A 57,671-nucleotide genomic window follows, 5' to 3' on the forward strand; every position below is an offset into this window, starting at 1 on the left:
ATACGTACTAAGCAAAGACGAAGGTGGTCGCCACACTCCTTTCTTTAAAGGTTATCGTCCACAGTTCTACTTCCGTACAACTGACGTAACAGGTGCTGTAGAGCTACCTGCTGGCGTAGAAATGGTAATGCCTGGTGACAACTTGAAGTTCCACGTAGAATTAATTGCACCAATCGCGATGGACGAAGGTTTACGCTTCGCAATCCGTGAAGGTGGCCGTACTGTAGGTGCTGGCGTAGTAGCTAAAATCCTAGACTAATATCTTTTCGAAGATAATAAGAAGGCGCTCAGTGAGCGCCTTTTTTTGATCAGAAAATAGAGAAGGCATAACGAGCGACTACAATAACAATCGCAAATACTATAGATAACAACTTAGTTCCTTCCCTGCATTTGTTTCATGAATGCCATTTTCGTCTCTGTCTTTGCTTAAACTCAGTTTCCCCTGCAGGCTAATTGTGAGCAATCGGGCGTATTTCGCCTCTGAGTTTTCAGGACACACTTTTATACTTGCAGGGCTAGCGGTTACACCGCTTTCATAAAAACGAATGAGCTTATTCCTGCTTGATACTCGAATGCCATTTTCTGACACTGACTTACTGGTCAGTAAGACTTCATCTGGGTCTCGATATTGATTGTGATTATCGTCAAAGAATATGATTTTAGGCGCATCCCAATTAGAACTGCATGTGCTGTAGTCTTCTGCGGGGCATAGCACTACCGTACCTTCCTGCTCAATAGCTTTGAAGCGAGCAAAACGCATCAAGGCATTTAACTCATTCACTTCTGCAGTCATTCTCGCTTTAGTCAGAATAGAGACGAATGACGGCACGCCCATTGTGGTTAAAATAGCGAGTATGCCGATAACAATCATCATTTCCACTAGGGTGGTTCCGTGTTCACTGTGCTTTTGTGTTTGTGGGTTCATGTATTTCCATCCTTGGTTTTTACATCACACAAACAACATTGTATTCTTGTCGCCAGCTTTTCATACTGAACCAAAGACGGTTTCTAATTGCGGTGACTATTCGTTCTAGTCGCAATAGCTTTTTACTACTTAGGCGCTCATGTTACCCATCACCGACATCTTTTCTGAACTAGATATCACATTAGGCAGTGGCGACCATATTATTGTTGCCCCGCCGGGCGCTGGAAAATCAACTGAATTACCATTGCATCTGTTAAAGCACCCTTCTTTGAACGGTCAAAAGATCTTAATGCTACAACCTCGACGGATTGCAGCTAGAAGTATTGCCCAATATCTAGCGGGGCGAATGAATGAAAAAGTAGGTGACACTGTGGGTTATCGCATACGAGGAGAAAACCACACTTCCAGTAGTACCCGCCTAGAGATTGTCACCGAAGGTGTGTTGACTCGCATGCTCCAACATCAGCCAGAACTTCCGGGAATTGGTCTGATTATTTTCGATGAATTTCATGAACGAAATATGCATGCAGACTTCTCGTTAGCATTATGCTTAGAGGTTCAACAAGCCTTGAGAGAAGATCTTCGCCTTATCATCATGTCGGCGACTCTTGAGGTGAGCGCTTTACAAAGTTTATTGCCTGAAGCGCAATTATTAGAGGCTAAAGGTCGCTCGTTTCCCATCGATATTCAATATACAGGGAAAGTGTCAAACAAGGAGCTGAGCCAAACAGTAGTCAATACTCTATTAGATGTCCTTCCAAAACACGAAAAAGATATTCTTGTGTTTCTGCCGGGCGCTTATGAAATTAATAAAGTCGCTGGATTGTTATCAAAATGCCTTTCTCAAGATAACGAAAACCATGCGTATTCAATATCTAAAATAGACATACACTGCTTGTATTCTGAGCTTAACAAACAAATGCAGGATGCTGCATTAAGACCTTCTCAATCAGGGCGGCGCAAAGTCATACTAGCAACTAATATTGCGGAAACGAGTTTGACCATCGATGGTATTGAGGCTGTCATTGATAGCGGTATAGAAAAAAAAGCAATTTACGATTTACGTCGTGGTTTTACACACCTTGCCTCGCAAGCGATTTCACAAGCATCGGCAAGTCAAAGGGCAGGACGAGCCGGGAGGTTGATGGCGGGTACGTGTTATCGAATGTGGGATAAAGAAACTCACCATCGACTGGCTCGCCAGTCGACACCAGATATATTACAAACGGAAATTTCTTCGTTTTTACTGGAAGCCCTAGTGTGGGGGAGCGACTTTTCCGATTTAGCATTATTGGACACACCGTCTTCTGCGCAAATTGCACAGGCACGCGATACACTTCGCGGTTTAGGCATTATTGATGAGCGAGAAAAGCTCACTTCCCTAGGTAAAGTTGCGCATAATCTCGGGGCGAACCCAAATATCGCAGTAATGTTGCTGAAAAGTAAGAAGCTAAGTGAAGCACACGTGAGTTTAGCTTGTGCAATAGCTGCTTTATTGGAAAGCAAAGATCCTATGCCAGACTCACCATCTGTTGAATTGCAATTACGTTTAGCTTTTCTATTAGAAAACCGTTCTCACCCAATATGGATGTTGATTAAACAATGGCAACGAAAAGCACATTCAACTTTACATTCACCCTCAGAAAACTGGCCCTTAGAAGATTGTGGTTTGCTGCTGGCATTTGCATTTCCTCAATGGATTGCAAAGCAACGATCTAGAGGCTTGTATTCAATGGCAAATGGGAGTGGTGGTGCACTGAAACTGCAAGATCCGCTTTCTGAAGAACGCTGGTTGGTGGTTGGAAATATGCATACAACCGAACATCAATCGGGAGATGCTATCGTACGCTTGGCGCAAGCCTTAAGTTTATCGCAGATTGAAGCCTACTTCAGTCATATGGTGAGTGAGCAAGAGTTGGTGCAATGGAATGAAGAGAAACAAAAAATACTAGCTGAAAAAGTCGTGTTTCTAGGCAAAATCAGAATGCATAAACAGCCGCTGCCTCAAGCTAGCCAATCGCAGTTAAATAGTGTTTGGGAGCATCTGCTTCTTGATAAAGGCATTCATGCCTTGCCCTTTGACGATCGCACAAAGCTTTTGATAGAACGGGTCAAATTAGCGAAGTCAGTCGATGATGCTTTTCCTGATTTTTCTGAACAAGGTCTCTTAGCCTACATAGATACATGGTTTACACCTTATCTCCAAGGGCTAAAATCGTGGAAACAGATCGGCCAGTTATCCTTCTATCAGCAACTCCGACAATCGATGGACTACGCAATACAACAAAAGCTAGATTCTTTACTACCTGAAAGCATCGATATTCCAATAGGAAGAAAGGCGAAGCTAGACTACCGGGATAACAACAAAGTCGTATTGTCGGTAAGAATGCAGGAACTATATGGCTTACAGACACACCCCTGTTTACTGAATGGAAAGTTGCCAATCACTATCGAACTTCTGTCGCCAGCTCAACGGCCAATTCAAACGACTGAGGATATCGTAGGTTTTTGGAGCGGCAGTTACCGCGAAGTACAGAAGGAAATGAAAGGACGCTACCCGAGACATTTTTGGCCAGATGAGCCAATGAAAGCACCCGCTACCAGCACTACCAAAAAGCGCATGGAGCAAAAGCAGTAGGGCTTTATTTTACGCCTATCACGTAAGCATAAATTGCATAGAAATGGCACACCGCGCCTAACAGCACAAAAACATGCCAAATAGCATGAGTATAGTGTTTGTGTTTGGCCATATAAAATGGGATACCCAGACTATATGCCACGCCGCCAGCAACGAGGAAAACAAAGCCTGCTGTTTCCAAGGCATTAAAAATCGGAACGATAATGAGCAATGCTAGCCAGCCCATTACAGCATAGGTTGTGACTGCTAAGCGAGGAAACCTATCTTTAAAGATGGCTTTAAAGCCGACGCCTAGCAATGCCACTGACCAGATTGTGATCGTGCTAACCGTAGATACCCAACCTTCTATGGCGACAATCAGGAATGGCGTATAAGTACCTGCAATTAATAAGTAAATCGCAATATGGTCGGCGCGCTTAAGAATAGGTTTAATTTGTTCATTGCTCACCCAATGATACAAAGTTGAGGCGCCAAATAAGAGGATCATTGACGCGCCAAAGATAGCCGATGCGCTTAATTCAGCGACACTATTACTTTTCAAAAGCAGCAATAATGTGCCCACAATAGCAAAGGCAAAGCCAACGAAGTGACTAAGCGCATTTAAGGCTTCTTCAAGCTGACTATAATGAGTCAACTTAATTGGGGGCGGATTTTTTATATCAGACAACGAGAACGACACTTAGCGTTAATTAATTTCAGCTTACAATTGTACGCTGAAACTGTAGATTATAAAAGTGAAGTTTTTTTGACAGCCTTAAACTGGATTGGTAGCTATATTGAATCTTCTCTTAATCTATCTCGATAACATTCACGGCTGATGTCACCGTTTGATTTTGCTGCATTCCACCAACCGTGACTAAGAAGGCCTTACTATCCGTGTAGGGGTCTACCTCTTTATTTTTGATTAGCAAAGCTGCGCGATGATCCATACTGGCTATATCTCGAGTTTCGATTGTCCATTGATTTGCGCTTAAATCATAAAACCAAAGGGCTGAAGAGGGAGCGGCAGGGTTTCCATCATAACCAATTCCATTGTAGTTATAGGGCGTGTTACTACCTCCATAAAAGAACACTCCTTCGTGCTGTTGTGAGCCAATCGCAGCCATTCGGTAACGTGCTTTACCGGTAGGGTGCTTTATCTTGCGCCATGTTATTTTTAGATGGGATGTGTGATCTATCTCGCCACGAAAGCAGGCTGGCTCGGGTAAAAATTGCCGTCTTGATTTACCTGCCCATTCAACTTTAACACCATCACATATTATTAGGCTGCTATTGACAATACCACCGGAGTGACCAAAAACGCCCTCACCGGGAAAGGGAGTGGCTTGTCTCCATGTATCCTCATGAGTATCGTACACTTGGACGAGATTGACGTTACCATCATTGTGCCAACCACTGATGATATATATGAATCGTTCTTTATATGCTGCGGCAACCGCGTCATCAACCGGGACTGCCATGTTTGCTAAAGGCGTGTACTTTTGACTTCGGATATCAAAGGAAAAGTTATCAGGACTAGAGATTTCATTGTGCTTGGCATCTACTGTGTAACCTCCAAATAAATAGGCTGTATCATTGATACCGATTGCAACAGAAGCCAAACGTCCTTTTGGTAAGATGCTTGCTGGTACGTCTGGTAGAGCTCGCCAATTTAGCTTACTAGTTCCACCGCTTAAATCCAAAGAAAACGCTTTACTATGCACGTCTTTGTGCGTCTTTTCTTTGCCCAAGCCCATGAAACTTAGCAAATAAACTCGGTCATCCACGCTGATGCTTGCAACGGCATTGTTACTTACTGGTTCGGGTAATGTCGGTAAAGCAATATGTTCATTGGTGGTAAACTCGTGAGAGTTCGCGAAGGTAGTTTGAATCATCGCGCAAACAATTGAGCTTAAAATAAGCGTTCTAAATATCCATTTCATAAGCAATCAAGTGGTGAAGTAATAAATAAAGGATAACCGACTCTGCACAATAACTCTATTAAGCTTATTACATCTGAGGCTCAGAGGAATATTACCAATTGATATGACATTTGTGTCTTCAGGACGCGTATTTTTATCTTGTCAATTGTCCAGCTCAGTATGTTTCAATCTTCTTAAACATGACAGTAGAGTGAAAAGTAAACAGTTTGGTGTAGTTTTCAACTGTTTGTTTTTTATGCGACTTTTATCTTTCTAGTGTTGCTAATTTGCGTCAGCCTTTATCGATATGTGTTGTAAGAGATCAACTTTTAAGATTGTTTGATTTTGACCGTCTAATTTTTAATACATAGGTATTGATTGGTGAAAGTTAATTAGGTATAACAAACCTAGATGTATTCATTTATTTAATGAATGGTTGTTTTTTGACCATCGAAGTCAATCTGATTGCGCAGATTAAGTCGCAACTGTCAGTGTAGTTTTCTGTTCGGTTAAACAAGAATACAAAAATAAGAATAAGCAAGAGCCCGAAGGCTCTGCAAAAAAGTAATCAAGGAAATATGTAATGACCTTATTGACGACTCGTACCCTAACTCGCGCTTTAGTGATTTGCTTGGCGTTTTTCTATTTGTCAGTGATCTCGGAGTTCTTCGATTTCAATATTTTGTCAAAGATCCCTTCTGTGAGCGCAAGCGCCATCGTCGTCACTGCAGCTTTAGTCATTTTTTGGTTAATTTTCTTTGTGAGAGCTCGACATAGGCATTAAGCCTTGATTTAAGCTGTTTTGCTCCCCCTTCAGGCGGCTCTCATCTTTAGCATTTAGTATAAAGCCATGATTTTATTAGTTTAAATTCATGGTTTTTTTATGTCCTTTCGTTCTACATACGTATTCATATAGCCAAACTATCGTTTCTTGCCTATTGTCTCTATCGATTTATTTTTACAATAAATTATCAAGTTGTTTACAAGTTTGCTCGTTTAGGTAGTCGGTAATAGCGTAAATAACTCAATTTAAATATGCGTGAATTACCGATATGAAACGAGCTACTGAGCGGGCACACAACTGCTTTTACCGCGAGTAATGCAACACTTCGTGTCGACACTTAGGACACACACACATGAAAATCAATAAATTTATAAGCACAGCGCTTTTTGCTGCGGGTCTGACTGCACAACAAGCTGAAGCTGCTCCAAGCACGTTCGTGCATCTTTTTGAATGGAATTGGCAGGATGTGGCGACAGAGTGCGAGACATTCTTGAGCCAAAATGGATTTGCCGCAGTTCAAGTGTCACCGCCAAATGAGCACATAACCAACAGCGAGTGGTGGGCAAGATATCAACCCGTTAGTTATGTATTGGAAAGTCGAGGTGGGAACCGTGCACAGTTCGTCGATATGGTTCAGCGCTGCAAAGCCGTTGGGGTAGATATATACGTCGATGCTGTGATTAACCACATGGCGGCAGGCGGCGGCACTGGTACTGCAGGTAGTAGCTTTGGCAACAAAAGTTACCCTATTTATTCTCCGCAAGATTTCCACACTAGCTGTCCAATCAATAACTATGGTGATCGCTATCAGGTCCAAAATTGTGAGTTAGTTGGCTTAGCTGACTTAGCCACTGAAAATGCTTATGTTCAAGATACCGTAGCAGGCTTTCTGAACGATTTAGTCAATGTTGGTGTTGCGGGCTTTAGACTAGACGCATCCAAGCACATGCCAAGCGGCGATATCGCTGCAATTCTTTCAAAGGTAAATGGACAGCCATTGATATTTCAAGAAGTCATTGATCAGGGCGGTGAAGCTGTTGGAGCACCAGAATATTTTAGTAATGGCTTGGTAACGGAATTCAAATACAGTGTTGAAATAGGTAATGTTTTTAATCAAGGCAAACTTGCTTGGTTAAGTAACTTTGGTGAAGCTTGGGGCTTTATGCCTAGCTACTTGGCGGTTGTGTTTGTCGATAACCATGATAACCAACGTGGTCATGGTGGTGGCGGTAATGTCATTACTTTTGAAGATGGGCGATTGTACGATTTGGCGAATGTTTTTATGTTGGCCTATCCATATGGTTACCCAAAGGTGATGTCTAGTTATGAGTACTTTGGCGATACTGATCGCGGTGCCCCAAGCACTAATGTTCACAACAATGGAAACTTATCGTGTTTTGGTAATGAGTGGAAGTGTGAACATCGTTGGTCTTATATTGCCGGTGCATCGAAATTCAGAGATGCGACATCTGACAATTTTGCGACTTCAAACTGGTGGGACAATGGAAACAATCAGATTGCCTTTGGGCGCGGAGATAAAGGTTTTGTCGCCATTAACAAAGAAAGTTTTGCTTTAAACGCGACTTTGCAAACAGACATGGCACCAGGAGAATACTGTAACGTCTTGAAGGGCGACATCAATACATCGAACTCAGCTTGTTCAGGTGAAATAATTACGGTAAATGGGAATGGCACTATTAACGCCAGTGTTGCTAGCTACGATGCTTTCGCCATCCATCACGAGGCGAAAGTGACAGGAACAATTAGCAATTTCCAGCGTACCGTTATCTTTATTGAGCAACAAACTGCAGTTGGTCAAGACATGTTTATACGTGGTGGCTTAGATCACGGTGTTGCTGCTACGTTCGGTAAAAACTGTACGGCAAGTAATTATGAATGTGCAATACGCATTCAACACCGCAATACAATAAATGCGACAACGGCACCTTGGAAACTAAACGACAATTACCTTGACTGGTATGGTTTAGAAAGTGGACAAGACTCTGGTGCACGGGGTACGGCGTTGGATTGGACAATAGACAACTGGCCAAATTCTTGGGGTCAAATTCGTCGGGTGATGAGCGATGGTTATGGTGAGGAAGTGCTCAATATTTGGGGGGCTAATCAGTGGATGCTCGACGTAGATATGGCGTGTGAAGACACCTTCAACGGTTGGTTTGAAATAAAAGCTTTCGTTAAAAATGGGCAAGGTTGGGAATCAGACATTACCCAAGCAAATACACCATATGCTTCGAACAATCATTTTGCACAGTGCGGTAAGGTGAACCGATTTGTATTTAACGCAAATTCAGTTGAAGTGCGAAATTTCTAATCTAGTACTTAAAATAAAAGTCCAAGCTTGCCGTCGGTGAGCTTAGGCTTTTCTAAAATACCCCTTGAATCTGATAAAAGAAGACAAAGAATGTATTTAATCAAATGATTATCGTCACTCAGGTGATACAATCATGTTTCACTTTTGAATAATAACGAACTGACACTATGTTTTTGCTGATTGTTTACGTGCTAATCGCACTTGGTTTTTCTTTTATATGCTCTATCGCGGAAGCCGTGATATTGAGCGTTTCGCAAGCTTATATTTCCTTGTTGCAAAAAGAGGGTAAGGCATCAGGCGATTTGTTAGCAAAACATACAAGTGATATCAACAAGCCGCTTTCGGCAATTCTAACACTGAACACGATTGCCCACACAATGGGTGCGGCAGGCGCCGGAGCGCAAGCAGCCGCTGTTTTTGGCGACGCATATTTAGGGGTTATTTCAGCAGTTTTGACCCTACTTGTCTTGGTATTTTCAGAGATTATCCCTAAAACCTTAGGCGCTACTTTTTGGCGTCAACTAGGACCAATCACGGCTTACTTCCTTAAATATTTGATCCTTGTTTTGTACCCATTTGTTGTAATGTCACAAAAGTTAACCAGTGGCTTTAAAGAAGACAGTCCACTGAAAGGACTTAGTCGCAGTGAACTTTTAGCGATGGCAGAACTGTCAGGCGAAGAAGGCCAACTAGCCAAACAAGAGTCTCGGTTCCTAAAGAGTCTGTTACAGCTTCATGAATTAACAGTGAAAGATGCTATGACACACCGTACCGTTGTTTTTTCTGCGCCTGAATCAATGACGGTAACCGCATTCATGGATGAAAAACTGCCAACCGAGTTTTCGCGTATTCCAGTCTATGAAGACGATCACCGAGAGAACATTAGCGGTTTTGTGTTGAAGTCAGATATTTTGTTAGCAAAAGCAAATAATGAGCATGATAAAAAGCTCTCAGAAATGACTAACTCGTTACCAACGGTTTTAAGTGATATGCCTTTATCGAGCACCTTTGACCAATTCTTAAAGTCACGTGTTCATATGGTGTTAGTGGTTGATGAGTATGGCGGTTTAGAGGGTATCTTGACCCTAGAAGATCTCTTAGAAAGCCTGTTAGGCATACAGATAGTCGATGAAAGCGATACAAACGTGAGCATGAAGCAACTTGCTAAAGTTATGTGGCGTCGCAGAGAGCGCAGGCTCATGGGAAATGAAGATTCAGAATAGTCAGCTTTGGAACCATTCTAAAAATTAGATAATAAGCTGCTATTTTTAGCGATTTTCTTTTTATTAAATCGGAGTAAATTATCAATCAAGCGCTAAGTCACGAACTACTTAGTACAAGCATTGATAACACTTTGAGGAAATAAATTATGAACACGCTATTACGTCAACACGCTTTTGTCGCCAATGAGTCATTCGCTCCACTCGCACTTCGTTTGGTCGCCGGTATTATCTTTGTAGCTCACGGAGCACAAAAACTGTTCGGCTGGTTTGGTGGCTACGGTCTTGAGGGGACAGGTCAATGGATGGCTTCAATCGGCCTTGAACCTGGCTACTTTATGGCATTGATGGCCGGAAGCGCAGAGTTCTTCGGCGGATTATTTTTACTCGCTGGATTGCTCACTCGTGCGACAGGTCTGGTGCTAGCTGTCACAATGCTAGTCGCTATTTTTGCTGTTCACTTTGAGAATGGCTTGTTTATGTCGAATAACGGATACGAATTTGCATTGGCCTTATTTGCGGTTTCCGTTTCAGTTGCAGTATCTGGAGCAGGTCGCTTATCAATTGATTCTTTGGTGAATGCAAAATTAAACAAAGACTAATATTCGCTAAGTAACTAAAGCCAGTCATTCTTGCTGGCTTTGTTCCCTCACAACTCACTTAAAATATGCTTCCATGCATTCAAATGATTCTGATAATTCTGTTTAAGCTGTTTGGTAACGGCATTGACTTCGCGTAAATCTTCTGGAATTTCACATAGGATCCGCCAGTGATTTAGGGTGTTTGTTGCTGCCGCTGTCAGCTGTGCAATACTGGCATTTGCATGCTTGTTAGTTTGTATTGCATCATCAGTTCGCTGACAAAAAGACTGCAGCGGTGAGTCTGCAATAGGTGCCATTGCTCTAGTGACTTCGTAATCTCGGCGCAGTTGTTGGTAGTGCTCATTACTCGAAGAGATATCACGTCCACTTTGATTGACTTCTTGTATAATAGCGTGCGCATACGTCATTGTGTCGTATGTACTGAGATGTAACTGTTCAAACACTGCCTCTTTTGCCTGCAATCGTGGGTCAACGAACTTCTCATCTGACATACAACACCCCTTACACCTTAACTTGATATTCATTATTCAGCGTTATTATAGATACAAAGTCTAATCAAATATGGATTGAAATCAATGTTCTACATAGAGAAATAGTATACTCTCCGCGCGTAATTTTTCGTCGTAGACCAATGTCTTATAGTGAGTTTTTCATTGTCTGATAAAAAGGCGTCAGCGCATTTCAATCTTTTTAATTTATGGAGTTTCGAATGTTATTTCGATCTATCTGGGTGGTGATTATTTCTCTCGCTATGAGCTTCAATGTTTTTGCTAGCACTAGCGGCTCAAGTGAGGGAGGCAGTTTGATCAATCTTACGATGTCTCCATTGGGATATATTGCTATTGCTATTTTTGTCATTGCTTATGTATTTGTCATTCTAGAAGAGCAGTTGCATCTTCGAAAATCAAAACCAGTGCTCTTGGCCGCAGGTTTAATCTGGATACTCATCGCGATAGCCTATCAAGGACAAGCAGACCACACTTTAGTCGAGCAAGGGATACGCCATAACTTCCTCGAGTATGCCGAGCTTTTCTTCTTTTTGCTTGTCGCAATGACTTATATTAACGCCATGTTAGAACGTGGTGTATTTGATGCGCTGCGTGACTATCTTGTTGGGAAGGGCCTTAGCTATCGTGGCTTGTTCTGGTTAACAGGGATTCTTGCATTCTTTATCTCGCCGATAGCCGACAACCTTACAACGGCGCTTGTGATGTGCGCGGTGATAATGGCAGTGGGTAAGGATAAGCCAGAGTTTATCGGATTGGCCTGTATTAATATTGTCGTTGCTGCAAACGCAGGTGGTGCTTTCAGCCCATTTGGTGACATTACAACATTGATGGTTTGGCAAAAGGGCATTGTTGAATTCTGGACTTTCTTCAATCTGTTCTTACCGTCGGTGGTTAATTTCCTGATCCCTGCTGCGATTATGAGCTTTGCGATTCCACAAGGAAAACCAAAGCATGATGATGGCGCCAGCGCAATTAAAATAAAAAGTGGTGGACTGGTGATCGTTGGCTTGTTTCTAGCTACCATTGTGACGGCGATTAGTTTTCACCTAGTGCTTCATATGCCGCCTGTTTACGGCATGATGACGGGATTTGCTTATCTTAAAATTTATTCGTTCTTCTTAAAGAAACAATCTACAAATTGGGAGCAGGAGCCAGATAGTTCACCCGGTTCAACGCCACACGGAAGCTATGGTAAATTTGATATTTTTAACAAAATCGCTCAAGCCGAGTGGGATACATTGTTTTTCTTCTACGGTGTGATTATGGCAGTCGGCGGCTTGGGCTTTATGGGCTATCTCGCCGTGACGTCAGAGTTTATGTATGGGCAATTAGGCGCATTGAATGCCAACATATTGGTTGGGATACTGTCTGCCATAGTAGATAACATCCCAGTAATGTTTGCGGTACTGACGATGAACCCGGAAATGTCACAAACGCAATGGTTATTAGTGACCTTAACCGCAGGTGTTGGTGGAAGCTTGTTGAGCATTGGCTCAGCAGCAGGTGTTGCCTTAATGGGTCAAGCCCGAGGTTATTACACCTTCTTTGGCCACCTAAAATGGATGCCCGTGATTGCGTTAGGTTATGCGGCAAGCATAGGCGTTCATTTATTAATTAACTAAACCACCGTTTGTATTTCCTAAAACCGACAAAGTCCATATTTACTATGGGCTTTGTGCGTTTTATCTATAAGCGCTTTCCCCTTCAAGTTAGGAATGTTGGCTTTGCTATGTAACTATCACTGTTAGCAAACGACTAATCTAATAAACCCAATACAAGATAATCATGACAGAAGACTTTCGGCGTTTAATTGAAAAAAATGCAAATAAGATTAAACGCTTAGCCAGAAACTATTCATTTGGTAGAGAAAATAATGATTTAGAACAGGAGATTTTTCTCCAGATCTGGCGGAGTTACTCTTCATTCTCTGCGCAATCTTCTATAGACATTCAAAATCAAATCATGAGCGCAACAAGCAATACTCAAATTTATTATCGAAACGTAAAGCGAAACTTCATCATCGAGACCACTGTTTCGATTCTGGCTTTCTTGTTTGTGATTGCGATGATGGTGTTTGGTGATTGGTTAATGGCAAAAACATTATTCGAGTTTTCTTTAAACGAACATATTAGTGGAACGGGGAAAGTAAATAATCTGATGATATTCAGTTTTGTTCTGATGGCAATCTACTGCATTACCACTCCTATCAAGCTTTGGCGATCAATTAAGCCAGATGAAACCTTAAGTTGGTCGCTAAGTGACAGAGTAAAAAGTGAAATTGGAAGACTGACCTTGCAATTACATTTTTGGAAAAAATCACCTATATGGTCATTTCTACCCGCCATCATCATTGGGCTGTCTTTTTTCTGGGGTTTGCAGTTTAGTCTGTTAGGAACTTGGGCCCCCAGTATTTACCTAATGGCCTATTTTGCTTTGCTTGGCCTGATGACCTTTGGCGGGTTTTGGCTGAAAAAGCACATGCTTCAAAATGAAATAGAGCCACTGCTGCAAGAGTTGCAAACGCTAGACACTGAATTAGTGGCTCTTAATAACGACTAAGCAATAGGAAACTCGGCATTAGTTGTCGAGTTTCCAATCCAAACGCACTTTAAGATCTGTCATTTGGTTTTTTTTATCAGCAGGACGGTTTTCAGGATAATAAACCCATCTCTCTAGTGCCTTAATTCCGGCACTATCAAAAACGCCTTCAGGGAAGCTATCAATGACTCTTATATTACCTGTTGTGCCGTCTTCATTGAGATCAAATAACATCACAACATGCCCTTCAATACGTTCGCGTGAGGCCTCTAAAGGATATTGAGGCGGAAAACGAAGGTCTTTTCTTTCCGGATGTCCTCGCTGAACGTCGATAGACACGAGCTGTTCATCTTTCGAAGTGAAAGGTATTCCCATAAAGCGATGGTACTCTTGCTTTGCAGCCAAGGCTTTTTCGCGCAGTTGTAGGGCAACAGAAATATCGTAAACAAGTTTTAATGCAAATTTTTGATGGCCAGCATTCAGTTTCTTTTGGGCTACAGCATACTCGGCTTTGTTTAAGGCCTCTTGATAAGTATCTTTATCTAAAAAGTAGAGCTGACTCAATCGAAATGCAAGAAAAGCATCTTCGAATCCTGTAGATGGTTTTGCACTTTCGTATCTCTCTATTTTGCTGCTCGCATCGGAATCTGAGTACCTATCCAATAGACTAAGTTGTTGGCTTAAGTCATTGCTTAAGTAACTATTAGATTTGGTGAGTAAGCAAGCGTAGGTATAATCATCATTGCATTCACTTTTTTGGTTGGTGGTGACTTTGCAAGCAGGTAAGCCGACTAAGCAAATAGTAATGAGTAATAAGACTTGAAACGTTCTGTCCATAGGGAAGTATCCTTAAAATCCGTTTTATTTCGTTTTCGTTTAGTGCATTAGCACTAAAGTTTAGCCATCAACATTAGTGCTTGTCTCTGGTCATTTGAATATAAAGGAACAGTTGAGAATAACAAGTGCATTCTAGCTTATGCACAATTGCATTCACTTTTTAGCCAAAAATTTGGCATAATAGATCATCAGCAAATCACATCTAGTTGTTTGTTCGTACGAACACCGATAAAACCGAAATATCAGCAGTTACGCTAATAAAAACGATAATAATTTGATAATTGCTCGAGAGGCAGAATGAAAGCATTAGACATTAAAGGCTTGGCTAAAACTTATAAAGGTGGCGTCCAGGCACTCAAAGGCATTGATTTAAGTGTAGAAGAGGGTGACTTCTTCGCCTTGCTTGGGCCGAATGGCGCAGGTAAATCTACCACCATCGGGATCATCAGTTCATTGGTGAATAAATCTGAAGGTAGTGTTGAAATTTTTGAACACGATTTGGCGACTGATATTGTCAATGCTAAAAGTTGCATTGGCTTAGTACCTCAAGAATTTAATTTTAATCAGTTCGAAACTCTTTTCCAAATTGTGGTGAATCAAGCCGGTTATTATGGCGTTCCTAGAGCGCTAGCAAAAGAGCGAGCTGAAAAGTACCTAAAGCAGCTTGACCTTTGGGATAAGCGAAATGCCGCGGGTCGTGAATTGTCGGGCGGAATGAAGCGTCGTTTGATGATTGCTCGTGCCTTAATGCATGAGCCGAAAATGCTGATTCTGGACGAACCGACAGCGGGCGTCGATATTGAAGTTCGCCGTTCAATGTGGAAGTTTTTGAAAGAGATTAATGAGCAAGGTATTACGATAATTCTGACTACTCACTATCTTGAAGAAGCTGAGATGCTTTGCCGCAATATTGCCATTATCGACAAAGGAAAAATTGTTGAAAACACCAGTATGAAAGCTTTGCTCGCCACATTAAATGTCGAAACCTTTGTGTTTGACCTTGCCTCAGGTGCAAGTAAAGTCCAAATCGAAGGCTTTGAGTCAAGAGCAAGTGACGATCAAACCTTGGAAGTGGATGTGCCAAAAACCAGCGGTTTAAACCCCGTTTTTGAAGAACTATCAAAACAAGAAATTCAAGTGATGAGTATGCGAAATAAATCCAACCGACTAGAGGAACTGTTTGTTCGATTAGTCGAAGCGAATCAAGCAAAAGGAGAGGCTGATGAGTAATCGTAATTTAACAGCACTCTCCACTATCTGGATAAAAGAGTGCACACGTTTTTTAAGAATCTGGGTACAAACATTAGTACCGCCTGCTATCACGATGTCTTTGTACTTTGTCATTTTCGGTAAAATGATTGGCAGTCGGATCACGCTCGACGGTGATTTTAGCTACATGGAATTTATCGTACCTGGTCTTATCATGATGGCGGTGATTACTAATTCATATTCTAATGTGTCATCGTCATTTTTCAGTGCTAAGTTTCAACGCAATGTGGAAGAGTTGCTTGTTGCGCCAGTACCAACATGGGTCATTATCATGGGCTTTGTCGGTGGCGGTGTCGCTCGTGCTGCAATCATTGGTGTGATTGTGACGCTTGTATCAATGTTATTCATTGATATCGAAATTGCCCATTTCGGTGTGCTCATCGTAACGCTTTTGCTTACCTCAGTGCTATTTGCCACGGCAGGTTTAATTAATGGTATCTATGCTAAAAGCTTTGATGACATCAGTATTATTCCTACTTTTGTGCTGACTCCTTTGACCTATTTGGGTGGGGTTTTCTACTCTGTGTCGATGCTGCAAGCAGTATTCAATGAGTTTTGGCAAAGTGTAATTCAGCTCAATCCTATTTTCTACATGGTAAATGGTTTCCGTTACGGCTTCCTTGGGCAAGCCGATGTGAATTATGTGACTGCATTAGTGATATTGTTGGTGTCAAATGTTGTGTTATTCGCTATCGCCTATCGCTTGTTATCGAAAGGCACAGGCATACGCGCTTAATGGAATCAAAGCCACGGGAAATTTCAAGCAATCAGCTTGGCGTGCATGAAAATCTTCTCGAATTAGTCGAGAAGTATCGCCTCTCTGCATTTCAAAAGCCTATTGCAGAGCACACGAAAAAGGCTTTCGAATCTGTACTTGCGTGGTTGGAAGGTTACCGTGGTGATGTGATAATCGACGCTTGTTGTGGTGTGGGCGAAAGCAGTTTAGTGCTAGCGAAACAGTATCCGAACGCTCGGATAATAGGGATTGATAAGTCTAGTGCTCGATTGGACAAGCATCAACACTATGCAAAGCATACTGGCGATACAGAGAATCTTGACTCTCCAGCTAACGTGCGTGTGTTCCAAGCCGACTTGAATGATTTTTGGCGCCTATTCGCAGAAGCACTAAAACATAATCGCTGGTCGATTGTGCGTCAGTGTTTGTATTACCCTAATCCTTATCCTAAAAAATCGCAGGTCCAGAAACGTTGGCATGCAAGCCCAGCTTTTGCCAGTATGCTGGCATGTGGGCAAACGATTGAAGTGAGGAGCAACTGGTTAGTTTACCTGCAGGAGTTTCAACAAGCCTTGAGCGTATACAATATCGATAGCGTCATAGAAGCGGTTTCAGGCAGCCCAATCACGCCGTTTGAAAGAAAGTACTCAGGCTCGGGTCAGCCATGTTGGCAGCTTTATACGCTAGCAGCTGGCGAAGATAAGAAGTAGCCCTGACCAAATTCAATGCCGAATGAAGTTACCGTATCCAAGGTTGCTTGACTCTCTATATGCTCCGCAACCACTTTTGTTTTTGTTGACTTACAAGACGCAATCAAATTTCTGAGTTGCTCTTTGTCGAGTGATTCGTCTTTTACCAAATTACCGCTCAGCTTTACAGCGGTTAATTTAAGAGACAAGGCGCGTTCGAGCGCTGGTGATAGGAAAGCCACATCATCTACAGAGATTGCTAAGTTCGGACATTTTTGGCGGAGCAACGTTAATACCGGAAGGTGGCTTTGCAAGCATGCATGTGAAATTTCTATTCCAAACAACGTGCTCTTAGAGTTTTCATGTTGATGGATTAGCCATGCCACAAGGCTCTCATCATCTAGATCGCTATCGGAAAGATTAATACTCCATGGCATGTTTCTCTGGGCACAGTAGCGACGGCTTTCTTCATAGATATGATGAGTGAGATCTGCGTTCATATTTTTCTTTTCGACTAGATTCAAAAAATCGCTAGGCAGAAATATATGCTCGCTGTCACCGAGTAATCGGGCCAAGCACTCATAGCGCCATACACGATTATTCAATAGGTTCATAATTGGCTGGAAATAGGGGATCACGCGCTCCATCTTGAATTGTGATTCAATGCCCTTGTTAAGGTGGTTTCCCAGTTCGGTCGTGCAGTGCGCGCTTGCCATTTACTTGCCTATTAGCTGTCTAAAAAATGTTCGTATTCTTCACTATATATCAGCTCCTAACGGGAAGTCTTTAGTCTTATAGATAAAACTGATGAAATTTCATACTATTTAGCGGCAAACTTGTGCTATGGGTCTTTATTTTTATCGTTTCACACATCCACTATCTTGGTATTAGCGTAGAAGTGAGTTACAGTTCGCGTTTCAAAGTTTTCAGTTAAGGTTACATTTTGTCAAAGGCAGAAGTCAGCTTAGATCATCTGTTCAGGGTTTTTACCAAACCTGAACATACTGATTCAACCCTGGCTAAAATTGAAAGACATCTGTCTGATAATATCTCAGACTTTCTTTCACAGCATGTGGTCACCAAAAAGACCTCCCTAGAAGAAATCGAAAAAGACTTCTTCAGCGCTGCTGTTCCTGACAGTCCAGAGTTTGTCTCTGAGCATGCCGAAGCGCTGCTCGACAAGCTTGTTGCTCACTCAGTCAATACTTATGCGCCTACATTCATTGGGCATATGACATCAGCCTTACCTTATTTCCATTTATCGCTAGCAAAGCTCTTAGTTGGTTTGAACCAAAACTTAGTAAAGATAGAGACGTCAAAAGCCTTTACCCCTCTTGAGCGCCAAACCTTGGGGATGATGCATAACCTCATCTATCAACAAAACGATGCGTTCTACGAAGAATACCTACATAACGCAAATCATTCATTAGGCGCGTTTTGCTCGGGCGGCACGATTGCCAATATCACCGCACTTTGGGTTGCACGGAATCAGTTATTGGGGCCCGATGGCAAATTTCCAGGTGTTGCAAAAGCAGGTCTAGCGGCAGCTTATCGCCATTATGGCTATGAGAATATTGGTATTATGTCTTCTAATCGAGGCCATTATTCATTGTCTAAAACAGTAGACATCTTAGGTATTGGTCGTGACAATATGCTTACTGTTCACAGTCCTTCACAGCAGTTAGAAGCGGAGAAAGCGCTTGCTGTTGGTAAAGCTTATCAGGAGCAAGGTAATAAGTTACTCGCTATTGTGGGCGTTGCAGGTACCACTGAAACAGGGCACGTTGACCCTCTCGACGAACTTGCAGATGTTGCGAAAGAGTTGGGCTGCTGGTTCCATGTTGATGCGGCCTGGGGCGGAGCGACTCTATTTTCTGAGGCCTATAGAAGCAAGTTAGCTGGTATCGAAAAAGCAGATTCAGTTACGATTGATGCACATAAGCAGATGTATGTACCAATGGGTGCTGGCATGGCTTTATTTAAAGACCCCCGACATAGCAACGCTGTACGCCATCATGCCCAATATATTTTACGTCAAGGTTCAAAGGATTTAGGAGCAACAACCTTAGAGGGCTCTCGTAACGGTATGGCCATGATGGTTTATTCATCACTACATATTTTTGGCCGTCGTGGATACGAATTACTTATCGATAAAAGCATTGAGCAAGCCAAAACCTTTGCTGCAATGATTGATGCTCATCCTGACTTTGAATTGATGACCGCACCTATTTTATCTTTGCTGACCTATCGTTTGCGACCTTCAGCTTTAGCTAAACTAGAAGATATGCCGTGCGATGAAGCCAGCAGTATCAACAAGAAACTAGATAGTTTGACCGTTCGAGTGCAGAAGCAACAACGTGAAGCGGGTAGATCATTCGTGTCGAGAACGAGAATTGAAATAGCCAAATATCAGGGTGAAACAACCACTGTTTTCAGAGTCGTCCTAGCCAATCCTTTGACGACGGAAAGCCACTTAAGTGCTATCTTAGATGAGCAATTAGAAATAGCAAAAACAATGAAATTGTGGTCTGAACTCACGGCGATTGTGCTACCAAAAATTGCCTAATCAACTTATCTTTCTCGCAGCGTAGATTATTGCTCGATTTGCCTGAGTGCAATTGCAGTTTGTTCATTTGAAAAGCTATTCAATTTTATATGATCAGGTGCCCACCCTACTAAAAATCGCTCAAAGTCAGCCCAAGCAAAAGTGGCAAGGCTAGCCCACTCTTTTATGACTAACTCAATATCAAGATCGCAAGCATAGGCTGCGGCTGCATGTCTAAGCAACTCAAAATAATAGTGAATCAGCTTGTCGGCATCTTTGTGCAGAGAAGAGTCAGATAAACAACTGCCTAGAAAGTAGATGACATCTTTAATGCCAACGCCTTTACCAACATACTGAAAATCGACTGCGGCTAAATCGGTACCCGTTTCATTAAAGCAAAAGTTTGCTACCTTTGCGTCTCCATGCACTAAGGTTTGATATTGTGCATGGTTTAGCTTTACATTAATTTGAGCCGCTTTTAATTTTAACTCGCTTGGGGGCATCTTCTGCCATTCGTCCGGGCGAGTTGAAAGGTGCCAGTAAGTGCCTATGGACCATAGTTTATCGCACTCTTTCTGCAAAAACTTCGCGTGAAAGTATGCCAACCAACGCAGTCCGAGTTTGACGAGTTGTATGTTTGGGTTCGAGCTTCTAGCAGAGAATCCTAAAGCATCTAAGTCGTCCATGACTAACCAACTGAGAGAGCTACCTTCATCTTCGTTGCTGCGAGTTGCAATACACTTTGGCACACGGCAAAAAGCATCTGTTAGGTGGGCATAGTTTTGATAAAAAAGCCGCTCATTGTGATAAGACGATAGTTTGCGTTGATGAGATTTGTTGCTGTTCCAGTTACGAGGGTGCTTTTGTTTGTTTGTAGGATCGACAGTTTTGACAATAAAGCTACGGTCATTATCAATATCAAGATAGCGAGCAATTTCACCATAGCCACTCCACAAAGCTTGTAAGCTTTCAAGCTTGCGAACCTGTGTGGTTTTGAGCAGCTCTGTAAGGATGGAGTCAGTGTTATTCTCTGTAGTCATATGAAGTTAATCTACTCTACTCGTTGAAGGAATTGCTCTTTGTACCTATTTAAATAGTATAAACAATATTCGGAATTATGTGTGAGTAGTATCGCAGAGCTTGCGTAATTACTCGAAGCGCAATAACCTGCTAAGAAAAAAGGACAAAAAATGACAGACACGGTGGCTTTTCCTCACTTGTTAACACCTTTAGATTTAGGTTTTACGACGCTAAAAAATCGCACGCTTATGGGCTCGATGCACTTAGGCTTGGAAGAAGAAAAAGGCGGTTTTGACAAGTTGGCCGCGTTTTATGCTGCGCGCGCAAAGGGTGGTGTTGGTCTGATTGTCACAGGCGGCATTGCACCGAATCGAGCCGGTTGGGTCGCCCCATTTGCTGGCAGAATGACCAGCAATCGCCATGCAAAAAAACATAAAGTGATTACCGATGCTGTGCACGCAGAAGGTGGCAAAATCTGTATGCAAATCTTGCACTCTGGTCGCTACGGTTATCACCCACTAGCAGTATCAGCTTCACCAGTGAAAGCACCGATTTCTCCATTCAAGCCAAGAGCGCTATCTGCTCGAGGTATTCGAAGCACGATTAAAGACTATGCTGAATGCGCTAATTATGCCAAAAGTGCAGGTTATGATGGCGTTGAAATAATGGGTTCAGAAGGTTATTTGATCAATCAATTCTTTTGTGAACGAACAAACTTTCGTACCGATGAATGGGGCGGAAGTTTAGAAAACCGAGCTCGATTAGCTATTGAAGTGGTGCGTCAAACCCGAAAGCGTGTAGGACCTAACTTTATTATCATCTACCGCTTATCGATGCTCGATTTAGTTGAGGGAGGCGCGCCTTGGGAAGAAGTCGTTTACCTTGCCAAAGAGATTGAAAAGGCGGGTGCTACCCTTATCAATACAGGGATTGGCTGGCACGAAGCTCGCGTGCCGACTATTTCAACGTCGGTCCCCAGAGCGGCATTTACTTGGATAACCAAGCGGATGAAAGCAGAAGTGTCACTTCCCTTGATCACAACCAATCGGATCAATACGCCCGAAGTGGCTGAATCGGTCTTGGCTGAAGGTCACGCTGATATGGTATCGATGGCTCGTCCTTTCCTAGCTGACCCAGACTTTGTTGCGAAGGCTAGCAGGAATCAGTCGGACCAAATTAATACCTGCATTGCTTGTAATCAAGCTTGTCTTGACCATGCTTTCGAGCAAAAACGGGCGAGCTGTTTAGTGAACCCTCAGGCCTGCTATGAAACTGAACTGATTTTTAAATCAGCGGCGATGCCGAAAAAGGTCGCTGTCGTTGGAGCCGGTCCAGCGGGTTTAGCATTCTCAACCTATGCTGCTGAGCGTGGTCATGAAGTTCACCTATTCGACCAAAGCAGTGAAATTGGAGGGCAGTTTAATTACGCGAAACAGGTACCTGGTAAAGAAGAGTTTTACGAGACCTTGCGCTATTACAGACGCAAAATAGAAATTACCGGCGTAAAATTACACCTGAACACGCGTGTTGATGCTGAGCTGCTGAAAGAGCAAGGCTTCAAGGAAGTGGTTATGGCCACCGGTATCAAACCGCGTAGCTTGACCATTCCAGGGCATGATCATGCCAAAGTAATGAGTTATATCGATGTGTTACGCGACAAAAAGCCAGTAGGCAAACGTGTTGCTGTGATTGGTGCGGGTGGTATTGGCTTTGACGTTTCGGAATATTTAGTTGAAGAAGAGCAGTTAACAACTAATTTGGATAAATGGTTAACACATTGGGGTATAGACAAGTCATTTAGTCAACCTGGCGCATTGGTTGAAAAGCAATTGCATGAGCCGCCCAGAGAGGTGTTTTTGCTACAACGTAAAACCAGCAAGGTGGGTAAGGGTTTAGGCAAAACCACTGGTTGGATCCATCGCAACTCTTTGGTGAATCACAAAGTTCAAATGATGAATGGCGTCAGCTATAACAAGATTGATGATGAGGGCTTGCACATCACTATCAATGACAAAGCGATGCTACTTGATGTCGACAATGTCGTAGTGTGTGCTGGGCAAGAGCCGCTCAAAGAACTTGAAGCGAGTTTAAGAGCTGCTGGTATGCAAGTTCACATTATTGGTGGTGCCGATGTTGCTGCTGAATTGGATGCCAAACGTGCTATACGCCAGGGAGCAGAACTAGCTGCTGCGATTTAAATGAAACCAGCTGCCTACAATAGGGCAGCACAAAAATTTGTCTTTTTCGTGATACTTTTGAGATATTTCTTCGTTAATCTCGGTCCTGTATGTAAATAACATAGCTCAGCTATGAATAGATGGGATGCAAGAGAGGAAGAAAGATGGCGGATAAAGTACTAGTAGTCGAGGACGATTTAGATATCGCCACTCTCATTCAAGTCAATTTAGCTGAGTTGGGACTGGAAATTACCCACTGCGCCGATGGTGTTCAGGCATGCGAAATTGCATTACGCGATGAATTTTGTTTGATGTTACTCGATGTGATGCTACCTAACATGAGTGGTTTGGATATTTGCCGCAAGGTAAGAGAAAAAAAGCCAGAACAAGCAATTGTCATGTTAACGGCCAAAAATTCAGAAACAGACCGAGTGTTAGGCTTAGAGTTGGGCGCGGATGATTACATGACTAAGCCATTTAGCGTGAGAGAACTGCAGGCTAGAGTACGTTCACAAATTCGAAAAGCTCATCTAATTCAGCAAGCAAATCAACAGCAGCCTAGCTCACCTAGCAATATTATCATCAGCGGTGAACTGCGCATTAACCAACAGACTCGTCAGGTGACCAAGAATGAAATGTCACTTGATTTAACCGCCACTGAGTTCGAACTTTTGTATCATTTGATGCAACATCCAAATCAGGTTTTTTCACGCACTCAATTATTGGAGTCTGTTTGGGGATACCAACACAGTGGTTATGAGCACACCGTCAATTCGCACATTAACCGATTGCGTGCAAAAGTAGAAAGCGATGCAACCGATCCTAAATATGTGCAAACGGTATGGGGTGTCGGCTATAAGTTCAACAACCAACAGCAGCAGAGAGCCAGCTAGATGTGGCGTCCTAAACTCTGTTTTTATCAGCGCTTATCTGTGTCATTAGTCCTTGGCTTTCTCGTTATTTTGAGTGTTTTTGTGCTGGCATCGAGCCGGTTACAAGATTCAATGAAAGACGAAAGTGAGCAGATGTTACATCTCGATCTAGCTTCACATTTAGTCTCTGATAATCCCTTATTGAAAACCGGAGTATATGACTATGATGCCTTGGGCAATCTGTTCCATACGCTGATGATATTGGGGCCAAATTTTGAATTTTATTTTTTGGATACCCAAGGAAATATTAAAACGTATTCGGCCAAAAAAGGCGAAGTCATCAAAAAGAGTATTGATTTGGCGCCAATACTAAGCCTGCTTGAACCAAACCCAACCTTACCTGTTCGAGGTGATGATCCCAAGTCAGAGAACAAACATAAGATTTTTTCTGCAGCGCCAGTATATAACGGAGAACTGTTGCAAGGATATTTGTATGTCATCATTGGTGGCGCACGCTATGACTCGATAGTAGAAAATCTAAAACGTAGCGAAGGAGTGCAAACTTTCGCAATGATCATTGTTGCAGCGACATTGTTTTTACTATTTGCTTTGTTGCTGCTGTTTCGATTTTTTACAGCACCTTTAAAGATATTAAGTGATGACATGGATACCTTTAGGGCGAGCGGATTTGATCTTGATGGCTCTGGTGTAAAGTTGCGTCCTTGGCGAAATGAGAGTCGTAACGAAGTGCAGCGTTTGGGTTTTTCGTTTAATGACATGCTCAATCATATTGATGAGCAAATGAAAAAGCTTAAACAAACTGACAATGAACGACGAATTTTGCTCGCTGATTTATCACATGATTTAAGAACGCCACTAGCAAACTTGCAAGGTTATATCGAGACTCTGTCATTAAAAGGAAGCAGTATTAACGAGGATGAGCGTCAACGTTTTATGGATATTTGTGAAAAGAACTTGTTTAACCTTAAACGCTTGATTGACCAAATTTTTGAACTAGCCTATCTCGAGGGCGGCCACGTTACACTCAAGAAAGAGAGCTTCATGTTAGCCGAGCTGCTACATGATGTTGCGGCAAAGTTCACAATGAATGCACAAAACAAAGGAATTACACTCAACGTTAATGCCGCTGCACAAAATGGCTATGTGCACGCAGATATTGGAAAGTTAGAGCGAGTGCTCACCAACCTGATAGAGAACGCTATCAGACACACGCCGGAAAATGGACATATTGATATTAATGTTGTTGAGGCAGACAAATATTTAACTATTGAGGTCAAAGATAGCGGTGTTGGTATTAGCGAGCGTGAGCTAAATCATATATTCAAAGCGCGCTATCAAGCTTCCAACTCAAAAGAAGATAGTGCTATTCACGCCGGTTTAGGCTTAGCTATTTGTCAAAAGTTAATGGCATTGCTCGATTCAAAACTTGAGGTGAGCAGTGAATTAGGCAAAGGAACCTCGTTCCGTTTCTCATTGACGCAAATTACACCTTAATCTCGACGTTATTCAAACACCTGTTTCTTTGTTTCCTATTCCCGATTGTTTTTCTTAATCCATCATAGTTATCACTCAATCCAATACTTTCTTATATGTTAAAAAAATGAGACCTTTTTGTTAATTAATGTTGTATTAGTATCTGGATAATTATTTTTTGTCGTGAACACCTTGCTGGCCTAGCACTAAAATGAAGCGCTAGACTCATTCGTGGCGACAAGTAATACAATAAAACAAAATACGAGAATAATAATATGTTACCGAAACGACAACATGGTGAAGTTCAACCTGGTCTGAAGTGGGGACCATTCACAGCACGTATTCCTTTGATTCATTTACGTTTTTCATTGGCCGATATGCTTCAGGGACTTGCTGTAGCCGGTGCGACAGGTCTCGCGTTAGTGCCCTATTTTATGGCTTTGTTGGGGCTAAGTTTTGAAGAAGCCGTAGTAATGGCCATGTTCCATAGTTTACTCATTTCATTTTCTTGGATGTTTTTTGGTGACCCTTATGCTCCTGGCTGGCTGACACCAGCAATCCCTTTTGTGGTGGCCTTCATCACTACGCCTGCGTATCTAGGTGATCATACTGCGCAATTTCAAGCCATGACGGCACTTTCTTTGAATTTTGCCTTTATTCTAATATTTCTAGGCGTCACCGGCTTGGGAGCAAAGCTGATCAAAGTTGTTCCCAATGTATTCAAGGGCGGAATTATCCTTGGTGCAGCTGTCGCCGCGTTTCTTCGAGTGACTAAAGATGGTGATGCAGCGAACGTGTTTCAATCAGCACCTATTGCTGGAACCTTGGGCGTAGTAGTATGTTTAGTTTTTGCGTTCTCCAAACCATTGCAGGCTATGGCTGCAAACAACAAAGTGCTGGCCATGATTTTAGGGTTTGGATTACTACCAGGCTTTATTATTGCGGGTAGCGTCGGCTATTTCACCGGAGAATTCGTATACAATATTCGTTGGGAGATCTTGGATGTGGGCGCTGCTGCAACATCCCTGTGGGATAAAGCATCGCCATTCCATATTGGTTGGCCATCTGTTGATACCTTCATCGCGGCATTTCCTCTTGCTCTTATCACCTATATTTTGTTTTTCGGTGATGTAGTTACCGGCAACGAAATGATTGAACAAGCCCAAACGCAGCGTGATGACGAGAAGTTGGAATTAAATGGCAGTCGTGCGCACATGGCAACAGGTCTTCGTAACGTAATGATGGGAATTGTAGCGCCTTTCTTTACGACACAAGGTGTATTATGGACTGGGATCCAGGTCATACTCTTGAAACGTTGGACGCAAGGTCGAGAGAAAGTAGATTCTATATTTGACAGTATTGGTAGTTTCTATGCTTTTGGGCTGCCTTTCTTATTCATTTTCTTACCACTGGTGACCTTACTTCAACCCTTACTTCCAGTCGCTTTAGCAGTGACGTTAATTTTAACTGCGTTTGCATGTGCAACGCTTGCGTTGTCACTGGTTGATGATGCTACCGAACGTGGCGCGATGGTCATCACCGCAATGGCATTCAGCGTATTTGAGCCTTGGCTTGGTTTGTTGGTAGGTTTGGTGACTATTGCTGCTTTATGCGGTTTTAAAGTATTTATGCCTAAACCAGAACAGTAAGTACCGTCCAAAACAAAAGCCACAAACTATGTGGCTTTTGCCTTTTCCTTAGATGCTTAGTTTTAGCCCCACCGCTTACTCCTGCGCCCTGACTTGATTTTAGCCACGAAAGAACGCTGTGATAGTACGAATTGCTCTGCAAATTATAATATAAATAGTATAATATAATGTTATCAGTATTTTCAGGGTAATCTTATGCTTAGAAGGTATATCAAATATTTCGTGCTATTAAGCCTGATGCTCGCGCTATCTAGTTGTTTTAAGGTGGACAATATGCAAGACAATAACGATCAAGTTAGCCAAAAGAAAGAACTCAAAGAACTCAAAGAACTCAAAGAATGGCAGAATCCAGAAGTCTTTGCGGTAAACAAATTACCCATGCGGGCCTCTTTTTATGCCTTTAATGCCGATCCAGGAAATTTTGTCAGTGAACCTTGGAGTCAGCCTAACCATTTATTACTAAATGGTCAGTGGAAGTTTCATTACAGTAAAAATCCTGATGTACGCCCAGCAAAATTTTATGAAGCTGATTATGATGTTTCTCAGTGGGACGATATTCCAGTACCTGCCAACTGGCAATTACAGGGTTATGGTGTTCCTAACTATGTAAATATGCGGGTCGACTTTACCGACCAACCTGTGGCCGGCGAATTGCCAGAGGATGATAACCCTGTAGGGTCTTACAAACGCACATTTGAAGTTCCGGCGAATTGGCAAGAACAACGTGTGTTTCTTCATTTAGGCGCCATAAAGTCTGCATATTATGTATGGGTGAATGGTAACTATGTCGGTTTTGCTCAAGACTCTAAAAGCCCGTCTGAATTTGATGTGACCGAATACACTCATTCTGGTGTTAATGAGATCGCTATCGAAGTTTATCGTTGGTCTGATGGTACCTTTTTGGAGTTGCAAGATATGTGGCGATTAAGTGGTATTACGCGAGATGTATACCTTTACGCAACGCCACAAACGCGCATTCAAGATTTTCATGCCAATACCGAGTTGAATGGAAGTTACCTAGACGGTGAACTAGCCCTGGATGTTGAGATTGATAACCAACAGAAGCAAGAGGGTTTATTGCTAACTTACCAAGTGCTTGATCAACAGAATAAAGTGGTCGCTCAGGGTAACTCAGCGCTTGACCCATCCCAAAGCTCACAATCTTTGTCATTTGCTGCAACTATTCCGCAAGTAGCGCCTTGGAGTGCAGAGTCCCCTAATCTTTATAAGCTAAGATTAGCCTTGGAGAAGGTTGAAGGAGAGCTGGTTCAAGTTGTCTGGCAGCGCGTTGGATTTCGCACCAGTGAACTGAAAAATGGCAATGTTTTGATTAATGGCAAACCGGTTTTATTCAAGGGCGTAAATCGCCACGAGCACGACCCAACAACCGGCCATGCTTTATCACGCGAATCGATGCGCGAAGATATGGCTTTGCTCAAACAATACAATATCAACGCGGTAAGAACAGCGCACTATCCTAACGATCCATATTGGTATGAACTTGCTGATGAATATGGCATGTATGTCGTAGATGAGGCGAATATTGAATCTCATGGTATTGGTGCGGCGAACCAAGGTCATTCTTACGATCCAGATAAACATATGGTCAACATGCCGAATTGGCGCGCAGCGTATCTCAATCGTGTTGAAAATATGTTTGAACGCGATAAAAATCATGCATCAGTTGTCATTTGGTCTATTGGCAATGAAAGTGGTGATGGTCCTAATATTGAAGCACTTTATGATTGGTTGAAAACTCGAACCTCTTTTCCTGTCATGTCCGAGCAGGCCCAATTGCGCAGGCATACAGACATGTACAGCCAAATGTATGCCAGTATCGATACCTTGATTCATTATGCGGAATTGGGTGAAACGCGCCCTCTAATTCTATGTGAATATCAGCACGCCATGGGTAATTCAGTTGGGAATATGGCAGATTATTGGCAGGTTATTGAGCAATACCCAAGTTTACAGGGCGGTTTTATTTGGGATTGGGTCGACCAAACCTTCGAGCGCAAAAACGAGCAAGGTGAAACTTACTGGGCTTACGGTGGTGATTTGGAACTACCTGGTATGTATCACGATGGTAACTTCAGTGCCAACGGGATGCTCGCGGCAGACCGAACACCTAATCCTCATGCTCATGAAGTTAAAAAGGTTTATCAAAACGTTGATGCATCGGCAGTTGACATCGCTAAGGGTGACATTCGGGTCACAAACAAACGCTTCTTTACTGACTTAAGTGATCTCAAGCTTCACTGGGAAATAATTGCGAATGGTGAAGTCGTTGCCTCAGGAGAAGTGAAAGACTTAAGTGCAGAAGCTCAAACTGATCAATTGGTTTCTTTGGCGCATACTGTCATGCCTGAGCTAGGTAAAGAGTACTTTGTTAACCTTGATTTTGTGATAAAAGACGCTAAGCCAGGTTTGCCATCAGGCCACAGTGTTGGACGAGTACAATTGCCTTGGGCAAACCAGCATCAAGCCTCTTTACTTGAAGTGGAAAGCAACACGGCTAGCGTGCAAGTCGAAGAAACGCCCACGACGCTTACACTGATAGCTGCAGGTTCAACATTCACTTTTGACAAACAAAGTGGTTGGCTTGAGCAGTTGGCATACGAAGATACATCCTTGCTAAAAGCACCCATCAAACCCTCGTTTTGGCGAGCACCAACAGATAATGACTTCGGCGAAAACTTTCCGGAAAAAGCTAAGGCTTGGCAGTATGCTGGTGAAAACACTGAGCTAAGCCAATGGTCCTTTGAAAAACGTGACGATGGCAGCATCACTGTATCAACAGAGCATTATTTGAAAGAGGTAGAAAGTCGTTATTTAGTTACTTATGTCGTCTCGACAGCAGGAACGGTTACTATGGATGTGTGGTTTTATGCTGCGCCACATAAATTTCATTCAGAACTACCTCGCTTAGGTTCTTTGCTTCAGATGCCGAGTAATTTTGATCGAGTTGCTTGGTACGGTCGGGGGCCACATGAAAGTTATTGGGATCGCAAGGCATCCGCTTTTGTTGGTCAATATAGTGCTACGATAGATGATCTTTATTTTGGCTATGTGCGTCCACAAGAAAACGGTTTTAGAACTGATGTTCGCCATGCGAGTTTTGTTAATTCCGCAGGTGTAGGTTTAGAGGTGTTGGGTGAGCCATTGTTTGAGTTTGGTGCACAGCGTTTTGATGTAAATGACTACGACCAGTTTGATAAGTCAGGAAAGCATCCTCACGACCTGGCACCAACAGATCGGATATTCATTAATATCGATTACAAACAACGGGGTGTTGGCGGCACAGACTCTTGGGGTACTCCACCTTTACCTAAATACCGTTTACCGTGGCGCGATTATCGCTACCAAGTAACATTTAAGCCGACTAAGTTGTAAGCGGAGTGGGTGATGTGACTTATGAGTGGTAAGTATGGCGCTAAATAGTTTTAGATACCAGCGCCAGACTTAGAGGGGGGATTGCGGTTCACAGCATTTTTTGCAGCCGCTTCACTTGTTTCTTTAAATCCTTGTCTTCGCCCACTTTAACACTAGCTAGCGTCGCTTTAGCGGCGCTTTTATCACCTGCTTGAATATACAACTCACTTAAACGTGCCATTGCCCAATTCATATTAGGAATGCTTTCTGGACTTAGCTGGCTTGACTCAGTTGCGGCTTGCAAAGCACCCATGGCAGCGATTCCCTTTGCCGTGTTTCTTTCTGTCACAACAGCGGTTCTGCCTACTTGATAAAGTGCGCTAAGTTTAGCTTCTATATTCCGCCTATAGTTTGCTTCAAGGTCCCCTGTATCGGGGTCACGCAATAATGCTGGGCTTGGCATTTCTGACGCTTGCATAAAATAGGGCATAGCCTTCTCGTAATCTTCTTGTTGTGAATAATAGACACCGAGCCTAAATACCAAACTAATTTCCTGCGGATAGGTTTGAACCGAATTTTGTAATAATGCCAAAGCCTTCTCTGGCTCGTCTGTCATTTGGAAAAAAGCATATTCAGCATAAACACCTTGCAGTGGGTCCGCCATCTTTATTGCATCTAGTTGAGCTTTACCGAGATCTTCGTCACCTCCGGCAATTGACGGCGCAGCAAGATAAAAACTCATCAGAGCTCGTTTGTATGTAATTTCTTCTTGATCGAGTTCAACTGCTTTTTGAAAGCTATTCAAAGATTTCTCAGCATATCCTAAGGCGCTGAAGATTGAGCTTTGTGCTTGGCTACCCATAACGACACCGCGTAAATAGTGCAGTCGTGCATTGTTTGGAAAAGCCTTGATTGACTCGTTTGCGATGTCTTCCGCTTCGTCTAAATCATATTGTGCTAAGTTGATGACGAGAGAGCCATAGACTTCCGGTGTTTTGTCAGCACCGCCAAGAATACTAGTCGCCTTTTCAAACTCACCTTTAGCATTTAGGGCCTTTGCTTTTTGCACCGCGAGCTGGTTTGCGTTGGCTGCTATACTATTACTCCAAGCGCTTGCATCAGCATTACTGAAAGATGTTTGCGCCAGCGTTAATGAGGAGTACGTCAGTAACACTGTAGTAGCGATACCAAAAGAGATTTTTGCGAAGTTAGCCATAGTTTTTCCCGATACAGTCCGTTGATTAACATGCTCTTTATTGAGCCCTTGAATCTTAGACTAGAATATCAAAGCTGACTTTCCGCTGAATGAGCCAAAAGTCATTTTGTGATTCAGTGATTAATTTCTATCGTATGAGAGTTCAAGCCAATCGATTAGTTCACAGTCGATATCTTCCAGACTTTCTATTCTGACTCTGTGAGTGACCATTTGATTGAAACTACCTGACGATTCTAATCGAGGTGTTTCTGCTACACCAGGGAGCTGCAAACCAAGATCCACGCGTGTTCTCGTAGAGGCTTGAATAATCGCAAACTGCTTGTTTCTGCGCAGGCTAACATAAGATTTCTTGACGGCGATCTCCACGTCGGAGCCAAAATTAGTAATGTGCGTTATCAAGCGATCATAGATAGGTTTTAGCTCCGCTTTTGGACCGGCATATTGGGAAAGCAAAGGATCGTCCTGTCGGTCACTATTTTTTGCATCGAGTGTTTTACTTGCAATTAGGTTGGCAAAACCATGACTCACACCATGCTCTTGTTTTAGATATTTTAAGAACTCGCCATGCTTAGTAAATGTGAGTTTCTGGGTTTCTAGTAGCCATTGCTCCAACGATTTTCCCGTTTTTTCCGGTAGGTTTTTGATCATGGTTTGTAGCATTTCTTCTGGAGTGGCCATTGTATTTTCCTCGTTCAACATGCCTTAATTTATTTAGCATACACCGAGTCATCTGATTTCGCTGAAATTATTCAAAAAAATGACTGTTCTTTTGTAGCCGCGATTGCCTTAGCGACTCATTTTTGTCGTTACTGTATTTCATCTACAACAAAGACCTTTTGGCTAGCTGAGTTAAAGTTAATTCTTTCAATACTTTAGAAGTGTTTTTATCATTATTTGGTGAGTGTGAAATATTTAACTTCAAGTAGGTGCAATTATTGCTAAGCATTGATATCCTATTAACGACTAATAAAAATAATAAACAACTTGTGTAAAAGTGAGTAGTCGCAATCTGCGCGGATTGTTAGCTGAAAACACAAAGTGAAGAAGAAGTGTGCTAAAAAATAGAATCATAGTCATTTGTATGACTGTTATTTGCTTTTTGTCGAGTGGTGCAAACGCTGCTGACTCTTCAAATGCACTAAATGCGATTGTGACATCCAATGCAACAATGGTTGCGCAATACGTACTTAGTCAAACAACAGGACATACACGGAAAAAGGCCAGGATAGCCATCATCATAGACGACATCGGAAACAAACGTGCCGATGCCGACGCTTTTGCTCTCTCTGAAAAAGTGACTTTCTCAATACTGCCTCATACGCCATTTTCTACCCAATTCTCTGAATTCTCCTTCCACCAGGGGAGAGAAGTCATGTTGCATATGCCAATGGAGTCTCTGCATGGAGAAGCTTTAGGTGAAGGAGCTATATTGGCAAGCATGTATCCTGACGAAGTTGAAATGGCAATGCTGCGCGCTCTAGAGTCGGTGCCTCACGCGATTGGTGTCAATAATCATATGGGCAGCAAATTGACACAAATTACGCTACAAATGAATGCGGTAATGGAAGTATTAAACAACAATCGTTTATACTTTATCGACAGTCGCACAACTAAGTTTTCAAAAGCACATCAGATAGCTAGACAGCACGGCGTATACTCTGCGACTCGACACGTTTTTCTCGATCATTTTGCGAATGAAGCTTTTCTTGAGAAGCAGTTTTCGCAGATGTTAAGAAAAGCGAGACGAAACGGATCAGTGATTGGTATCGCACATCCCTATCCAGTCACTATTGAGTTTCTCAAAAAGAAGCTTGATGACCTTCCGGATGATATTGAACTGATTTCCGTGAGCGAATACCTCAACATCCAAAATGAATCTTTCATGTCTGCTCCGCGCTTAGCAAAAGAGAATCGTCTCAAGCAAGAGAATGATTCACAAACTAGCGCCATTGCTCCTGAGTAAAAATACCTCAGTATACATAATTTACTTTTACAGTCTTATTTTTAAATGTTATATTATAACGATAATGTGATTGGGTATTTAATGCAGTATGCGTAGAATAACGCTTCTGCCTAGTGAGAAGAGTAAATGAACAGCAAAGTCGCTGACATCAAACCACAAATATTGGACGACAACTTGGACGCAAACAAACCTGTGCAAGTTGAGCAAGCCGAAAGAACTAGCAATGTCATTCTTGACAAGCTAGGGATTTGGGTGTCTAGCTTGTGTGCGCTTCATTGCTTGCTTTTACCTTTGTTGTTGCCGATTGCTCCGTTAGTAGCGAGCAGTGTGTTTGCCGAACAATGGTTTGAGCGTTCAATTCTTACTTTCTCAATCCTAGTCGGTTTTGCTGCTTTATTTGTTGGTTTTCACAAATACCACCGTCAGTTGTACCCTTTATACTCTCTTGCACTAGGTGGATTGATTTATTGGAACAAAGATATCTTTGGTCATGAATATGAGCCTTTCACCATTGCGATAGGTGCTTTCCTGATCATTGCTGCTCACATCACGAATCTACGTTTATGTAAGAGTTGTCAAAAATGTGAGTCAGATTGCGGGTCTAACTGAGTTTTTAAAAACGCTCTTGCCCAATCTGGCCTATCAGTAAATATTCCATCTACTCCCATTTGCAAAAGCTCACTTAAGGTCTGCTCGTGGTTGACCGTATAACACCACACTTTTTTACCTCTTCGATGAGCATCATCAACAAAGTCAGGTGTGACAACATTCCAATCTATAGCGGCTATTGATACATCTAGCGCTTCGGTATATTTGGCGTGATCATAAGGTGTGTGTGCGATAAGTGCGCCGTATTCGATGGCGTGTACGAAATTGGTGTCAAGCTGATAATCAAACGCATTTTTGATGGAACTGAGTAATGGATGATCAAACGATGAAATCACCACCTTGCATTCCAAGTGGACAATGATATCACTCAGGTATGACACAAAGGTTTGTACGCATTGAATTGTTTTTACCTCGACGTTCAAGGTGACTCTATTGCCTACTAACGTTGCCACTTCAGACAGAGTAGGGATCGGGTCTCTTCCTTTTACAAGTAAACCACGCACTTCATCTAATGGCATATCAAAAATGCGGCCTTTGCTATCCGTAAGTTTGTCTATGAATGGGTCATGAAAAACCATGAATTCGTTTTCAACTTGATGAATATCGAGCTCTATTGCATCTATGTCTAAGAGCAATGCCTGTGTAAAGGAAACTAAGGTATTTTCGGTATAGTGACTGCTGAACCCACGATGAGCAATAATGAGCATTATTTGTCTTTTCGGTTTTCTCTATGAGTATTGATAGTTTCGTACACGGCAGCAGAAATTACCAGTAAACCACCCACAATCGTTTGCCAGTTAGGTTGCTCGTTTATCAAAAACATAGCGAATAACACAGCGTAGAATGGTTGCATACATGCAACTAAAGAGAAGGTTTTTGCTCGTAAGTGTTTGAGCGCACTCGCTACCATCGCGTGTGGCACTGCGGTGAAGAAAATACCAAGAGCCACGAGTAACCATAAAGTATGCATATCAATTTGTGGTAAATCATCGCTGATGAAAAAGACTAAGGTTGGACACACGATGAGTGTTTGCCAAGCCATCGCTTTAGCACCACTGTAATGCGAGAAGTAATTACGGTGTAGTAGATTTCGAATCGCATATAAAAATGCCGAGAACACACCAATGATGACTCCGAGGGTAACGTCATTATCCAAGGATGCATCAGGTACAATAAGGACGATTCCTACCAAAACCACAATGGCGCTAGCGATATCCTGCCAGCAGAGTTTAATCTTCTCAAAATACGGCTCAAGAAGCACCGTGATGACAGGAAAAGTGAATAAGGCAATGATGCCAACAGATACGCTTGAATACTGCATAGCCATAAAGTAAGTGACCCAATGCACCGCCATGATAATCCCAAGCCCAAAAGCGATGGCATAATCACGATTACTTTTCAGTCGCCAACCTTCGCCAGTGAGTTTAGCGACGAGAAAAAGAAATATACAGGCGAATACCGAACGCCCAAAAGTAATATCTATCGCACCTAAGGGAATGATTTTTGAAAATAGGGCAGTGCCGCCCAATAACATTACTGTAAGGTGTAATGATATTAGGCTTTTCTTGACGGGATCCATCAAACTCAGTCGGTGTCGCTTTGTTTATCAGTGTCGGATGTTGTTTGGTCGGCTTCTTTAACAAACGCGAAAGGCTGACCTAGGCGCGTCACCATACCAGCTTGCAAGTCTGCAAATTCGACGGCATCGGGTTCAAAACAAACGACGATCGTTGATCCTAATTTAAATCGACCCATTTCCTCGCCTTTGGCTAGTGAAATGTTTTCGCCTTCATGTTGCCAGTGCTGCACAGTTTTACCTGCCGGTGGGGTAATGTTTCCAGCCCATACAGTCTCGATACTGGCAACAATAGTTGCACCAACTAACACAATCGCTACTTTGCCTACAGGTGTATCGAATAAAGTAACAACACGCTCGTTTCGAGCAAATAGGCCAGGTACGTTTTCAGCGGTAAGTGGATTTACTGAAAACAATTCACCTGGAACATGCAAAGTATCGGTCAATGTGCCATCAATTGGCATATGTATTCGGTGATAGTCTTTCGGAGACAAATAAATGGTGGCGAAACTACCGCCTTTGAACGCTTTAGCAAGTTCTGGCTTACCGCCTAACAAGGTACTTAGGCTGTAGTTGTGACCTTTCGCTTGGAAAATGTCATCACCAATGATCTTACCGAACTGACTAACTCGACCATCAACCGAATGACACAATTGCTTGTCATCTTGCTCTATGGGGCGGATGTCGTCTTTCAGCTCTCGCGTAAAAAATTCATTGAAAGTACGATAATAACTAGGGTCTGAATGTTTAGCTTCAGACATATCGACCTTGAAAGCCTTAATGAATATTTTGATAAAAAACTGAGTAATGAAACCTGCTTGAGCAGCTGCTAGCCACCCAACCATGCGGGATAATAGGTGCTTAGGCAAAATATATTGAACACGAACTTTAAACCAATCTAACACTGAAGTGTCTCCGTAAAATGCGTTTGATGACAATGTCGACAGAACTTATGCTGCCCGACCATCATTTTCGCACATTGTACATCAAAGCATATAAAAGAGAGGAATTAAGTTAGTATGTACCATTACCCTTTAGAATAAGAGGGACGGTTTTCATCTAGGGAGTCGACTATTTTATGGTAACTCTCGTAACGGTCTTCACTGATTTTACCGTCGATAACCGCTTGTCTAATTAGACAACCAGGATCAGTACCATGTTTACAATCGGTAAATTTACAGCCACCTAAATAATCCCGAAATTCGATAAAACCAGAGGTGACCTTTTCCACAGGTAGGTGCCACAATCCAAATTCACGGACACCCGGTGAGTCTATTAAGTCACCACCTTGCTCAAAATGTAGTAATTTAGCCGCAGTAGTGGTGTGCTGGCCCAAACCTGAGTTTTGAGATATGTCACCTACAATCTCGTCAGCATCAGGTAATAGTTGATTAATGATACTAGACTTGCCTACACCACTTTGACCAACAAACACACTCACTTTATCTTTAAGTAAAGTTGAAAGCTCTTCGACACCTTCTTGTGTCACACAACTCGTGTAAATGACGCGATAACCGATCTCTTCATAAATATCGATAACCTCTGCGACGTACTCACGGTCCTCGTCAGTAAGCAATTCCATTTTATTAATGACAATGACTGGTGGTATGTCGACGTCTTCACAGGCAACTAAATACCGATCGATGATATGAGCGGAAAGCTGAGGTACAATCGCATTGACCACAATGATTTGGTCAATATTTGCTGCAATGGGTTTCACACCGTCATAGAAATCGGGACGTGTCAGTGTGCTCACTCGATCAAGCACCACCTCGATTACGCCTCTATCTCTTTCGTCGTCTGATAAGCTAGGGCGAAATAGAACCTGATCGCCACAAACAACAGAGTTAATAGTGCGACGGATATGGCACTTGTGGACTATTCCATCTTTGTCACACTCAACATTAGCATGCTTGCCAAAACGGCCAATGACTCTGCCTTGAAGTTGTTCACCCAAGTGGGCGTCATCCGTTGTATGCTGCTTTGAAGCCAGTCGTTTTTTGCGATTCGTTTGCACCTGACGCTTTTGACGATCGGATAGTTTCGGTTTTTTAGCCACGTTGACCTTTTCAGTGAATAGTTATTGGCGCTTTACGTGTGTGCATGTTACCTTTTTTAGCCTGCTTTTTCATGGCATTTAATTTAGACGAGGGGCGTATGTCATTTAACGAAGAAAATTTGGTGTGGATCGATATGGAAATGACAGGCTTGGATCCTGAGGTTTGTGTGGTCATGGAAATTGCAACGATTGTGACCGACAAAGAATTAAATATTCTTGCTCAAGGCCCTGTGATTGCTGTCCATCAACCGAGTGAAGTGCTCGACAATATGGATGAATGGTGTGTGAAAACTCACGGTGCAACCGGTTTAACAGAGCGTTGCAGAAACAGTGAGTATGATGTTGAAGCTGCAGCGAAAGAGACTATCGCGTTTCTGGAGAAATATGTGCCCAAAGGTAAATCTCCATTGTGCGGCAATTCGATAGGTCAAGATAGACGATTTTTAGTGAAGTACATGCCTGAACTCGAGGATTACTTTCATTATAGAAATGTCGATGTGAGCACCGTGAAAGAGTTAACGGCTCGCTGGAAACCAGATGTGTTAACTGGTTTCAAAAAGAAAGGCGTGCATTTAGCATTAGACGATATTATTGAATCGATAGACGAGATGAAGTTTTACAGAGAGCATGTGTTTAAGATTTAAGCGCTGATTGTTCAATATGTGGCGCATTGCGCATTTCAATCGCTTAAATCAAAAATAATTGAAAAATACACTTGCACTGTGCGCATATTTTTGTAAAATGCGCCTCCACATTGCGGGAATAGCTCAGCTGGTAGAGCACGACCTTGCCAAGGTCGGGGTCGCGAGTTCGAATCTCGTTTCCCGCTCCAAATTTACAAAAAAGCACAGTGAAAACTGTGCTTTTTTGCTTCTAGATCGAATAAATTCAGTGAATCTCCTTTTTCTGTAAAAATAGAAGCTCAATGAAAGCGCTTTATTTTTATTTTGTTCCATAAAAACAATGCCTTACAGTCTTGGGTTTAAGCCGGTATCGCTTAAACGATTTAGACGAAATATCGGTGATAATCGCCGTTTTTCTCGCTTTTCGCTATGTATTATGGCAGTTTGTTGGGCTAGGATTATCAAATAAAAAAAAGACATGGAAAAAGCCATTTCGCAAAAGGATGTAGCAAAAATCATCGGTGTTTCTACCGCGACCGTTTCAAACGCATTTAATCGACCAGACCAACTATCGACTGAACTAAGGCAACGAGTTTTATCTGAATGCGCGAAGCTAGGCTATTCAGGTCCCCATTTTGCCGCGCGTTCTCTGCGCTCTGGTCGCTCTGATGTTGTTTGTGTCATGCTGTCGGATACCTTAAGTTATAGCTTCTCAGATCCCATGGCAAACCTGCTATTAGAAGGTATCTCGGATGTACTAGCCGAGAATCAAAAACAGATGCTATTAATGTCTTCGACTATTTCTTCAGACGCTCAAATTCGCGCAGAAACGTTGCCTGATGGCTTCATCTTTTATGGCACACCTCGAGGTTCGAGTTTTGACAGGATTCTAAGTTTAGGGAAACCTTGTGTCACGGTAGATTTTACTTATAAGAATTTGCCCTCATTAAACGTCGACAACTATGGGGCTTGTTGTGAACTTGCAAAAGCAGCAATTAGAGATAAAAACGACCTTGTTGCAGTCATCGGAATGCGTTTTCTAACCGCCTCTATTGTAAAGCGTTTGAGCAAGCAGGACATGTCACTTCCATCAAAAGAAATTACATGGTCGCGTTTGTTAGGCTTCAAAGCAGGTGCAAGTGACAAGGGTGTTGATATAGTCAGTGATAATATTATTCACTTACATCGCAACAAACCCAAAGAAGCTGAAATTGCAGCCCGCCTGTTATTGATGCAAGAGCAAAGACCCAATCTTATTTTGTGTATGAGCGATGTTATTGCCCTAGCGGTGTGTCGTGTAGCACAGCAGTTGAATCTTCGAATACCTGAAGACCTCAGAGTGACCGGATTTGATGATATTGAGGAGGCTCGGCATGCAAAAGAGGGGTTAACAACGGTCTTTCAAAATGGCATTGAAAAAGGCAGAGAAGCTGCAACAATGTTACTAGAGGGAGTGACCGAGCATAGAAAAGTGCCAGTTGAACTTCGTTTGCGAGGAACCCACTGAAACTTTTTTCGTTAATATAGTTCAAAGGAAATATTGATTTTAAAAAAGGAATGAAGCTATGTGCAAAAGGATTTTATTGTGTTTATTGTTCGTATCAGCTTGGGCGCAGGCAGACGAAGATACCTTAACGCTGGATAGAGTTGTCCCGAATAATTTCGAATTAGCGTTCCCGAATGACTCGAATATTCAACCTACAGAAAGTGATTTTCGCATTGTTAATTTAGCGCTAATGAGCAATGAAGCTGGAGAACGATGGGCGGTTGCTACTATTAAGAACATGGCAAGCGGTCGGCGAACTCTGACCAAAAGTGACTTAATGGCCTTAACTGCTAATGGACGAAGAATTCACCCTCGTGAGTTATCACAAAGCTTCAATGGCGATGAAACCATTTCATTAGTCGTTAACTTTGGTGAAATCAAGTTTCCGTTGTTGTCGGTGTATACGCGGAATGACTAATCAAGTAAAAATAGCTACAACTTCGATTCGTATATGACAAATCCGTCAAAAAAGAGTACCGTATTCCTTCAATTTGCTTATTGACTCGGAACTGGTAATGACGCTTCCAAAAAACACACATAGATTAGCAAACCAAGGCAGAAGGCGTTTAGTTAAAGGACTTGCCACAGCTGGCGTAGCCGCGGCTACGGGCTCATTCTCGACTTTTTCTATAGGACAAGCAAAGCCAAAACTCAGAATCTTAGGCACTCATGTCACGCTTCAAGAAGAGTTACGCCAGAAAGCAATGGACGACCTTGGTATTGAACTCATCTTTGAGCCGAAAGGTAGTGCCGCTGTGCAGCAAAAAGCGTTAACGAATCCAGATAGTTTCGATTTGTACGAACAGTGGTCAAATAGTATTAATGTGCTTTGGCGCTCAGGATCTATACAAGCTATAGACAAAAAGCGTATTTTGCATTGGGATGAGATCAACTCGCTAACTAAAACGGGCAGAATTACTTCATCAGCAAAAATTGGTGCGGGCGACGCCCCTTACAAGCTATTGAACGTGCAAAACGACGGTAGTTTGAATGCCGAGCAGACCGAGCAAGCTAGTTTTTTGCCTTATGTTCACAACGTCGACTCATTTGGATACAACACGGACTTTATTGACGAAGGGGTTGCCTACGAAACAGAAAGCTGGGGTTGGCTGTTAGATGAAAAGAACAAAGGTAAAGTAGCGATTGTCAATGCCCCAACCATAGGCTTATTTGATTTGGCCCTTGCCGCACAGGCGAAAGGCTTAATGCGCTTCCAAGATATAGGAGCCATGAGTGTGCAAGAACTGGATCAGTTGTTTAGCATACTGATCGCTTACAAAGAACAAGGCCATTTCAGTGGCTTTTGGACATCGGTCCCTGAATCTGTGCGTTTCATGAAAACCAAGCGAGTTCATATTGAAAGTATGTTCTCACCTGCTGTATCGAGCTTAAATGGACAAGGAGTCCCTGTTACATTTGCAGCACCCAAAGAGGGGTATCGAGGCTGGCACGGCGTGATGTGTCTATCTTCTCGCACGCAAGGCCGGGTTAAAGATGTTGCTTATGAATATATGAATTGGTGGCTGTCTGGCTGGCCAGGTGCTTTCATTGCTCGACAAGGTTATTATATTTCTAATCCGCAGCGCTCTCGTAAGTACCTCTCTGCTGCTGAGTATGATTATTGGTATGATGGCAAAGTTGCCACTGAATCTCTAAAAGGAACTGATGGAGCTGTCTCTGTTTTGAAAGGAAGTACTCGCCGAGGTGGCAGCTATGAAAAGCGCTTCGAGAATGTTGCCGTTTGGAATACCGTCATGCCAACTTATGACTATAGTCTTGAAAAATGGTATGAGTTTCTAAGTGCATGATTATATTCGTGATTATCAAGGATAAGAAATAATTCATGAAGTTTTCATTGAAATTGCAGATTGCAGTGTTTTTGTTAGTGCTGCTGGCAGTCTTAGCTGCACAGTTTTTCTTTTCTCAATTGAATCAAAGAGAGTTCCAATCTGCTTTTAAAGATTACCAACAAACGGTTAGCGAAGAAAAGCTAGTAAGAGAGCTCGAAAGGGATGTTCTGGATCTACAACGTCAAGTCTTGGTGTTTAAAGATACAGGTAGCCGAGCAGCGAAAAAACGCTTTGCGGTGTTAATCGAAGAAGTGAAAAAAGGTGTTCAAGACTTACAAACGTTTTTCTCTCAAAATAATCAACGAACAGGCATTCAAACATCCGAAACTCTTCAAGCGATGACGCAACATCTACTCGACTATGAAGTTAACTTCAATGAGGTAATCATAGGTCGAGACCAAGGAGAAGAGTATTTCAATCAGGGTGTATTGGTAGCCTTGGGTGAGTTACTTGATTTGAGTGAACAGCAAATCAACACTTATCAGATTTCGAGCGAGTCTTCGTTTCAATATAAATTACATCTTACCAGTGCAGAAACAATTGCATTTAAATATAGAGCTAGGCCAAGCTCGTCGTTTTCTCAAGACTTCAAGAGTGCGCTGAATAACGCAGAACTAGCGATACAAGACATGCCTTTATCCCCTGAGAGCAAGAACCTCACTTTGCGCCAACTGCAAACCGCTCAAGATCAATTTATTAAGCTAACACATACCATGCAAGGCTATACGTTTTTGGTGAATGTGGTAATGGCCGGTTCTGCAAATGAATTCCTTTATTTGGCCTCCGAATTGTCATCTCAAGCTGCACAAAAAGCGGCCCAAAATGATAAAGAGATTGACAGTTCTATCAATAGTTTGGAGCGAAGCTTAACTGTATCTTCTAGTATTGGATTGGTAATAAGTATGCTCATAGCGCTCTTTGCATCTCTCAGGATTATTTCGCCCATTCAATCTATCACAAAAGTTTTCCAAGGCTTAACGCGTGGCGAATCAAAATTAGATATTCCATACTCTACTCGCTTGGATGAAATCGGTAACCTTGCCAAAGCTGCACAAGTTTTTAGTGATAAGAACCAGCAAACTAAAGACTTACTTGCTGAATCTCGAGACTTATACAAATTGCAAGGGTCACTTAATGCGAAACTAGAAGAAGCAAAGCTTACTGCTGAGCGTGCTAATGCATCCAAGAGTATCTTTCTTGCAAATATGAGTCATGAAATTCGCACACCTATGAACGGCATCATTGGTCTAGTTGATTTGAGTTTAAAAGAAGATTTAAGTACGAAAGTACGAGCCAATCTTGAGAAGGTAAACTATTCCGGTCAAATTTTAACAAATGTAATCAACGATATTCTTGATTTTTCTAAAGTAGAGGCTGGGAAGTTAGAGATAGAGAAGGGGGTTTTCTCGTTTTCCTCTCTGCTTGATGGAGTGCTTGCCGTGTCTGCATTGAGAGCGTCTGAGAAAAACTTAAACATGGAGTTACATGTTGATCCAAATTTACCCACGGAAGCTGTCGGTGATCCTCTGCGTTTGTCTCAAATTATTCTAAACCTAACTAGCAATGCCATTAAGTTTACGAATTCAGGCAAGGTGTCAATCGAGTTCATAATGAATGACAGTGAAGAACCCGATTTTTTTGTCTTAGAAATCATGGTTGCAGATACTGGTATTGGTATTGCGGAAGAGCAAAAGGAACATATATTCACGCCATTCAAGCAAGCAGATGAATCTACCAGCCGCAATTTCGGGGGGACTGGTTTGGGCTTAGCTATTGTGACTCAGCTCATTAATTTAATGGATGGCTCTATATCTCTTGAAACTGAGCAAAATGTCGGCAGCCAATTTACCTGTAAAATCCCTCTGAAAATGGTGAAAGGCAGTCACTCATTACTGCAAGACAAAGAAAGATTTCAGTCACACTTTTACTACCTTACAGAGGCTAAAGATAAAGCCCTCATTCGCGGCGATTATATAGAAAGGGTGAGTGGGCAGGTGACGTATGTTGACTACTCCGACGCAGAGCAATTGCTTGACTATATAGGAGCTGATGAGATTGTATTATTTGATATTAGTAGTGGAAAGCAAGCTCGCAGCTTGACTCCGTTTATAGAGCGATTAAAGGAGCGAGATATTAGGTTTGGTGCGGTTACACCCGCTCAGCCAGAGCAGCTAAAAAGTATACTTGAAGTCCAATGGTCATGTCCTATCATTGCTCACCCTTTTACCTTAGGAAACTTCTACTATTTCGTCATTGGTTTATATGGGTTCTCCAATAAAGACGACGTCGATTCAGTCATGATATATGAAAAGCACCCCGAGCAGAAAAGAGCCTCGGAACAGCGTTATGAAGGTCATGTTCTTTTAGTAGAAGACAATAGTATTAATCAAATAGTAGCAGGTGAAATGCTGCTGTCCTTAGGCTTAAGCTACGATATCGCAGAAGATGGCGTTCAAGCGGTTACGAAGGTAAACAATTCACCGCACTACGATCTTATTTTAATGGACGTGCAAATGCCGTTATTGGATGGGACCCAGGCAACGCAGAAGATCAGAGCCGCAGGACACAATGAGGTTCCCATCGTAGCGCTCTCAGCCAACGCGATGAAATCAGACTATGAAAATGCACTAAATAGCGGCATGAATGACTATCTAACCAAACCCATTAAGTTAGAGGCTTTGGAAAAGATGATTAAACGTTATCTTAAAAAAACTCAATCACAGTAATAACATTACGTTTTTGTAGGCTTACTCTTCAATAATGTATGTGTAACGTCCATTAGGTGTTCTCCGAAATTTACCGGATGATAAATCTCCGTTATCCATGATGGCATCGAGTTGTGCAATATCTTCCTCTGAGGCCGTCGCCCCATCTATTGCGATGCCAGCATAACTATAACCATCGGGGCCTTCCCAATTCCAATTGCCACCTAGTAATGTGTTACTTGCCCAATCACTCGCATTAATAAATAAGCCCGTTACTTGCGGTAAAGTGAGGTGAGTGTCGTCGGGATAGTCTCCATTTACTTGTTTGGCTACCTCAAACGCACGAGCAAAACTGCCTATCTGAGTGGCCATTTCTGTTAATTGGGCCCGCAATACGTATTGTTTATATTGGGGAACAGCTACAGCTGCTAAAATACCGATGATAGCAACGACAATCATAAGTTCGACCAATGTAAAACCGGATGATTGTTTATTTCCCTTATGGTGGCCTTGGGACTTTTGATCTTGATTACCGATAGTGACGCTATGATAAACTGACATCGTGATTCTCCAATTACAGTTGATTCAATAAACACGTTTTGTACCTCATCGAACATATCACCAAGGGAATACTGCTGGTTTATTGGCCCGGATACCCTAGTATTGCGTGGGGAGAGCTACTGAATTCAATATGGAAATGCGAGCAGTGACATCCAACATGTGTCTGTATAGCAATATAGCAGGACGTTTGCTCTATTACTCCAGAACAAAAGTGACTATTAAGTAAGAGTACAGTAAGGTATTTCTAGCGAAACTTGCGACACTTCAAAGGGGGCATGCGGTAATTATAAAGGAGAGGCAATTGAAAGATGACGGTGTGTTTTCGCAGACTATTTGTGATTTAAAAAATTGTCGCACTTGCGAGCAGCGCTTGCCTTTGGGTGCAAACCCAATATTTCAGCTGCATCCTATGGCTCAAATATTGATTGCAAGCCAAGCACCTGGTAGTGCCGCCCATAATTCGGGCATCCCTTTTCAAGATCCCAGCGGTAAACGTCTGCGTTCATGGCTTGGTGTTAATGAAACTACATTTTATCAAGCAGATAAATTTGCGATCATGCCTATGGCATTTTGTTATCCAGGTCGGGGGCGAGGGGGCGATTTACCGCCATCCAAGGAATGTGCTCCGCTTTGGCACGATAAACTCCTACAGCAAATGCCGAATATTCGTTTAACGCTAGTGATTGGGAAGTATGCTATTAACAGCTACATGCCGCATCTAAAGAACAATAAGCTGACGGATATTTTAATCGATCAGGATTTTACGAGAGCGGAAAAGATTGTATTGCCTCATCCCAGCCCTCGGAACAATATTTGGTTGAAAAAAGCGCCTTGGTTTGAAGAAGAGTGTGTCCCCGAACTTCAACAAAGGATAGCGACGCTCATTTAATACCCTAGTCACCTAGCACCTAAGTAATCTATCAATGAAAGCGGTTTAACTCTGCTCTCAAGTTCCGCACCTCAGCTTGCAGTGATTCAGCGCTGTCTTCCGAAACATCAGCACTGTGAGAGAGCGCTTGAGATGTCGTCGCCAATTCGTTCGTTGAGCGGGCTATTTCTTGTGAGGCCGCTGATTGCTCTTTTAATGCAATTGATACGGAACTCATATTTTCTGACACTTCAGAGATACCTTCTACCACTGTGTCAATAATATGTTTTGCTGAGTTTGACGAATCCGAAACCTGGGTCGCTCTGTCAACACAACCTTTCATTCTCTCAACGGAGATGTTTGATTCTTCAATCAAGGAGTGTGTAATTTCACTGATTTGCTGTGTGTTGTCTTTAGTTCTCATTGCGAGTTGGCGAACTTCATCTGCAACAACTGCGAACCCGCGTCCATGCTCACCCGCTCTGGCTGACTCGATAGCTGCATTCAGCGCTAATAAGTTAGTTTGGTCAGATATTGCAGTAATAGAAGCCATTACATGCTCAATTTGGTGGCACTTCTCTGACAGACTCTGTATTGCTTCTGACGTGAGGTTAAGATCTTGCCTTAGTTGGTCAACCTCACTATTTGAAGCAGACACGACTTCATTTGCTTTTTGGCTCGATAGTTTCGACTCCTGAGATAAGCGATTGACGTCCAGTGCCCTTTCAGCTACCGAGTGGTTGTTCGCTGTCATTTCTTCTGTGGCTGCGGCTATCGTCGTAACCTGGCCCGTGGTATCGATACTGGCTGATTTCACCCCACTAGATAGACTCTTCACGGTATCTGACACGGCAGAGATGTTATTGCTAACATTCGTCGCTTTAGAAATGAAACCGGAGAAAGAACTAATAAGTGAACTAAACTGTTTTAACTCCGTCGATGTGTTAGGCACCGATACTTTCAGATTGAATGTGTCAGGTGTTTTCATTATTTCATGAATGATGTTGGTCAAGGTTAAAGATGATAGTGCTTCTTCTTCGGATTTTTTCGTAATAAAACACAAGACTGCTCCTTCCGCGATAGCAAAGAGAGCATGGATCACCAAAATGTAGAAGGTGAGAAAAACAGGCTCAAAAATGAAAACACCACTGCCAGACGATTGAAGCACATAAAAGCCGACATGATGAACGGCGACAACAGCAACACTAGAGACAACAACTTTCCAATCGCGGTAAACACTGGTTACGGCCATTACTGCGAATATCTCAAAGTGCATGTAGGTCGCGCCCATCATTTGCTGAATATGCAAAGCGGCATACAATTGAGTGGAGATGGCTGCTACGTGACGAGTCAGCACTAGGTGCTTTGCAGTAACAAATAGTGTGAGTGGGAATGACAAAATCAATCCACCGACAATGATGCTCAACAGCAAACTATCGGTAAAAAAACCAATAAATATGCTTAATATAAATTGAAAAACGAGAACGCCACGATAAACGACGTTACCTTTGTCATGCCATGGATACATATTTATTCAACTCCAAAATCCACCAATACTTGATAGGTTATCGGCAAACACGCCAATTCGACAAATTTTTTTTTACTAAATACTGATTACTGTATGATTTTAAATACATAGACCACTCTTAAGTTGGCTATTGACCTTAAGTTTCAATGAGAAAACTGAGAAAACACCAGCGTACTGACTATTACGACTTTTTTAAGAACGTGATCTAGCCACCCAAACTTAAGGTAGAAATTGTAATTAAAACCCAAGGTAGCAGTGCAACATTTGGACACGATTCTTACTATTATTAAAGATTATGGTTGGCTAAGTTATCTTATCCTTTTCGCGTATTGTGCTTTAAAAAGTGGTTCCTTGCCTTTGTTTGCTGGTATTGCAGCACAACTAGGAGCGCTAAATATTTTTGTTGTCGCGACATTAGTTTTTCTAGGTGGCTACTTAGGGGACGAGCTTCGTTTTTACATAGGCCGCAAGTATGGTGTTCAAGACCTTTCCTCAAGACCTTGGTATCAACGTTCGGTAAGCGCAGCGAAGCGCCTGTTAGCGCACTACGGTAAAGCTTACATTTTCTTGTATCGATACCCCAAAGGCATGCGTACTATCGGTGCTCTGCCAGTGGCGTTGACTAATATGACGTGGACAACGTTCACTTTATTGAATTTTACATCTGCACTGCTTTGGACCTTCGCAATGGTCGGTGGTGGATATATGTTTGGTTCAGCGATTGAGAGACTGGTTGGTGAACACTGGGGGGTATTCAGTGTTTGTTTGCTCTTGGTGTTTATTTTTGTTTCTTATATCGCATTGAAACAAGTCAACAAAAAAGTGGCTAAAGCGACTGACGAGCTTATTTGATCAACATAAACATAAGAGAGACTATTCTTTTCTGACTATTGAGGGTTAAATGCTCCTAAGCCATAAAAATAGAAGTCTCTAAAGTCATCGTACCAGATGGTCTGTTTGTGCTATGCTTTCCTCCATATGAATGAACCTTCTCCTTTGCGCTTGTCGCATCGGTCGGGTTCGTGTTTATTTATAACCTCTTGCGTGCAGTGAGGTACACACATTAAAAGGTGTCAATATGTCAGTCACTAACCCGCTAAGAACATTTGCCGACAATGCAATGAAAAAGCCAATTTGGTTACGTTTTAAATTACTTACCTGGTTGTTCAGATACAAAGTGAAGTTGGTCGGTACTTGCAAAATCGATATTAAAGATACCGACCTACAAACAGTGACCTTTTTTGTTAAAAATAGAAAGAAGGTGCAAAATCATATTGGCAGTGTTCACGCGGCAACCATGGCACTGCTGGCTGAGTCAGCAACGGGCTTTGTGGTTGGTGTGAATTTACCAGGTGACAAATTGCCCTTGATCAAAAGTATGAACTTAAAATATATCAAACGTGCTTATGGTGATATGCAAGCAGTTGCTACGCTAAGTGACGAACAGGTTGATATGTTGCAAACTCAAGCAAAAGGTAACTTTTTAGTTTACGTTAAAGTGACCGATGAAAGCGGCGAAGAACCAGTGTTAGCTGAAATGCACTGGGCATGGATAGAAAAACCCAAAAAGTAGTTAAAAATGATGATGTTTTTGGCAGATCTTAGATGCGTTCTGGACCAATTAGAATATGGCTCTGCACTGTCATAAAACTGTTATGAAAATATGTTTTTCTACCGATAACTAAATTAGGTGTTGACAAGCCCTGAACTAAAGATTACTAATGCGTTTTGTGGCGAGTTTCAATGTTTTTGTTTTGTTTTCGGGGAGAAATTACCTGTGTCGAAATTGAATAGAGAATCACTTTTAAAAAGAATGTTTAGCGACCCTAAGCATTATCCTTATGGCTTTTCTCGCAGTGGTGATTTTTCAATCGCTGAAAGTAAGGCCTTGTCGCAATACGGTTGCCTAATTGCTGCATTGGTTGATGGACATCTTAGTCCTTCGAATGACGAAGAAGCGGGCTTTATTGCATCAGCAATCGGCAATAAACCACCAGAATCGATAGCAGAGCGTGCTTGGATGAAGTATCAAAGTCGAATTAACCGACCGAAATATGCCAGCATTCATGGTACGAAGAAGTCGAATAGCGAGAGCCGCTCAGATGACGACTTAGTAAATGATATAGATGATGATGTAGATATCGATTTGGATGATTAATTAGGTACCCTATCCTATTTACATTAATTTAACATCTGGTTGTTAGTATTTTCATCCTAATATTGCGTAATATTGGGATATATGTTTCACTTTTTCCTTATTTGGGTTTTAACTTGTTGCATGCTGGGATATATTCCGGCGTGTAGGCTTTATTTTTTGTACAAAAACACGTAAGGAGATTATCCTGTGAAGATGATGTCGGGCGCTGCCATGGTAGTAGAGGCCCTTAAAGATGTAGGTGTAACGCATCTGTTCGGTTATCCGGGCGGAGCGGTACTAGATATTTATGATGCTCTGTTCGCGCAAGAAGATGTTAAGCATGTTCTCGTACGTCACGAACAAGCGGCAGCACATATGGCTGACGGCTATGCTAGAGCAACTGGCAAAACCGGCGCAGTGCTAGTCACTTCAGGTCCTGGAGCAACAAATACTATCACTGGCATCGCGACAGCATTCATGGATTCTATCCCTATGGTGGTGCTATCTGGGCAAGTACCTTCTATGCATATTGGTGAAGATGCCTTCCAAGAATGCGACATGGTGGGTGTTTCAAGACCAGTAGTAAAACACAGTTTTCTTGTGAAAAAAGCCGAAGATATTCCGATGGCTATCGCAAAAGCCTTCTATATTGCAAACACTGGCCGTCCAGGTCCTGTGGTTGTCGACTTACCTAAAGATATTGTCAACGTTCAAAATGAGCACCAATACGTTTTCCCAAAAGACGTAACAATGCGCTCCTATAATCCAACGTTGAAGGGCCACAGTAAGCAAATTAAGAAAGCAGTGAAGCTGATGCAAAACGCACAGCGTCCGGTGTTGTATGTAGGTGGCGGTGCAATTGCAGCTGAAGCTGCACCTTATGTCACTCAACTGGCTGAACTACTACATGCTCCGGTATGCAGCACACTTATGGGCTTAGGCGCGTTCTCGTCAGTTCACGAGCAATTTATTGGTATGTTGGGCATGCACGGCACGCTTGAAGCAAATAAGACCATGCATAATGCCGATTGTATTGTCGCCCTAGGTGCACGTTTCGATGACCGTGTGACTAACAATGTCGACAAATTCTGTCCTCACGCGGATATTATTCATGTTGATATTGATCCGGCATCTATTTCTAAAATTGTGAATGCGCATGTTCCTGTTGTTGGTTCAGTAGATAAAGTGGTCTTGCAGATGCTTGATCAGCTCGCTGATGTTGATTTTAGCGGACAAGCTGAAAAGTTAGCTGATTGGTGGGAACAGATTAATGATTGGCGTGCGAAGAAATGTTTGTCTTATGACGAGCCATCGCAGGTGATCAAACCACAACGCGTTATCGAGTCCTTATATAAGCACACGAATGGTGATGCTTACGTGAGTTCAGATGTGGGGCAGCACCAAATGTTTGCAGCCTTATATTACCCATTTGCTAAACCGCGTCGCTGGATTAACTCTGGTGGTTTGGGAACGATGGGCTTTGGCTTACCCGCTGCTATGGGGGTTCAGTTTGCCTTTCCTGATGCGGTATCTGTGGTTGTTACAGGTGATGGCAGTATCCAGATGAACATCCAAGAGTTATCTACCTGCCTGCAATATGGTTTACCAGTGAAAATTATTTCTTTGAATAATCGGGCTTTGGGTATGGTAAGACAGTGGCAAGATATGATCTATAAAGGTCGACACTCACACTCATATATGGATTCTATGCCAGACTTCGTTGCCTTAGCTGAAGCTTATGGGCATACGGGAATAAAAGTCGACTCGCTCGACGACCTAGATGATGCAATGGCGAAATGCTTTGCTACTGACGGTTTGGTATTTATGGATATTGCGGTAGATCAGAACGAACACGTTTACCCAATGCAAATAAAGTACGGTGCAATGGATGACATGCGCTTAAGTAAAACGGAGCGCACATAATGAGAAGAATTATTTCAGTATTAATGGAAAACGCCCCTGGCGCATTGTCACGTATTGTCGGAGTGTTCTCGCAGCGTGGCTTTAACGTTGACTCGCTATGTGTTGCACCCACCGATGATGAGAGTTTGTCACGCCTAACAATCATTACTCAGGGAAGCGACAAGGTAATTGAGCAAATCACAAAGCAAGTCAACAAACTGATTGATGTACTAAAAGTTGCTGAACTCACCGAAGGCCCGCATATTGAACGCGAGCTGATGTTAATAAAAGTAGCTACTCGGACAGAGCTTTCGCGAGCCGAAGTAAAACGGAATGTGGATATCTTCCGAGCGAGAATTTTAGATGTTAACGCAACTAATTATACTATCGAAATAACGGGTACAAGCGAAAAACTCTCTGCTTTTGAGGATGTCATGTCACAATGTGCCGATATTACAGAGACCGCAAGAACCGGTGTTTGTGGCCTTGCTCGTGGCGAGAGAGCGCTACGACCCTAGCTTTTAGGTATATCAACATATAACACCATTGCTCCGACGAGTTGAATTAATTACTAATATCGACGAATAAAAATTTGCAATGGTGTTTTTTGTGCTACACTAATCTTGTTTCTGAAAGAAAGTTATTTAGTTTGTTACTGTAAGTGCTATAAACCTCTCTGTTCACGCCCGTGACCGTTTGTTAGACGTTTTCCATTTGTAAGTAAAAAATCTCAGTAAGTCATCTTCCCAGAAATGCGAAATGCGCAGCGATTTGCGCAATTAATTTATATATATTTGAGGTTTACATGTCTAAAGTTACAGGCACAGTTAAGTGGTTTAACGCTGATAAAGGTTATGGTTTTCTAACACAAGATAATGGCGGAAAGGACGTATTCGTTCATTTCAGAGCTATTGTTGCTGAAGGTTATAAGACTCTTCCAGAAGGCCAAAAAGTGTCTTTCGAAGTTGAAGAAGGTCAAAAAGGTTTGCAAGCTGCAAACGTTGAAACGATCTAAGTTTCTTATGAGGTGATGCATCATGCATCGCCTCGTTATTTCTGCTTCATCCCATCCTCTATAAATACATCCGCTTCAAATCCTTATATCAAGAATCCTATTTTTTACAGGCTTTCTTTAATCAAACTAATGAATGCACCGATCTTACTTGGCTCTAGCCACCTGGTCACTACAACTAAATCGTTCTTTTGATCAACTACAATAAAGTTACCGCCGAAACCCGCAGCATAAAACAAGCTTTCGTCATCTACTTCCCATTTACGTGGGCCTTTATTCAACCACCACATATAGCCATAGCTTTCATTTGCTGAAGATGATGTTAAAGCCTCTTCTATCCATTTTTTTGAAATGACCGTTTGATCATTCCACCTGCCATTACGCTCAAATAACAAGCCAAACCGAGCCTGATCATAGGTATTGATAAATACGCCTGCACCACTATGGCCACCGCCGGTGACGGATTTCATTTGCATGCCATCTACAGTGACCCAAGCATGGTCGTAACCAAACCATCGCCAAGTAGTAGAAGCATCGATCGGGTCCATCACATGCGCTTTCAATACTTGTGGAAGTGTCTGACGCCAAACTTGTAGCAATGAATAAGCCAGTAAGTTAACTCTCACATCATTATATTCCATCACCGAACCGGGTGTGTTCAGTTTACGATTTTTCCAATCATCGATATCGCCATCTCGTGGTGGCCTATCAGCCCAGTCTTTAATGCCAAACAATTCGCCTGACCAGTCTGATGATTGATCCAATAGATCCTGCCATTTTATTTGGCTATTATGTCGGCCCGCAAACTCACCGCTCCATACATAGTCTCCAACTAAGTCACTGGTGTTTTTAATAAGGCCTTTGTCGACGGCTAATCCGGCGATAGTAGAAAGGTAACTTTTGGTGACACTAAAGGTCATGTCAACGCGCTCTGGTTGACCCCATTGAGCAATAATATATCCGTCTTTTATTATTAGGCCACTTGGACCACCGCGCTTTTTGGTTGGCCCCAAAATTTCGTGAAATGGTTCTCTCTCAAACCCTTTTAAAATAGCAATACGTAAATCACGTGAACCTGAATATTCATTATCAAGGGCAAATTGAACTGCCTTTTCGAGCTTAGTGGAAGATATGCCGAAATCACTTGCGTTTTTTTGCTCCCATTGTCCTCGTTCAGGAAAATACGCCGCTTCGTCTGAGCTTTTTGTATACAGGCTTGTTGAGGCCAGTAGAGCGCTTAGCAAAAGTGTTTTTGAAAGGTGCATATATGCTTCTCTTGGTGGTAGAAAGTTATATTCAGGAAAGTAAACATAACTCAAGGCATTCAGAAGCTCAACATTCGTGCTGTTTTATGTCATTCAGTTTTTAGTAGTAACATACGAACCACATCAGCATATCCATCAGCTATTTTCACCTCTTTATATACACCCTGTTGTTGAAGGTAAGCATGAAAAGCCGGCAACTGATAACAAGGGACGTTTGGTCTTAAGTGATGCTCTAAATGATAATTGACGTAGTTCGGTGCGACAGTTAAGCGTTCCCACCAAGCTGCTTTCGTTGTCCTAGCGTGTAGTAGTGGGTTGCGGTCTAACAAGTCTGGTACACCGGCATGCTCTGCCGCATTTCTTATTCTTAAAAACAATTGGTAGACGGTAAAGTAGGCAATAACCCATAGAAAAAAGAGGTGGGACAAGTCTAAAGCCCACAATACTGTGAACAACAGGAGGTTGCTCAGTATTGGCAATAGTAGCCCCTTAGTTAGGTTTTTTGCCATCAGTAACATGCTCACTCGCTTTGTTGCTTCTTTTTGTTTGAATACCATATCGTAGTTCAATATGCCGGCATTCATTAACACTAAAGCGTAAAGTGTCTTAATGGCTGTGATACCGCATAGATCTCGCAATACTTTTCTAACAAGACTCGTGCGAGTCACAGGGTAAGATTTATAATTGGGATAATCGGGGTCGTTTGTCGTACCGGCATCTTTATGATGTTTTAAATGATAAGTGCGATATGCATCTAAATCGGCCAAAACAGGCGCTCCACAGAAAAAACGTCCGATCCATAAATTAAGCTGCTTGTTTTCAAATAGCATGTAGTGCGCAGCATCATGCATGAGTATGGCAATACCCAGTTGACGATTCGCCAACAAAAGCACACTTATTATATAGCTAGGCCAATAGGGGAGTAATGCTGGCAGTGAAAATGCAAAAGCTATCATGAACCAATTACCAAGGACTAACAAAGCGCCTTGAATGTTTGATTTCTTAGTGAATGGCAGTACCTCTTTAGGCTTGAGCTTAAGTACTGTGTCCATATATCATTCCTCTAGTCTGCTGGGTAAACGAACCCTAAGGAGATACATTACTCCGTTTTTTCAATATCGCAAGTATTCAGCTTTTCGTTTTTTACGAACTTCGTATTTTTCAGTGAACTTAGCAACATTTGGCTACCAAGTAGTGAAACTAAGCAGTAAGCAGCAAAGAAGTAAAAACCTGTTCCTATGCTAGAGAGTGTTTGTGTGCTGATTTCTAAATCGAGGGACATGCCTAAGAAACTCAGTTCATGTCGCTCAGTGCTTTCAGCGTGATTTGTGGAAAGCACAGCCAGAAATATAGCCACTACAAAAACATCAGCCATTGACCATTTACCTATTGTTGCGACAAATGAGGCTATCTTTTTTTGTACTTGTGGCTTTTTCGAAAAATAAACAGTGCTGAGTAAGCCGGTTTTAAGCAAGGGAATGACGACGGAAAATACAAAAATAAGTATTGATACAAGATACCTATCTTCCTCAAATAATTGACTTACCGTGCCGATAATTGATAGTTCTTTGTCGACGAGTTCGGTTGCCATAGACGCGCCAGAGAGCGCACCCGCTAGTTCCATGTTAAGACTGAACATAGGGAGTAAAATACCCGGGAAGAATAGGGTAAGTGCCACTATCGTTAGTGCGAACCCAAAATGTTTCTGATACAAAACCGAACTCCTTTATGTGGTCGAATAACTCGCTATTGACAATAATGTTATGAACTTAGTTCATGAATACATGATATGAATAACTGTTGTGTTAGTTTCGCATGATAGTATCTCGCTGTAGTGAAGTGAATGAGAGATTCACTAATAGTGTGTCAAAGCGTTTCAGATTGATTGTTAGACATACTTTGTTGCAAATTGTAAATAACATCATTTAGAAGTTCACAGCAACTCTCACAGTGAGTAGTATGCTGACTGAATTGTTTAATATCATCTTTAAGGATAGAGAAAATATGAACTTGAAAGCAACGAAAAACCTGATCACTAAAGTACTTTTGACACTCGGTTCTGTCATGGTTTTGGCCTCCTGTGCCGTAGAACCTGCGCTTATGGTGAATAAGGAACCGAAACAAACGGCATCGGTTTGGAAAGTCACTAATGGTGAAAATGTGACTTACTTTGGTGGCACCGTACACATTTTAAAAGAAGAAAATTTTCCGCTGCCAGCACAATACGATAAAGCCTATGCTGCATCTGACAAACTGGTATTTGAGACGAACATTGACGGTATGGAATCCCCAGCTTTCCAACAACAAATGATGTCAAAAATCATGCTAACGGATGGCACGACATTGCAAACACGTTTGAATGAAGAGACCTATGCGCGTCTAAAAGAGTTTATGGATTCGCGTGGCATGCCTATTGCCAATTTTCACCCTTTAAAACCATCTATAGTCGGCATAACGGTGACTGTAATGGAATATCAAGCAAATGGTTTAACGCAAGAAGGGGTAGATAAGTTCTATTCTGATAAAGCAAAAGCTGACGGAAAAGAAATTGCGTGGTTCGAGTCACTTGAACAGCAACTCGATTTTATCGTTAACATGGGTGGTGATGATGAGAATGGCATTATCAATTACACCTTAGATGAGATTGCAAATTTACCCACTTTGATCGAAGACATGCTTGGCACGTGGAAAAGCGGTGATCTGGCTCAGATGGATGAAAAACTGGTGAAGCCAATGGCTGATGGATTTCCACAGGTATACGAAGATCTGATCATTGACCGCAATGATGCTTGGATGCCAAAAGTAATTGAAATGCTTAATGATAAGCCAACGGAGTTTGTTTTAGTTGGTGCAGCCCATTTAGCAGGTAAAGACAGTGTCTTTGCTAAACTGGAAGCAAAAGGCTACAAAATAGAAAAACTGAATTAGTAAAAAGCCTGTTTAATCAATGTTAGCGCCGCATTTTCATTGCGGCGCTTTTGTTTCTGCTGTACCCTCTGCGCCACATCGCTAGTGAATTCTATATTCGCGATAAATACGTTTTTTCCCATTCAGCCACACAAGAGCCAATCTATGTCATTTAACACCCTAGGTCTATCCGATCCCATTCTCAAAGCCATTGAAGAAAAAGGATATACCGAACCTTCTCCCATCCAACGCGAGGGGATACCTGCGGTACTTTCAGGCAAGGATGTAATGGCTGCTGCACAAACGGGTACTGGTAAAACAGCTGCGTTTACTTTGCCCATTTTAAGCATGTTTGAATCAAAGCAACGCGCTAAACCTAATCATATTAAAGCCTTGATACTCACACCAACCCGTGAACTGGCTGCACAGATTGATGAAAATATTGCGTTTTATGGCAAGCATTTAAATTTACGTACGCACGTGGTGTTTGGTGGAGTGAAGATTAATCCTCAGATGATGAAGCTTCGCAAAGGAATCGATATCCTGGTAGCCACCCCGGGACGTCTATTAGATTTGTTTCAACAAAATGCAGTGAAGTTTTCTCAACTAGAAATATTAGTGTTGGATGAAGCTGACCGCATGCTCGATATGGGGTTCATTCACGACATTAAAAAGATTTTGGCTTTGTTGCCAAAACAACGTCAAAACCTCCTTTTTTCGGCTACCTTTTCAGATGACATTCGCGAGCTTGCAAAAAGAATCGTCAATGACCCCGTTGAAATTTCAGTCAATCCGAAAAACAGTACCGCAAAACGAGTCGAGCAAGTACTTATCCCGGTTGATAAAACCAACAAAAATGCGCTCTTGAGTCATTTGATTGAAACCAACAATTGGCAGCAAGTCCTCGTGTTTTGTCGCACAAAACATGGTGCTGATCGTCTCGCAAAACACTTAAATAAGAAAAACATTACGGCCTCTGCGATACACGGAAATAAGAGTCAAGGTGCTCGAACTAGGGCCTTAGCTGATTTTAAAGCGGGTGAGATTCGGGTGCTGGCAGCGACTGACATCGCAGCACGCGGAATAGACATTAGCGAGCTACCGCAAATCGTGAACTTTGATTTACCCAATGTAGCTGAAGACTATGTTCATAGAATCGGGCGAACTGGTCGAGCAGGTGCTGCCGGACATGCCTACAGTTTTGCCACGGTAGAAGATAAAAAACCAATCAGTGA

At 42.3% G+C, this 57,671-nt stretch carries 50 protein-coding genes, 1 tRNA gene and 1 pseudogene (1 of these 52 running past the window's edge); 34 read left to right on the forward strand and 18 right to left on the reverse strand.

Annotation, left to right across the window (positions count from 1 at the left end; all coding sequences use genetic code 11):
* Positions 1 to 259 (forward strand): annotated as a pseudogene (tuf, locus tag RM556_RS02895) (elongation factor Tu); the annotation flags it as partial.
* A 99-nt stretch (positions 260 to 358) separates the two neighbouring features.
* Here tuf and RM556_RS02900 read toward each other — a convergent pair.
* Complete coding sequence (locus RM556_RS02900; RefSeq protein ID WP_311373794.1) at positions 359 to 925, reverse strand: GspH/FimT family pseudopilin; 567 nt, start codon at positions 923 to 925, stop codon at positions 359 to 361.
* Between the two features lie 139 nt (positions 926 to 1,064).
* Here RM556_RS02900 and hrpB point away from each other — a divergent pair, with 139 nt between their 5' ends.
* On the forward strand, positions 1,065 to 3,563 hold the full coding sequence (hrpB, locus tag RM556_RS02905) for an ATP-dependent helicase HrpB (protein ID WP_311373795.1): 2,499 nt from the start codon (positions 1,065 to 1,067) through the stop codon (positions 3,561 to 3,563).
* A 4-nt stretch (positions 3,564 to 3,567) separates the two neighbouring features.
* On the opposite strand, the gene trhA is transcribed toward hrpB, so the two are convergent.
* Both trhA and RM556_RS02915 read right to left on the reverse strand, forming a co-directional pair.
* Positions 3,568 to 4,230, reverse strand: a complete 663-nt coding sequence (gene trhA, locus RM556_RS02910; protein ID WP_311373796.1) for a PAQR family membrane homeostasis protein TrhA — start codon at positions 4,228 to 4,230, stop codon at positions 3,568 to 3,570.
* A gap of 121 nt (positions 4,231 to 4,351) precedes the next feature.
* The gene (locus RM556_RS02915; protein ID WP_311373797.1) at positions 4,352 to 5,485 is read right to left on the reverse strand and encodes a galactose oxidase; all 1,134 of its coding nucleotides are present in this window, start codon (positions 5,483 to 5,485) and stop codon (positions 4,352 to 4,354) included.
* 562 nt (positions 5,486 to 6,047) lie between these two features.
* Between RM556_RS02915 and RM556_RS02920 the strand changes: the two genes are divergently transcribed.
* The 4 genes from RM556_RS02920 to RM556_RS02935 all read left to right on the forward strand — a co-directional run bounded on the left by RM556_RS02920 (position 6,048) and on the right by RM556_RS02935 (position 10,402).
* On the forward strand, positions 6,048 to 6,248 hold the full coding sequence (locus tag RM556_RS02920) for a hypothetical protein (RefSeq protein ID WP_311361756.1): 201 nt from the start codon (positions 6,048 to 6,050) through the stop codon (positions 6,246 to 6,248).
* A 352-nt stretch (positions 6,249 to 6,600) separates the two neighbouring features.
* Entirely contained in the window at positions 6,601 to 8,580 is a 1,980-nt protein-coding gene (locus RM556_RS02925) for an alpha-amylase family protein (protein WP_311361757.1), read from the forward strand.
* 167 nt (positions 8,581 to 8,747) lie between these two features.
* Positions 8,748 to 9,803, forward strand: a complete 1,056-nt coding sequence (locus tag RM556_RS02930; RefSeq protein ID WP_311373798.1) for a CNNM domain-containing protein — start codon at positions 8,748 to 8,750, stop codon at positions 9,801 to 9,803.
* A gap of 146 nt (positions 9,804 to 9,949) precedes the next feature.
* Positions 9,950 to 10,402, forward strand: a complete 453-nt coding sequence (locus RM556_RS02935) for a DoxX family protein (protein ID WP_311361759.1) — start codon at positions 9,950 to 9,952, stop codon at positions 10,400 to 10,402.
* Positions 10,403 to 10,449: 47 nt separating this feature from the next.
* On the opposite strand, the gene RM556_RS02940 is transcribed toward RM556_RS02935, so the two are convergent.
* Complete coding sequence (locus tag RM556_RS02940; protein WP_311361760.1) at positions 10,450 to 10,893, reverse strand: hypothetical protein; 444 nt, start codon at positions 10,891 to 10,893, stop codon at positions 10,450 to 10,452.
* A 218-nt stretch (positions 10,894 to 11,111) separates the two neighbouring features.
* On the opposite strand from RM556_RS02940, the gene nhaD reads away from it, so the two are divergent.
* Both nhaD and RM556_RS02950 read left to right on the forward strand, forming a co-directional pair.
* Positions 11,112 to 12,533 carry a sodium:proton antiporter NhaD gene (gene nhaD / locus RM556_RS02945; protein ID WP_311373799.1) on the forward strand — a complete coding sequence of 474 codons (1,422 nt, stop codon included), beginning with the start codon at positions 11,112 to 11,114 and terminating at the stop codon, positions 12,531 to 12,533.
* A 163-nt stretch (positions 12,534 to 12,696) separates the two neighbouring features.
* Positions 12,697 to 13,470: a hypothetical protein gene (locus RM556_RS02950; protein ID WP_311373800.1), complete on the forward strand. Its 774-nt coding sequence runs from the start codon at positions 12,697 to 12,699 to the stop codon at positions 13,468 to 13,470.
* Positions 13,471 to 13,488: 18 nt separating this feature from the next.
* Here RM556_RS02950 and RM556_RS02955 read toward each other — a convergent pair whose 3' ends face one another.
* The gene (locus RM556_RS02955) at positions 13,489 to 14,286 is read right to left on the reverse strand and encodes an energy transducer TonB (protein ID WP_311361763.1); all 798 of its coding nucleotides are present in this window, start codon (positions 14,284 to 14,286) and stop codon (positions 13,489 to 13,491) included.
* A 297-nt stretch (positions 14,287 to 14,583) separates the two neighbouring features.
* On the opposite strand from RM556_RS02955, the gene RM556_RS02960 reads away from it, so the two are divergent.
* Genes RM556_RS02960 through RM556_RS02970 form a run of 3 tightly spaced genes read left to right on the forward strand, consistent with a single transcriptional unit; the run spans position 14,584 to position 17,001 of the window.
* On the forward strand, positions 14,584 to 15,516 hold the full coding sequence (locus RM556_RS02960) for an ABC transporter ATP-binding protein (protein ID WP_311361764.1): 933 nt from the start codon (positions 14,584 to 14,586) through the stop codon (positions 15,514 to 15,516).
* Entirely contained in the window at positions 15,509 to 16,291 is a 783-nt protein-coding gene (locus tag RM556_RS02965) for an ABC transporter permease (protein WP_311373801.1), read from the forward strand. Before RM556_RS02960 ends, RM556_RS02965 begins: the two co-directional genes overlap by 8 nt.
* The gene (locus RM556_RS02970) at positions 16,291 to 17,001 is read left to right on the forward strand and encodes a methyltransferase domain-containing protein (protein ID WP_311361766.1); all 711 of its coding nucleotides are present in this window, start codon (positions 16,291 to 16,293) and stop codon (positions 16,999 to 17,001) included. The genes RM556_RS02965 and RM556_RS02970 overlap by 1 nt, the downstream gene beginning before the upstream one ends.
* On the opposite strand, the gene RM556_RS02975 is transcribed toward RM556_RS02970, so the two are convergent.
* A complete protein-coding gene (locus RM556_RS02975; protein ID WP_311373802.1) occupies positions 16,968 to 17,696 on the reverse strand; it encodes an EAL domain-containing protein in 729 nt (242 codons plus the stop codon). The two genes, RM556_RS02970 and RM556_RS02975, sit on opposite strands and share 34 nt — an antisense overlap.
* A 227-nt stretch (positions 17,697 to 17,923) precedes the next feature.
* Between RM556_RS02975 and panP the strand changes: the two genes are divergently transcribed.
* The gene (gene panP, locus RM556_RS02980) at positions 17,924 to 19,546 is read left to right on the forward strand and encodes a pyridoxal-dependent aspartate 1-decarboxylase PanP (RefSeq protein WP_311373803.1); all 1,623 of its coding nucleotides are present in this window, start codon (positions 17,924 to 17,926) and stop codon (positions 19,544 to 19,546) included.
* A 26-nt stretch (positions 19,547 to 19,572) separates the two neighbouring features.
* Here the strand turns inward: panP and RM556_RS02985 are convergent, their stop codons facing one another.
* The gene (locus RM556_RS02985) at positions 19,573 to 20,565 is read right to left on the reverse strand and encodes a phosphotransferase (RefSeq protein ID WP_311373804.1); all 993 of its coding nucleotides are present in this window, start codon (positions 20,563 to 20,565) and stop codon (positions 19,573 to 19,575) included.
* Positions 20,566 to 20,715: 150 nt separating this feature from the next.
* Between RM556_RS02985 and RM556_RS02990 the strand changes: the two genes are divergently transcribed.
* The 5 genes from RM556_RS02990 to RM556_RS03010 all read left to right on the forward strand — a co-directional run bounded on the left by RM556_RS02990 (position 20,716) and on the right by RM556_RS03010 (position 30,130).
* Positions 20,716 to 22,743, forward strand: coding sequence for an NADPH-dependent 2,4-dienoyl-CoA reductase (locus tag RM556_RS02990; RefSeq protein WP_311361770.1), 2,028 nt, complete (start codon positions 20,716 to 20,718; stop codon positions 22,741 to 22,743).
* A gap of 143 nt (positions 22,744 to 22,886) precedes the next feature.
* Positions 22,887 to 23,615, forward strand: a complete 729-nt coding sequence (locus tag RM556_RS02995; protein ID WP_311373805.1) for a response regulator transcription factor — start codon at positions 22,887 to 22,889, stop codon at positions 23,613 to 23,615.
* Entirely contained in the window at positions 23,616 to 25,109 is a 1,494-nt protein-coding gene (locus tag RM556_RS03000) for a HAMP domain-containing sensor histidine kinase (RefSeq protein ID WP_311361772.1), read from the forward strand.
* A gap of 254 nt (positions 25,110 to 25,363) precedes the next feature.
* Positions 25,364 to 26,737, forward strand: coding sequence for a xanthine permease (locus tag RM556_RS03005; protein ID WP_311361773.1), 1,374 nt, complete (start codon positions 25,364 to 25,366; stop codon positions 26,735 to 26,737).
* Positions 26,738 to 27,010: 273 nt separating this feature from the next.
* The gene (locus RM556_RS03010; protein ID WP_311373806.1) at positions 27,011 to 30,130 is read left to right on the forward strand and encodes a glycoside hydrolase family 2 TIM barrel-domain containing protein; all 3,120 of its coding nucleotides are present in this window, start codon (positions 27,011 to 27,013) and stop codon (positions 30,128 to 30,130) included.
* An 88-nt stretch (positions 30,131 to 30,218) separates the two neighbouring features.
* Here RM556_RS03010 and RM556_RS03015 read toward each other — a convergent pair whose 3' ends face one another.
* On the reverse strand, positions 30,219 to 31,325 hold the full coding sequence (locus RM556_RS03015; RefSeq protein ID WP_311373807.1) for a hypothetical protein: 1,107 nt from the start codon (positions 31,323 to 31,325) through the stop codon (positions 30,219 to 30,221).
* Between the two features lie 120 nt (positions 31,326 to 31,445).
* A complete protein-coding gene (locus tag RM556_RS03020) occupies positions 31,446 to 32,003 on the reverse strand; it encodes a DUF5655 domain-containing protein (RefSeq protein WP_311373808.1) in 558 nt (185 codons plus the stop codon).
* 373 nt (positions 32,004 to 32,376) lie between these two features.
* On the opposite strand from RM556_RS03020, the gene RM556_RS03025 reads away from it, so the two are divergent.
* Complete coding sequence (locus RM556_RS03025; RefSeq protein WP_311373809.1) at positions 32,377 to 33,288, forward strand: divergent polysaccharide deacetylase family protein; 912 nt, start codon at positions 32,377 to 32,379, stop codon at positions 33,286 to 33,288.
* A 126-nt stretch (positions 33,289 to 33,414) separates the two neighbouring features.
* A complete protein-coding gene (locus tag RM556_RS03030) occupies positions 33,415 to 33,897 on the forward strand; it encodes a MerC domain-containing protein (RefSeq protein ID WP_311361778.1) in 483 nt (160 codons plus the stop codon).
* Here RM556_RS03030 and RM556_RS03035 read toward each other — a convergent pair.
* The 4 genes from RM556_RS03035 to rsgA all read right to left on the reverse strand — a co-directional run bounded on the left by RM556_RS03035 (position 33,864) and on the right by rsgA (position 37,532).
* Positions 33,864 to 34,604: a glycerophosphodiester phosphodiesterase gene (locus RM556_RS03035; RefSeq protein ID WP_311361779.1), complete on the reverse strand. Its 741-nt coding sequence runs from the start codon at positions 34,602 to 34,604 to the stop codon at positions 33,864 to 33,866. The genes RM556_RS03030 and RM556_RS03035 overlap by 34 nt on opposite strands.
* Positions 34,604 to 35,476: a DMT family transporter gene (locus RM556_RS03040; RefSeq protein ID WP_311361780.1), complete on the reverse strand. Its 873-nt coding sequence runs from the start codon at positions 35,474 to 35,476 to the stop codon at positions 34,604 to 34,606. The genes RM556_RS03035 and RM556_RS03040 overlap by 1 nt, the downstream gene beginning before the upstream one ends.
* Positions 35,477 to 35,481: 5 nt before the next feature.
* Entirely contained in the window at positions 35,482 to 36,378 is an 897-nt protein-coding gene (gene asd, locus RM556_RS03045; protein WP_311361781.1) for an archaetidylserine decarboxylase, read from the reverse strand.
* A gap of 122 nt (positions 36,379 to 36,500) precedes the next feature.
* Entirely contained in the window at positions 36,501 to 37,532 is a 1,032-nt protein-coding gene (rsgA, locus tag RM556_RS03050) for a small ribosomal subunit biogenesis GTPase RsgA (protein WP_311373810.1), read from the reverse strand.
* A 98-nt stretch (positions 37,533 to 37,630) separates the two neighbouring features.
* Here rsgA and orn point away from each other — a divergent pair, with 98 nt between their 5' ends.
* The 6 genes from orn to RM556_RS03080 all read left to right on the forward strand — a co-directional run bounded on the left by orn (position 37,631) and on the right by RM556_RS03080 (position 44,277).
* A complete protein-coding gene (orn, locus tag RM556_RS03055) occupies positions 37,631 to 38,176 on the forward strand; it encodes an oligoribonuclease (protein ID WP_311373811.1) in 546 nt (181 codons plus the stop codon).
* A gap of 112 nt (positions 38,177 to 38,288) precedes the next feature.
* Positions 38,289 to 38,364 (forward strand) — tRNA-Gly (locus tag RM556_RS03060).
* Positions 38,365 to 38,633: 269 nt separating this feature from the next.
* Positions 38,634 to 39,662, forward strand: coding sequence for a LacI family DNA-binding transcriptional regulator (locus tag RM556_RS03065; RefSeq protein ID WP_311361784.1), 1,029 nt, complete (start codon positions 38,634 to 38,636; stop codon positions 39,660 to 39,662).
* A gap of 58 nt (positions 39,663 to 39,720) precedes the next feature.
* Positions 39,721 to 40,119, forward strand: a complete 399-nt coding sequence (locus RM556_RS03070; RefSeq protein ID WP_311361785.1) for a hypothetical protein — start codon at positions 39,721 to 39,723, stop codon at positions 40,117 to 40,119.
* A 97-nt stretch (positions 40,120 to 40,216) separates the two neighbouring features.
* Complete coding sequence (locus RM556_RS03075; protein ID WP_311373812.1) at positions 40,217 to 41,509, forward strand: extracellular solute-binding protein; 1,293 nt, start codon at positions 40,217 to 40,219, stop codon at positions 41,507 to 41,509.
* Between the two features lie 35 nt (positions 41,510 to 41,544).
* Positions 41,545 to 44,277 (forward strand): ATP-binding protein, encoded by a 2,733-nt coding sequence (locus RM556_RS03080; protein WP_311373813.1) that lies wholly within the window; start codon positions 41,545 to 41,547, stop codon positions 44,275 to 44,277.
* A gap of 21 nt (positions 44,278 to 44,298) precedes the next feature.
* On the opposite strand, the gene RM556_RS03085 is transcribed toward RM556_RS03080, so the two are convergent.
* Positions 44,299 to 44,715, reverse strand: coding sequence for a hypothetical protein (locus RM556_RS03085; RefSeq protein ID WP_311362092.1), 417 nt, complete (start codon positions 44,713 to 44,715; stop codon positions 44,299 to 44,301).
* A gap of 403 nt (positions 44,716 to 45,118) precedes the next feature.
* On the opposite strand from RM556_RS03085, the gene RM556_RS03090 reads away from it, so the two are divergent.
* A complete protein-coding gene (locus tag RM556_RS03090; protein WP_311373814.1) occupies positions 45,119 to 45,706 on the forward strand; it encodes a uracil-DNA glycosylase family protein in 588 nt (195 codons plus the stop codon).
* Between the two features lie 31 nt (positions 45,707 to 45,737).
* On the opposite strand, the gene RM556_RS03095 is transcribed toward RM556_RS03090, so the two are convergent.
* The gene (locus RM556_RS03095) at positions 45,738 to 47,213 is read right to left on the reverse strand and encodes a methyl-accepting chemotaxis protein (protein ID WP_311373815.1); all 1,476 of its coding nucleotides are present in this window, start codon (positions 47,211 to 47,213) and stop codon (positions 45,738 to 45,740) included.
* Positions 47,214 to 47,477: 264 nt separating this feature from the next.
* On the opposite strand from RM556_RS03095, the gene RM556_RS03100 reads away from it, so the two are divergent.
* The 6 genes from RM556_RS03100 (at position 47,478) to RM556_RS03125 (ending at position 52,267) form a co-directional block, all read left to right on the forward strand.
* Positions 47,478 to 48,065, forward strand: a complete 588-nt coding sequence (locus RM556_RS03100; protein WP_311373816.1) for a DedA family protein — start codon at positions 47,478 to 47,480, stop codon at positions 48,063 to 48,065.
* Positions 48,066 to 48,291: 226 nt separating this feature from the next.
* Positions 48,292 to 48,786: a DUF4442 domain-containing protein gene (locus RM556_RS03105; protein WP_311373817.1), complete on the forward strand. Its 495-nt coding sequence runs from the start codon at positions 48,292 to 48,294 to the stop codon at positions 48,784 to 48,786.
* Positions 48,787 to 48,990: 204 nt separating this feature from the next.
* Positions 48,991 to 49,371 carry a DUF413 domain-containing protein gene (maoP, locus tag RM556_RS03110; protein ID WP_311373818.1) on the forward strand — a complete coding sequence of 127 codons (381 nt, stop codon included), beginning with the start codon at positions 48,991 to 48,993 and terminating at the stop codon, positions 49,369 to 49,371.
* 186 nt (positions 49,372 to 49,557) lie between these two features.
* Positions 49,558 to 51,273: an acetolactate synthase 3 large subunit gene (locus tag RM556_RS03115; protein ID WP_311373819.1), complete on the forward strand. Its 1,716-nt coding sequence runs from the start codon at positions 49,558 to 49,560 to the stop codon at positions 51,271 to 51,273.
* Entirely contained in the window at positions 51,273 to 51,770 is a 498-nt protein-coding gene (gene ilvN / locus RM556_RS03120) for an acetolactate synthase small subunit (protein ID WP_311361794.1), read from the forward strand. The genes RM556_RS03115 and ilvN overlap by 1 nt, the downstream gene beginning before the upstream one ends.
* Before the next feature lie 287 nt (positions 51,771 to 52,057).
* Positions 52,058 to 52,267 carry a cold-shock protein gene (locus RM556_RS03125; protein WP_006009840.1) on the forward strand — a complete coding sequence of 70 codons (210 nt, stop codon included), beginning with the start codon at positions 52,058 to 52,060 and terminating at the stop codon, positions 52,265 to 52,267.
* A gap of 104 nt (positions 52,268 to 52,371) precedes the next feature.
* Here RM556_RS03125 and RM556_RS03130 read toward each other — a convergent pair whose 3' ends face one another.
* The 3 genes from RM556_RS03130 to RM556_RS03140 form a co-directional block, all read right to left on the reverse strand.
* The gene (locus RM556_RS03130) at positions 52,372 to 53,529 is read right to left on the reverse strand and encodes a serine hydrolase domain-containing protein (RefSeq protein ID WP_311373820.1); all 1,158 of its coding nucleotides are present in this window, start codon (positions 53,527 to 53,529) and stop codon (positions 52,372 to 52,374) included.
* An 89-nt stretch (positions 53,530 to 53,618) separates the two neighbouring features.
* Positions 53,619 to 54,581: a fatty acid desaturase family protein gene (locus tag RM556_RS03135; RefSeq protein WP_311373821.1), complete on the reverse strand. Its 963-nt coding sequence runs from the start codon at positions 54,579 to 54,581 to the stop codon at positions 53,619 to 53,621.
* A 47-nt stretch (positions 54,582 to 54,628) separates the two neighbouring features.
* Positions 54,629 to 55,243 (reverse strand): paraquat-inducible protein A, encoded by a 615-nt coding sequence (locus RM556_RS03140; protein WP_311373822.1) that lies wholly within the window; start codon positions 55,241 to 55,243, stop codon positions 54,629 to 54,631.
* Positions 55,244 to 55,533: 290 nt separating this feature from the next.
* On the opposite strand from RM556_RS03140, the gene RM556_RS03145 reads away from it, so the two are divergent.
* Together RM556_RS03145 and RM556_RS03150 are read left to right on the forward strand one after the other, a co-directional pair.
* On the forward strand, positions 55,534 to 56,457 hold the full coding sequence (locus tag RM556_RS03145) for a TraB/GumN family protein (protein ID WP_311361798.1): 924 nt from the start codon (positions 55,534 to 55,536) through the stop codon (positions 56,455 to 56,457).
* Positions 56,458 to 56,601: 144 nt separating this feature from the next.
* Positions 56,602 to 57,671, forward strand: partial view of a DEAD/DEAH box helicase gene (locus RM556_RS03150; RefSeq protein ID WP_311373823.1) — the 5' portion only. It continues 253 nt past the right edge of the window; 1,070 of the gene's 1,323 nt are visible here — the first part of the coding sequence; its start codon is at positions 56,602 to 56,604; the stop codon falls past the right edge of the window.

It is taken from the genome of Alteromonas sp. W364, assembly GCF_031846205.1.
Taxonomy (GTDB): Bacteria; Pseudomonadota; Gammaproteobacteria; order Enterobacterales; family Alteromonadaceae; genus Glaciecola; species Glaciecola blandensis.

Coding starts and splice junctions, on each gene's coding strand:
- RM556_RS02900 (WP_311373794.1), bottom strand. CDS start 925: ATGAACCCACAAACACAAAAGCACAGTGAACACGGAACCACCCTAGTG.
- hrpB (WP_311373795.1), top strand. CDS start 1,065: ATGTTACCCATCACCGACATCTTTTCTGAACTAGATATCACATTAGGC.
- RM556_RS02915 (WP_311373797.1), bottom strand. CDS start 5,485: ATGAAATGGATATTTAGAACGCTTATTTTAAGCTCAATTGTTTGCGCG.
- RM556_RS02920 (WP_311361756.1), top strand. CDS start 6,048: ATGACCTTATTGACGACTCGTACCCTAACTCGCGCTTTAGTGATTTGC.
- RM556_RS02925 (WP_311361757.1), top strand. CDS start 6,601: ATGAAAATCAATAAATTTATAAGCACAGCGCTTTTTGCTGCGGGTCTG.
- RM556_RS02930 (WP_311373798.1), top strand. CDS start 8,748: ATGTTTTTGCTGATTGTTTACGTGCTAATCGCACTTGGTTTTTCTTTT.
- RM556_RS02935 (WP_311361759.1), top strand. CDS start 9,950: ATGAACACGCTATTACGTCAACACGCTTTTGTCGCCAATGAGTCATTC.
- RM556_RS02940 (WP_311361760.1), bottom strand. CDS start 10,893: ATGTCAGATGAGAAGTTCGTTGACCCACGATTGCAGGCAAAAGAGGCA.
- nhaD (WP_311373799.1), top strand. CDS start 11,112: ATGTTATTTCGATCTATCTGGGTGGTGATTATTTCTCTCGCTATGAGC.
- RM556_RS02950 (WP_311373800.1), top strand. CDS start 12,697: ATGACAGAAGACTTTCGGCGTTTAATTGAAAAAAATGCAAATAAGATT.
- RM556_RS02955 (WP_311361763.1), bottom strand. CDS start 14,286: ATGGACAGAACGTTTCAAGTCTTATTACTCATTACTATTTGCTTAGTC.
- RM556_RS02960 (WP_311361764.1), top strand. CDS start 14,584: ATGAAAGCATTAGACATTAAAGGCTTGGCTAAAACTTATAAAGGTGGC.
- RM556_RS02965 (WP_311373801.1), top strand. CDS start 15,509: ATGAGTAATCGTAATTTAACAGCACTCTCCACTATCTGGATAAAAGAG.
- RM556_RS02970 (WP_311361766.1), top strand. CDS start 16,291: ATGGAATCAAAGCCACGGGAAATTTCAAGCAATCAGCTTGGCGTGCAT.
- RM556_RS02975 (WP_311373802.1), bottom strand. CDS start 17,696: ATGGCAAGCGCGCACTGCACGACCGAACTGGGAAACCACCTTAACAAG.
- RM556_RS02985 (WP_311373804.1), bottom strand. CDS start 20,565: ATGACTACAGAGAATAACACTGACTCCATCCTTACAGAGCTGCTCAAA.
- RM556_RS02990 (WP_311361770.1), top strand. CDS start 20,716: ATGACAGACACGGTGGCTTTTCCTCACTTGTTAACACCTTTAGATTTA.
- RM556_RS02995 (WP_311373805.1), top strand. CDS start 22,887: ATGGCGGATAAAGTACTAGTAGTCGAGGACGATTTAGATATCGCCACT.
- RM556_RS03000 (WP_311361772.1), top strand. CDS start 23,616: ATGTGGCGTCCTAAACTCTGTTTTTATCAGCGCTTATCTGTGTCATTA.
- RM556_RS03005 (WP_311361773.1), top strand. CDS start 25,364: ATGTTACCGAAACGACAACATGGTGAAGTTCAACCTGGTCTGAAGTGG.
- RM556_RS03010 (WP_311373806.1), top strand. CDS start 27,011: ATGCAAGACAATAACGATCAAGTTAGCCAAAAGAAAGAACTCAAAGAA.
- RM556_RS03015 (WP_311373807.1), bottom strand. CDS start 31,325: ATGGCTAACTTCGCAAAAATCTCTTTTGGTATCGCTACTACAGTGTTA.
- RM556_RS03020 (WP_311373808.1), bottom strand. CDS start 32,003: ATGGCCACTCCAGAAGAAATGCTACAAACCATGATCAAAAACCTACCG.
- RM556_RS03030 (WP_311361778.1), top strand. CDS start 33,415: ATGAACAGCAAAGTCGCTGACATCAAACCACAAATATTGGACGACAAC.
- RM556_RS03035 (WP_311361779.1), bottom strand. CDS start 34,604: ATGCTCATTATTGCTCATCGTGGGTTCAGCAGTCACTATACCGAAAAT.
- RM556_RS03040 (WP_311361780.1), bottom strand. CDS start 35,476: ATGGATCCCGTCAAGAAAAGCCTAATATCATTACACCTTACAGTAATG.
- orn (WP_311373811.1), top strand. CDS start 37,631: ATGTCATTTAACGAAGAAAATTTGGTGTGGATCGATATGGAAATGACA.
- RM556_RS03065 (WP_311361784.1), top strand. CDS start 38,634: ATGGAAAAAGCCATTTCGCAAAAGGATGTAGCAAAAATCATCGGTGTT.
- RM556_RS03070 (WP_311361785.1), top strand. CDS start 39,721: ATGTGCAAAAGGATTTTATTGTGTTTATTGTTCGTATCAGCTTGGGCG.
- RM556_RS03075 (WP_311373812.1), top strand. CDS start 40,217: ATGACGCTTCCAAAAAACACACATAGATTAGCAAACCAAGGCAGAAGG.
- RM556_RS03080 (WP_311373813.1), top strand. CDS start 41,545: ATGAAGTTTTCATTGAAATTGCAGATTGCAGTGTTTTTGTTAGTGCTG.
- RM556_RS03085 (WP_311362092.1), bottom strand. CDS start 44,715: ATGATTGTCGTTGCTATCATCGGTATTTTAGCAGCTGTAGCTGTTCCC.
- RM556_RS03095 (WP_311373815.1), bottom strand. CDS start 47,213: ATGTATCCATGGCATGACAAAGGTAACGTCGTTTATCGTGGCGTTCTC.
- RM556_RS03105 (WP_311373817.1), top strand. CDS start 48,292: ATGTCAGTCACTAACCCGCTAAGAACATTTGCCGACAATGCAATGAAA.
- ilvN (WP_311361794.1), top strand. CDS start 51,273: ATGAGAAGAATTATTTCAGTATTAATGGAAAACGCCCCTGGCGCATTG.
- RM556_RS03125 (WP_006009840.1), top strand. CDS start 52,058: ATGTCTAAAGTTACAGGCACAGTTAAGTGGTTTAACGCTGATAAAGGT.
- RM556_RS03130 (WP_311373820.1), bottom strand. CDS start 53,529: ATGCACCTTTCAAAAACACTTTTGCTAAGCGCTCTACTGGCCTCAACA.
- RM556_RS03135 (WP_311373821.1), bottom strand. CDS start 54,581: ATGGACACAGTACTTAAGCTCAAGCCTAAAGAGGTACTGCCATTCACT.
- RM556_RS03145 (WP_311361798.1), top strand. CDS start 55,534: ATGAACTTGAAAGCAACGAAAAACCTGATCACTAAAGTACTTTTGACA.